Raw genomic sequence first — 49,084 nt, 5'->3', positions numbered from 1 at the left:
CTCCGATGCAAGGCGTCGATCGCCATGCAACGTTCAGGCATCACGGTGCGGTACTCGAACAGCACGAAGGAACTGAGGGTCCCCACTCGGCGCTGTTACGAAGGAATTAGGCAACGTTCGCCCCGCTGTGACGCGTCGCTTGATTGCTGCGCCGGGCGGTCAGAATGATCACGTGGCTGAACGTGTCCAGGTCCGGGAGATCGATGACGACGAGGGCAGGCGGTTGCTGCGGATCACCGCAGAGGCACCGGTTCGGTGGTGACCTGGCGGCGGGCCCAGATGGTGCTGCTGTCCGCGCAGGGCATGTCCGTGGCGAAGATCGCCGAGGTGACGTTCACGAGCCCGGACCGGGTCCGGGACGTGATCCACAACTTCAACGCGGACGGCTTCGAGGCGCTCTACCCGAAGTACAAGGGCGGCCGGCCGAGAACCTTCACCCTTCCGGAACGCCGGGAGATCAAGAAGATCGCCAAGTCCGGGCCGGCTGAGCACGGCTTGCCGTTCTCGGCCTGGAGCCTGGTCAAGCCGGCCGACTTCCTGGTCGCCGAGGGGGTGGTCGACGACATCAGCCACGAGGGCCTGCGCATCCTGCTCCGCGAGGAGGGAGTCTCCTTTCAACGCGTGAAGACCTGGAAGACCTCCCGCGACCCGGACTACGCGGCCAAGAAGGCCCGCATCGAGCATCTCTACGCTATCGCCGGCGGCGAGGTCATACCCGAGGACGGTGAGCCCGAAGTCGTCTTCTGCAGGACCAGTGAGAACAGGGAGTTGTTCGACCCGATCACGGTAGGCACCACGCGCTACCGCTACCGGGGCGCAGCTATCCCTACTCCCTGGCCGACCGAGGGATGAGAACAACCACCACGAACCCCTCGGGGCTTGTGGAGAGCCGGGTGCGGTGCCAAGTCGCATGCCCGGTTCGGGAAGCGGCTCCGGGGAAACGGACCGGTCGAAAGACCGGAACCGCGCCCCGGGCCGACTTCACCAGCACCTGATAGATGCACCCCGGAGAGACGGGACTGAGGTGAGGCGTATACCGCGGTATACGCCTCGCCCGTTCAGAGACCCCGTCACCCGACGGTTCGGGCAGCCGCTGATCTCTCACGGTGAAGGTTGAGCGATTCTCAGCGAAGGTTGAGTGGCCGTTGATGCCTGGCTGTCTGGGGAGACGGTGGGGGAGCCGGTTCTCGCGTACGGCGATCCTGTGCTTGGCGCCTTCGACCTGGACTTCTTTGACTACGGACTGCGCCGACGTACCGCGTCAGGCGCCGGGGGGCGCGGCGCTGCCGGACGTGCCGCTGCCGGGCACTGGTCCTCTGCCCTGTTCTAGGTACGGATGAAGCATGTCTACCCGGCGCTGCGGTCGGTGCCGTCCCCGTCCGGACCGGGGGTGTCCTGTCCCAGGCCCCGACGGATCGCGATCTCCACGGGTGAGTACGCGCCGTCGGCCCGCTCCAGTTCGTATGGCGCGGCAGGCATCTGGGCGGCTGGGCCATGAAGCGCGGCCGCACGCCATGGTGCGGTTGCGCCGCGTGCACCAGGAACGGATGGCACAGGAAGACGTTGCCTGGGGACCCGGTGGCGAGGGCGAGTGGCCGGTGGCCGGACGCCGCCACCGGATCGGGCGCAAGGGTCAGCCCGCTCGCCCCGTCCTCCCCGTACTTCTCCAGCACCTTCGGCACGTCGAGGTGTGAGCCGACCCGGATCCGGGTCGGGGCGTCCTCCTCACCGACCTCGCTGAACAGGAACAGCATCAGCAGCGTCCGGCCCCGGGAGCGGAGATTTGTGAAGTATCAGCTCTCGCCCTCCGGCAGATAGCTCCCCTCGATGTGCCAGCCCGCGTCGTCCGGCTCCTCCTCGTGCAGGAAGCGCAGCGGGAACGTGCCCAGCGAGTAGCGCGGCTCCCAGCGTTCCGCGCCGACGAGCAGATCGTACGCGCGCTGCAGGGACGGGGAGTTGGGTGCGGCGGCGAACGGCCCCTGTGCCATGCCGGCCACCCAGTGCACGGGCTGCGTCCACGTCGCTGGATCGTCCGGGTCGCAGCCCGTCTCTCGCCACAGCAGCCGCGCGCAGTCCGCGGCCACGCGTGGGGCGACGGCGCCCTCCAACTTCACGAAGCCGTCGTGGAGGAAGCGGGATACCAAGGTCGTGTCATCCATGCCCCCATCGTGCGGCGGCACCGGTCCCGCTCACCCGACATTCTCCGCACCGCTTTTGTCGGGTGTTCACCGAGCCCCTTCCTGCCCCTCTCAGAAGAAGCTTCCGCGACGGCGCCCACCGCCACGCATCCCAGACGCTTCAAAATCACGAATCGGCTATACCCCCCTCCGCTCCGAAGCCCTGGACCTACTCAATTTTTGCTGAGAAACGCTCAACCTTCCCTGCGAGAGGTCAGCCGCGCTGATACTGCGTCCGCGTATACCGCGGTATACATCCGCCACGCGGAACACCCAGGGTGGTGCAAATGTCCGGCTCGATCATCTGCAATGCTGTTCCAGTCCGAGTACCGAGAACCCCTCGGGAAGCACACGGAAACGGAGCATCATGGCCTCTTCCATCCTCGTTGTATCCACCGACCCACAGGGATCCACCATCTGGTGGGCCGACCGGATCGGCGACAACCTCCCCTTCGACTTCGCGACTGCCCACGAGGACCCCGACAGCCTCGCGGAGCTCAAGAACCTGGGCGCTGAGATCCACGTCATCGCGAACCAGAAGGGTGGAGTCGGCAAGACGACCACCACGGTCAACCTGGCAGCAGTTACACACGATGTTCTCGGAAGCAGCGACCAGCGGCAGCACATCTTCATCGACACCCCCGGCAGCCTCGAGAACGAGCACATCCTCGCGGCCGCACTCGACATCGCTGATGACGTCCTGGTCCCGCTCCCCCCGGAACCTCTCGCGTTCGACCCGACCGCGCGCACTATCACCCAGGTGATCGCACCCCGGGGGCTGCCGTACAAGGTCGTCGTCAATGCCTGGGATCCGCGCGACGGCAAGGCCGACCGCGATGAGACTCTTGAGTACATCGACGCCATGGGCTGGCCACGCGCCAACACCGTGATCCGCCGGTACAAGATTCATACCCGTGCGGCGGCCGAAGGCAAGGTCGTTACCCAGTACGCAGACAACGGCACCACGCTCCGAGCACGCGAAGACTACTTCCGGTTGGCGCTGGAGCTCGGATACGGAGGCCGCCGCTGATGGCCGGCCGACGACTCAACCTGGCCACCCTGGCCGGAGCAGCCGTGGAGAGCACCCCCGGCAGCAGCAAGCCCACCCTGGTTCACGTGGCGCCCGACCAGGTGGCGCCCACTCCCCTCAACCCCCGCCAGGACTTCGACCCGGTCAAGCTCGAAGAGCTCGGCAACAGCATGCGCACCGGGCAGCTTCAGCCGTGCGTCGGGATCACCCGGGCCCGCTACGTCAAGCTGTTCCCCGAACACGAGGAACTGCTGCCGGACTGCCGGATCGTCATGGCCGCAGGGGAGCGGCGATGGAAGGCTGCCGTCCATGTCGGACTCCCTACGCTCGACGTACATGTCCGCGAGGACATCGCCGAGTCCCGCGTCAGGTTCCTCGCAGCTGTTCTTACAGAGAACGTCGAGCGGTCGAACTTCAACTACATCGAAGAAGCCCGTGGCCTTCAGCAGATGTTGGAGATGACCAACGGCAACCAGACGCAGGCTGCAGAGAAGCTGCAGAAGTCGAAGCAGTGGTTCAGTCAGCGCATCGGTCTGTTGCGTCTCTCCGAGGAGATGCAAGCGCTCGTCATCTCTGGCGAGCTCAAGGCGTTCCGTGACATGCGGATGTACTCGGCGATGCCGCCCAGCGATCAGCTTGCCGCGTGGAAGGCCGATCGGTTGGCTGCGGAGCAGAAGGCGGACAGGAAGGGATCCCCCACGCCTGCCCCTAGCCCCGTGCCTGCCCCCGGCCCCGGGCCTGCGAGAGAGCCCGCCGCACCGGCGCCCAAACCTGAGCCGGCGTATACCGCGGTATACACATCCTCCAGTTCGGAGGCAGGATCAGAGCAGTCCGAGTCGCGCGTAGAAGAGCCGCTGTCAGCCGAATCACCGGGCACTGTCCCGCTCAAAGCGTTGCCCGTCCCTGTGCCACGCGACGCCGCTCCTGAATCGCCGGAAGCCGAGCTGACCCCTGTCACTGAGCAGAAGCAGGCCCTGGCCGCCAACTGGGAAAGGTGGTTTGACCGGCTGATGGAGGAACTGTCCGAGCTGGACCGGCACATGCTGACAAAGAAACTCCAGCGCGTGATGCTTAGCGAGACGAGCCGGGTCGAGGACTCCCAGGCATAGCGTCAAGCGTCATTGGCGGCCCCGTTCTTTCACCTGGTGGTGGGAGAGCGGGGCCGCTTTGTCGTGGCGGGGGTCGGATTCAGTGGGCACCCCATACCTGCCGAGGTTCTTCGGTCACACGGCTGACAGTCGAGGGGTTGCGGCCTGGATTGCCGAACTGGAGAGCTGGGAGAAGGGCAAGCAGAAGCAGCGGATGCACACGCAGCCTGCGACTGTCTCGCAGCAGCCCCCGGAGCACCCGGTTTACCGCGGTAAAGCAGAGCGAACCTGAAAGTGCAGGACCTGAGATGGCCAAGCCCTCACCAGAATTGGAGACGCCGTCGGTCACTCCTGTTCAATCGACTGCCCCCAAGTCAGGCGCTGAGGCGGCCGGACCGCCTGATCCGACGTTGCCGGAGCCTCGCTCGAAGCCATGGGCAGCTCTGCCGGCTGCCGAGCATCCGGCGCAGGATGCCCCGAAGGACGTTGCGGGGGAGTGGCAGCTACCGCCCGGCGGGCTGGAGCCGGTGTTCTACGCTCTCATGGCGCGGTTGGGCGAGCTCGACCGGCACAGGCTGACGAAACGACTGCACAAAGTCACGGGTGAGGAGCTCGTGACAGCTCCGCAGCCAAGCAGCCCGTGACCACGATGGCCTGACAGTGCTGCGGCCCCGTTCTTCCGCCCGGCGGTGGGGGAGCGGTACCGATCTTCTCGCGGCCGGTTGGATTCCGGACACCCGCGCCTGCCGGGATTCCTTACAGATGATCGTGCTGTACACAGACGAGGCCCGCTGGGCCATCGCTCGCTTGGCTGCTGCACGACGACATCCTCAAGCCCGAAGACCGCCTCGTAGGACTGCTATTGCTCCTCTATGTTCAGCATCAGGCTCGCAGAGCTCGCTCAACCGCTCTGTTCCAGCTCACCACCGAGCTGCCCACCGCAGCCCCCGCTCGCACCCCTCAGCATCACTCGCCCTCGCGGTCAAATGGCAGCGGACCGCTGCTGGAGACTGGGGCTCCGATACGGCGAAGATCAGCCGGCGCAACGGCACTGTCCCCACCATGAGGCAGTTGAACGACGATTCGCAATGACACACGCCTGGGTCACATCAATGGGCGGCCCCCTAATCCTGATCCCGGAATCGGTATGCCAGTACTGGACTGCCTGCCCGCGCAACCACCCCGCTGACGAAGGCGACTACGGTCGCGCCTGCTCAATCGAGGCGGGTCGAGTCACCGCCTCGACAAGGGCCGAGCACCCACGCCGCATGTGCTCGCAGAGACGGGTCCGACAGGGGAACGCAACTCCCGTCGAGTCGAAGAGCTCGGGAAAAGAACCTGAGCGTCCTCCGACCACGACGTCGTGGTCCAGCGGTACACGTCACGGTTTTGCAGGGCGAAGGGTCGGAGCACTCTACAAATGAACGACCGCATGGTCCGCGCACGCGCCCGGCTCGAAACGGCGTCCTGGTCGAATACCAGGAAGACGCAGCCGCCTGACCATGCGCCAACCGGCTTACCCTTCAATTCCTCACGAAACAGCACCAGCGGCCCTACGCTGCTGTGTCATGCGGGAGACGCGCCTCGACACTGCTCGGATCCGGGCGGTTCGCCGGGTAATCGACCCGGCTTTTCTCGACACTCCGCTGCACCGCTGCGAGGCGCTGGAGCCCGACCTCGGGTGCACGGTGAGCATCAAACTCGAAACGGCGAACCCGGTCCGCAGCTTCAAGGCCCGAGGCACCGAGGTAGTCGCGAGCCTGCTCGCCGACAATGGCCCGCGAGCCGTGGTGTGCGCCAGCGCGGGCAACCTCGGCCAAGCCCTCGCATGGTCCGGTCGCGGCCGGGGACTCGACGTCACCGTCGTGGCATCACGCTTTGCGACAGCGGCCAAGCTTGATCGCATCCGCGCACTGGACGCCAGGCTGGAGCTGGTGGACGGCGACCACGAGATGGCTCGCGAGCGGGCCGCGGCCATCGCGCGGTGCGACGGCATCCGGCTGCTCGAAGACAGCCTGGACATCGAGACCTGCGAGGGCGCGGCAACCATCGGCCTGGAACTGGCGAACACCGTGCCGTCTTTCGACACTGTCCTGATCGCTCTCGGCGGTGGGGCTCTGGCGACCGGCGTGGGTCATGTGGTGAAGACCTTGACACCCGAAGTCGAGGTGATCTGCGTCCAGCCGCTGGGCGCACCGGCGATGACACACTCGTGTCACAGGCGGCGCGTCGTCACCACCGACTCGACCAACACCATCGCTGATGGCGTCGCCGGCCGGCGTCCCATCCCGGCCGTCCTGGACGACCTCCTCCTGGTCGCCGACGACGCCATCCTGGTTCGGGAGGCGTCGATCACCGCCGGTATGCGGATGCTCCTCCACTACGCCGGCCTCATCGTCGAATCGTCGTCCGCGCTCGGCATCGCGGCGATCCTCGAAGACCGCGACCGCTTCGTCGGCCGACACGTGGTCACCATCGTGTGCGGCAGCAATGTCGACGTGGACGCCTACCACCGCTGGGTCGGCGCGGCTCCCGTCCACAGGTCTTGTTAAGCGCTCGAACGGTCCCTCAGAGAGTGCCGGCCACACCCTCCTCACCCGTACGGAGCACTCAATGCCTTTTCAGGACAGGCGAAACCGGCTGTACGGCCTCCTGGCAGCCTGCCAGTCATCCGGATGTCTCGCCATACCGGCCCCTTGCCAGCAGGCCGCCAGCACTGCCTTTCTGTCGGTCGAATTTAGTGCAGGATGCGAGTTTTCACCGGTTTGGAGCGATGTGTACATCCTGCCGCGCACAGCGGAGGCCGGGAGGGGGGTTTCACGAACCTGGCCAGCAAGGGCCGATGCCCAGATCATGCGCCAGGTTTCGTCCCACTCGCAGCCGCAGCTGCTGCCGTGGTGCGGGTGCGGGTGCCGTAAGAACACACCCCACGTCAGGACAGCGCGCGGGATGCGGGGGATGAGCTCTGAGGGGTCGTCGCCGGGGTAGAGGTGAAGGTTGCGCCGGCCGTGGACGCGGGGCGCCGTACGCATGGCTCAGCGGGTCAGGTTGGCGAGGAAGGACTCGGCTGCCGACCACGGGGTCAGCTCGATGCCGAAGCCGCTGTGCGCATCGGGTCCTTGGATGTGGACCAACCGGCCGGACAGGTAGACGACGTCGCCGGTGCGGAACGCCCCGGTGTACGCACCGAGGTAGCTGCGAAGGTGGATGATCCGGCGGGCGAACACGGACGGCTCGTCGACCGTGGACTCCGTGACCGTGTCCACCTCGATCCCGTAGAGCGCCGGCGTGACCAGGCCCTCGGAGTGATCTGTGATCCGGGCAAGGACGGAGATGGCCCCTACCTCTTTGGCCACCACCCCGGCGAACGTCTTGTCGCCGTCGGCTCTCAGCGGCTCACAGTTGATGTGCGCCCCAGCCCCGGCTGTCAGGCCCTGCAGTTTACGGGCCTCCTGGCGCATGAGCGCGCCGAAGCTTGACCCCCACCATGTACTTGGCGTGCCGGACGTACAGCCGGGTTGAGGTTCCCCCGGTGTGCGGGAGGTGCTGATCAGCTGGTCAGGGCGGGTTGACGGACTCTCAGGTTCGTTCGTTCGGCCGTTGCCTGGTCGGCGTAGTGCTTCTGCTCGAACTCGACCGGGCTGAGGTGGCCGAGTCGTTTCTGGATGCGCCGGGAGTTATAGAAGCCGTCGATGTACTCGAATAGTGCGAGGTTCGCCTCGGCTCGGGTGGCGAAGACGCACCCGCGGATGCACTCCGTCTTGATCAGTATCCACAGATTCTCCGCGAGAGCGTCATCGTACGAGTCCCCGACCGAGCCCATGGATGCGTGAACTCCCGCCTGCACCGAGCGAGTTGTGAGCTTCACAGACGTGTACTGACAGCCGTGGTCGGCGTGGTGGACGAGTGTGCGGGGCTCGACCTCGCGGGAGGCGAGGGCGTACTCGAGGGTGGCCAGGACCAGGTCGGCGTCCGCGCAGGCGGAGGTCTCCCAGGCCACCACCCGGCGGGAGAACGCGTCCCGGATCGCCGACAGCCACAAGTCCCTCACTGGTCGCAATCATCGTGAGGCCGGTGACCCACAGCCGGTTCGGAGTGGGCGCCGTGAAGCCACGCTCGACCAGGTCCGGGGCGAGCGTGGCCTTGGGATCGCGGCGCGTGAAGCTGCCCCGGCGGGCTGACGCCCGCGATGCCGGCCTCGCGCATCAGGCGCTCGACCCGTTTGCGGCCCACGTCATACCGTCGAGGGCGACGCGGCGACGCGCATCAGTCCTTGCGGCGGCGAGGCCCCGCATATCGCTCGCGTGGTGGGGCCGACGCACCCGCGCGGCGCCACCCGGCACGTCAGGGCCAGGTCGGCCGATCAGGTGCCGATACCGCGATTCTGCGTAGTCCCTTCGAGTAATGCGCTACCCATAAAGAGCGAACCGTAACAATAAGGGGCGGGGGTGGAAGGAAGATCGACGGGAGAGTGGTGCATGCCCCTGCGGAGGCGTAAGGCGCAGCTGAAGGCCCGGGCCGGGAAGACGGCGGTCAGTGGTTACGGTGCGGTGGATGGGCGCCTGCCCGTCAGCGAGCTGGCCCGGCAGTTGCTGCGCAAGGCTTTTCCCGACCACTGGTCCTTTCTCCTCGGTGAGATCGCCCTCTACTCCTTTGTGGTCCTGCTCCTCACCGGCGTGTACCTCACTCTGTTCTTCGACCCGAGCATGATGGAGAGCGTCTACACCGGTTCCTATGTGCCCCTTCAGGGGGTGAGGATGACGCAGGCCTACACCACCACCCTCAACATCAGCTTCGCCGTGCGCGGAGGCCTGCTGATCCGTCAGATCCACCACTGGGCGGCACTCGTGTTCGTCGCCGCGATCGCCATCCATATGCTGCGGATCTTCTTCACCGGCGCCTTCCGCAAACCGCGGGAGGCCAACTGGATCGTGGGCGTGACACTGTTCGTACTCGCGCTTCTCGAAGGATTCGCGGGCTACTCGCTGCCCGATGACCTGCTGTCCGGTACGGGCCTGAGGACGGCGGCCACCATTGTGGGGTCGATCCCTGTCGTCGGAACGTACCTGGAGCTGTTTGTCTTCGGGGGACAGTTCCCGGGCGATGCCGTGATCCCCCGTCTGTACCCCGTGCATGTCCTGCTCGTGCCCGGCCTGATCGTGGCGCTGATCACCGCTCATCTCATCCTGGTGGTCTATCTCAAACACACCCACTGGGCGGGTCAGGGGAAGACCAACGAAAACGCCGTCGGCTCACCGGCGTTTCCTCAATTCACCGCGAAGACCACAGGTTTTTTCCTCATGGTGTTCGGCGTACTGACCTTGCTGGGCGCGCTCGCCCAGATCAACCCCGTATGGAACTACGGCCCCTACCGCGCCAACCAGGTCTCGGGTAACGCACAGCCGGACTGGTATGTCGGGTTCCTGGAGGGCGCGCTCCGGCTGATGCCGCCATGGGAGACCGACATTGCGGGCCACACCGTCATGTGGAATGTGTTCATTCCAGCGATCGTGCTGCCAGGCGTGGTCTTCACAGTGCTTTTCCTCTATCCCTTTTTCGAGAAGTGGGTGACGGGCGACCACAGGGAACACCATCTGTGCGACCGGCCGCGCAATCGGCCGACCCGTACGGGGCTCGGCGTGGCGGCCATCGTCTTCTACGCCGTTCTCCTGGTCGCCGGCGGCAACGACGTCGTAGCCTTCTCGTTCAGGGTTTCGGTCGAGGTCATGACCTGGATCCTCAGAACCGCGCTGATCGCCGCCCCACTCCTGGCCTTCGCGCTGACCAAACGCCTCTGCCTCGCCCTTCAGATGCGGGACCTCCATCGGCTGACCGAGGGCGAGGAGACCGGCCAGGTGACACAGTCGGTGAACGGCGATCTCTCGGAGAGCCGCCGTGGCCTGAGCCCGACAGCCCGCTACCGCATCCTGATGCGTGATGTCCCGACACCCCTGGAGCTCCCCGCGCAGGGCCCGATCTCAAGTCGGCGACGGCTTCGGACCGTACTGAGCGGCTGGTACTACGGGGACCTCGTGGAACTGCCCGTCACGGAGGAGCAACGGTCCCGGATCGTGGAGCGGACGACACGGCCGGAGCCGGTCCGCGAACGCGAGGACTGAGAACCACCCTCAGTCCTGGACACGCACGTACTGGAAGACCATTCCGAACACCCCCGCCAGGACCAAGCCCAGCCCGATCAGGAACAGCCACAGACCGAACACCACACCGATGGCGAGCAGGGCCATCCCCGCGGCTGTCAGTGACGGCCAGATGCTGTGCGGAGGAAAGAAGTCCACCGGACCGGACCGCTCGTGGATGTACCCGTCCCCGCGGTCCTCGGGGCGCAGGCCCTTCCTCCGGTAGTTGGTGGCGAAGAAGAACGTGACCAGCAACGCCATGAGGAACGAGACGGTGAGAGCCGCCGTGCCTGTCGGATCACGGGACCACACGGCGTAGAGAACATCGGTCACGAGGAAGAACCCCGCGACCCCGGCGAAGACAATGGCCTCGGTCTTCATTCGCCCGACTCCTCTTCAGCGCCCGATGCGGAGCGGGACCCGCCTCGGCCGAGGCCCGGCTTTTGCTTCTCCGGCGTGAGGGGATGGTGCAGGTCGAAGGCCGGCGAGTCGGAACGCACGCGGGGCAAAGCCCGGAAATTGTGCCTCGGCGGCGGACAGGAGGTTGCCCACTCCAGGGAACGGCCGAACCCCCACGGGTCGTCCACCTCGACCTTGGGCGCGTAACTGCTGGTGTGCCACACGTTGTACAGGAACGGCAGTGTCGACAGGCCCAGCAGAAAGGAGCCGACGGACGAGATCGTATTGAGCAAGGTGAAGCCGTCCGCCGCGAGATAGTCGGCGTAACGCCGGGGCATTCCGGCCTCACCCAGCCAGTGCTGGACCAGGAAGGTCAGCTGAAAGCCGATGAACAAGGTCCAGAAATGGATACGTCCGATGCGTTCATCCAGCATGCGTCCGGTCAACTTGGGCCACCAGAAGTAGAAGCCGCCGAACATCGCGAAGACTACTGTTCCGAAGAGCACGTAATGGAGGTGGGCGACGATGAAGTACGAATCGGTGAGATGGAAGTCCAGCGGGGGTGAGGCGATCAGCACTCCACTGAGGCCGCCGAGGAGAAAAGTCACGAGGAAGCCGATCGCCCAGAGCATGGGTGTCTCGAACGAGATACTGCCGAGCCACATGGTGCCGATCCAGTTGAAGAACTTGACACCGGTGGGCACGGCGATGATGAACGACATGGCGGAGAAGAAGGGCAGGAGAACGGCTCCTGTCGCGAACATGTGGTGGGCCCAGACAACCGCCGAGAGCATGGTGATGCTGATCGTGGCCATCACCATTCCGAAATACCCGAACATCGGCTTCCGGCTGAACGCGGGAATGATCTCGCTCACCACTCCGAAGAAGGGCAGCGCGACAATGTAGACCTCGGGATGGCCGAAGAACCAGAACAGGTGCTGCCACAGCAGCGCCCCGCCGTTCGCGGCGTCGTAAACATGGGCCCCGAACTTCCGGTCGGCTTCTAGGGCGAGCAGGGTGGCGGCGAGCACCGGAAACGCGAGCAGCGCGAGGATCGAGGTGAACAGTACGTTCCAGGTGAAGATCGGCATCCGGAACATGGTCATACCCGGCGCTCGCAGACAGACGATCGTAGTGATGAAATTGACCGATGCCAGGGTCGTACTGATCCCCGACAGCACGAGGCCCATAGTCCAGAGGTCTCCGCCGGCGCCGGGCGAGAAGACGGCACTGTTCAGCGGTGCGTAGGCGAACCAGCCGAAGTGGGCCGCGCCGCCGGGCACCACGAATCCGGACACCACGATGAGTCCGCCGAAGAGGAAGAGCCAGTAGGTGAGCGCGTTGAGGCGGGGGAAGGCGACGTCGGGCGCGCCGATCTGAAGCGGCATGATGGCGTTCGCGAAGCCGCCGAACATCGGCGTGGCGAACAGCAGCATCATGATGGTGCCGTGGACAGTGAACAGCTGGTTGTACTGTTCCGCGCTGACGATCTGCAGTCCTGGCCGGGCCAGCTCCGCGCGCATGAGCATGGCCAGCACTCCGGCCAGCAGGAAGAACCCGAACGCCGTGACTATATAGAGATTGCCGATGACCTTGTGGTCGGTGGTCGTCAGCCATCCCATGAGTCTCACACCGGCATTGATGCGCTTGTTGGCCACCGGCGCGGCCGACGCGGCTTCCTGCAGGTCCTGCGCCATCAGTTCTCCGTCCCTCCCGGTTGACTCGATGGTGGAGCCTGCCACCGTGGACGACCCGTACGACTGGCGGTGACACCTCGAATTTCACCAATTCACCGGTGTTCCGATCGGGTGTCCCAGGGGCCCGCATCGTCCAGGACGCCAGGCGGTCATGAGCCGGAATGTCGTCACGTCCGGTGCGAGCGCCGGGGCCGCACCACTCAGTCGACAGCCTTCGGAACCAACCGTGCCGGTGGCCGGTGCGCCCTGCTGGGTGAGCCTGATAGCACGGGACCTGCGCGCGGCACAGTTCTTCTACGCCGGTGTCATGGGCTGGACGGTCAGGCCCAGCATGCTCGGCAGCGAGTTCTCGGTGGCTCTGGCACATGGTGAACCGGTCGCCGGGATCGTGCCAAGGCGGTGACCATCTGGCCGTCTGGACCCCGTACTTCGCCGTCGGGGACGCAGACGAGACAGCGGGACGGATCAGCGAGCGCGGCGCCACCCTCGCCGTCGGCCCTCTGGTCCTGGGTGAGGGCCGTGCCGGGATCGCCGCGGACCGGGACGGTGCCGTGTTCGGATTCTGGGAAGGCCCGGCCCTGACCTGGTCGGTGGGGCGAGGCAAAGCCCCGGTCCGGCTGGGCCTCCAGACCCGTGACGCGTTCGACGCCGTCATCTTCTACGCGGAGATCTTCGACTGCGCGCTACTGGGAGAGGTTCCGGCAGAAGGGGGACCCGCAGAAGTCCCCCGGCCGTCGCCGCGCTCGAGGAAGTCCTGTACGAGGGATGCCAGGCCCGCATCCACGTCCTCTTCGACGGACGGCCCACCACCGGTGTCCTGGGGCCCGCCGCCCGCGAGCAGTTCGCCACTGTGATCGTGGCGCGGGTCACGGCCGACACCTGGCAGCGCTTCGCCCCGGTAGCCGGCCCCGCCCCGAAGTTCAGCGCGCACCCGGGCCGCGTCCACGTCGTCCAGGACGGCACCGCCCACCAGACGCAGGCGCGGCTCCTGACTGACGCCGAAGCCGCCACCTGGCTCACCGCCACGGCGGCCGGAGAGATCTGACCCCGAGTCGCACACACCTACGGCCCCGGGGGATCAGTCATCCCCGGGGCCCGGCGTTATGGAGTCGCACTGTCCAACGAGGCGGCGGCCCTGGCGTCACGCGGGGGCCGACTGCGGCACCTCCAGCACCCCAGCGACGGCCGCGGCGCCCTCGCCGAAGCCGTCCTCCGCGAAGCCGCACCGATAGAGGGCACCGCGCGCTGCGCCCAGAATCGCGCCCGCCTCGTGCGGGCCCTCTACGAACGGCTGGACCGTCTCACAGAAGCTCTCCCAGCCGCCCCGTAGCCCGATGGGGCCACCCAGAACCTCACAGTCGGCTTCTCGCTGGTCAGCGTTGTCCGACTGCTCTCCAGGTGACTGACTACTGCTATTAGAGGACCGGCATGTGCCCGGTCCGTGGCTGTGCTCGGCCAGCGCCGGATGTGGCATCGCCGCGCATCCGGTGTGTGTTTATGCTTCCACGCGCCGCCCCGCTCGGCCAGAGAAGCCTGATGCCGGAGAGAGATTGCCTGAACACTGAGAGTGGCGTGGCCAGAGGCTGCGCCACTCAACAGATCCAATCAGCATTCATGCGGTATCAGCCGCCACGGCTGCCTAACGGGGGACCAGCTCTCGTACGGGCCGCTCGAATGCGAGTGGGTCGAATCTGCTGCATGGAGGCGCAAATGGCAGACATCACCAAGATCAGCGTTCAGCTGGTAACGGCGACCGACCCGGGGGCCGGTACCGGCGGCTTCGTGTACATCGGGGTCGCCGGACGGGAGTTCCACGTGGACTCCCCCCGCAACGACTTCGAACCCGGCGACAACTACGAGTACATCTTCGGCGACGGCGCGAACGTGCTCGACGCCGCGCGGAACGACCCGCGCCTGCCCCGCCTCGACACCGACGATGCCGACCGCTTCCCCGTCTACCTCCGCTTCGAGGGCAACGACAACAACGACGACTGGTGCCTGGACCGCGTAAGGGTCACCGTCAACCCCGGCGGCACCAGCTCCCGCATCTACGAAAACCTCCGCCTCATCGGAAGCGGAGCTGATCAGAAGATCTGGCTCGGCAAGCGCTTCGGCGAGTCGGTCTACCTCCAGCGCCTCTGACACCCGGGTTCCGCCTCCCCGGTCCGGGCGCGGGAGGCGGAACCCCACGGCAGGCTGAAAGGTTACGCGACCTCTACCGGGACGCCTGTACCCCGCGACTGCTGCCCCGGCTGCTGAAAGCCTTATTCCGCGGCCCGGTGTTCGTCACCCGCCGACCCTGGAGTCAGGCTAAGCCTCGATCCATCGAGTGACTTGCGTCCTGTGGATGAGGAAACGAGGAGAGGTGCCTGCTGACCTGCGATGATGGGAGTTCTGACGCTTCCAGCACGCACAATGAGCAAGGCACCTCGTAGATGCAAGCTTCCCACACTCCGGCAGCGGTCTCCGCTGTATTCGATGACCCGAATCCGATCGCGCATGCCGGGTTGGTCCCGGTCATGCGGCTGGCCGAGCGGTGCGATCTCGCCGCTCTGGTGACGGACAAGGTGAAGCTGATCGGAGCGAAGAACGGTGCGGGTGCCGCAGCGGATGCCAAGGTCACCAGCATCGTGGCCGGGATGGTCGCGGGTACGGACAGCATCGACGACCTGGACGTCCTGCGGCACGGCGCGATGCCGGCCCTGTTCTGCAGGATTCGCGCCCAGTCCACGCTGGGCACGTTCCTGCGTGCGTTCACCCACGGCCATGCGCTTCAACTCCATGCCGTGCACCGCGGGTTCCTGGCCGCGCTGGCCACGCACACTCCACTGCTGCCCCGGCGCCCGGGAGAAGTTCGAAACACGCCCCAGACTCCACCTCGCCGAGGTCTTCGGCCTCGCGAAGAAGACCGCGATCCGCTGCACGGATTCGGCACACGCGCTGCTCTCAGCACCACGGCCCGGGTCACGTCGTGCAACACGGGCTGCAACGCAGCGCGCGTGTTGCACCCTGCGTTGCAGGCCCGCGCCCAAGTGCCTGAAGAGCTGCCAGCCCGCCGGTAGCACGAGACCACGGGAGACAGCGACATCCCCGGGGTCTCTGTGCACTTCGCTTGACCTCAGGCCCAACGACCGACCACAGCCTGCGTCACGCCCATTCCATGCCCAGCTCGCGCAGCGCGTCCAGTTGCTCTGCCGTGAGCTTGTCCCGCCTCGCGCGGGCGTTCGAGCACCACACCCCCAGTTTTTCACGACCACCGGCTCCGTCTCGCCGTTGACCGCGATCTCCTCGGCGTGGCCGCGCGGTACAGGCCGGTGGGCGCCTTCCCGTTCCACCCACTGCGCGAGGGCAGCCAGACCCCGTTGGAACGCCTGCTGCCCGGCGCGCGCGACGAAAAGACTGCCGGGCTGGGACAGGACACGCGGGAGGCGGGGATGTCAGGAGAGCCAGTCGGTGTAGCGCGTGGGGGCGAGGCGGGCGTTCTTGTCGGTGAGGACGTCGCCCTTGACGACCGCGAACATGCCGGCGGTGGGGTCGATGACGACGGTACGGTTGTCGCCCTTGTGGGACAGGGTGATCCGGCCCAGCTCGTCCAGGCTGAAGATCTCGGGGCCGGCGATGTTGCGGATGCCGTTCAGCGGGGCGCCGGCGGCAACCTCCGCCACCGCGTCCGCCACGTCCTTGGAGGCGATGGGCTGGATGGGCGTGGCGGGCAGCCGGATGGTGTCTGCGCTAGCGGTCCACGACAGGACTGCGTCCACGAACTCCATGAACTGCGTGGCTCGGACGATCGAGTAGGGGATCGGCCCGGCCGTGAGGATCTTCTCCTGGAGCGCCTTGGCGCGGTAGTAGTCCAGCTCCGCCACCTGATCCACGCCGACGATCGAGAGGATGACGAAGTGGCCGACGCCGCCCTTGTGGGCCGCGGCCAGGAGGTTGTCCATCGAGGTCCGGAAGAAGTCAAGGGAGGCTTCGTCGAAGGTCGGGGAGTTCGTCAGGTTGACGACGACGTCGGTTCCCGCCACCGCCTCGTCCAGTCCCTGGCCGCTGATGATGTCGACTCCGGTGGACTTCGAGTGCGGTACCGCCTCGTGTTCGGCGGCGTTCAGGTTCTTGACGACCTGCGACCCGATCAGTCCGGTACCGCCGATGACTGCGATCTTCATGACACGCCTTTCGTCAGGATTACATGCGCAATATGGCATATGAGCTGCTATGTGGGTGTGGCATGAAACGGCTCGTTGATGGACCGAGGACGGGTGGTGTCAGAGACCGTCGATGAACGTGACCGTTTCGTCGAGCGGCGCCTGGCCTATGCGGGCGTCGCCCGCTGTGACGTCTTCGAACCCGACCGACATGCCGCAGAAGAGGATGAGGTCGTTTGGGGGCGACAGGATGGCCGTGACGGTCCGGGGCCGTCTGCCGGTCGGCCGGCCCCGCACCCGACCGGGCGCGGTCGCCGCGGGCAAGGCGTACTCGTCCCGCGCCAACCGCGCCCACCTGCGTAAACACCGCATCAAGGCGGTTATCCCGGAGAAGAAGGACCAGGTGGCCAACCGCAAGAAGAAGGGCAGCCGGGGCGGTCGTCCCGTCACTTTCGACGCCGGTCTTTACCGTGATCGCAACACCGTCGAGCGACTGATCAACCGGCTGAAGCTCCTCCTTCCTTCGGGTGAGCTCTTCCGGCCCCCTGGAGGGTGAAGGCCTCACCATGGAACCAATGGTCCGCGTGGTGCCCGGGCCAAGCACGGGCCCCTGCGACGAAAGGACGTACCACATGCCCACGGAGGCCCAGCCCGGCCCGCTGCGGGTGCTTGTTTTCGGCGCCGCACTGCGGGCCGATTCATCCAACGCCCGCCTCGCGTCGCTCGTGGCCCGGCTGATTTCCGACACCGGCGCCACCGTCGACCACGCTGCGATGCACGATTTCGGCATGCCTTTGTACGACGGTGACGCGGAGGCCGCCGAAGGACTGCCGGACGGCGCTCTTTTGCTGCGTGACCGGATCGAACAGGCCGACGCCTTCGTCATTTCCTCCCCCGAGTACAACGCCTCCGTGCCGGGCCTGCTGAAGAACGCGATCGACTGGGTCTCGCGTGTGCGGCCGCAGCCGTTCAAGACCAAGCACGCGATGCTTGTCTCCGCCTCGCCGTCCCTGGTCGGCGGCAACCGAGGGCTGTGGGCACTGAGGGTCCCCCTGGAGCACCTCGGTACCCGTGTCTACCCGGACATGTTCAGCCTTGCCAACAGCTACCAGGCCTTCGCGGAGGACGGAACGCTGATCGACCCGGGGCTGCAGCAACGTCTGTCCGAAACCGTGGCCGGTTTCCTCAGCCTCGTCGAAGCCGATGTGCGTTACGTCTGTCTGGAGCGCCGGTGGTACGAATTCCTGGGCGACCGTACCGAGGCGTCCATCACCCAACGGGCCGAGGAATGAGCCCGGCCGAGGGGCTGGCGCCTGGTGTCAGCTGATATTCCGCCGGGCCGGGGTGTCCAGGCGCACGCGGAGTAGTCCGGCGAACTGCTGACAGGAGCCGGTGTCGAAGGCGGAGGCGCAGAAGAAGAAGCTCCGCGAGTAGCGCAAGCGGCTTCAGGCGGCCGGGCTACGCTGTTTTCTCGCTGGGCGGTCCCGCCCTCGTGCCAGGCGTAGTAGGAGGAGCGGGCGACCTTCAGTACCTGGCACAGCAGGACGATTGGGTAAGTCGCCCTCTCCGCATGGATCAACCGGTACAGCTTCGCTCACCGGTCGTTCTCCTTCACGAAGAGACCGTCGCTTTTTTCAGGATCCCGATCGTCTGCTGCTGTTCGCGGACCTCCTTGCGCAGCCGCTCGAGTTCCTCGCGTTCGGCGCTGGTCAGCTCGCCGGACTCACTCTCGCCCCGGTCCGCCTTGGCGGCGGTACCAGCCGCGCAGGGACTCCGAGCTGATGCCGAGCTCCCGGGCGACGGCGGTGACCGTCTTGCCCGAGGAATCGACGAGCGCGATCGCGTCTTGCTGCTGACCGATCGTGCGGTCCAGGCCGAACCAGTCGACGCTCTCGCGCAGGAACCTGCCGGCGTCCGGCCAGGCCGGCGGAACGTGGACCCCGCGCAGAGTGTCGATCAGGTCTCGCGGTGGGCCTGGGCGAGGTGGGAGGACAAGTGCCGGTACATCGAGGGTGTGTGCGGCAACACGCCCTCAGAGGCGAGCCGGTACATGACCCGGCGCAGCGTGACGCCGCACTCTCGTACCCCTCCACGATCTCCCGGGCCCGGTGTCCACGACGGCGTCGCACCGAATCCGTTCACGTGCCATACCGCATCCCGGCCTGTCAGCCGGGCACCGGATCGCGGAATCCCCGCCGCCGGGCAGCTCCCGGCCGGCACCGCAGAAGACGCCCCAGAACCAGCCGGCCACCACGCAGCGCACCATGCTGGTGCAGCGCCTTGACGGCGTAGGTGGAGCAGCTCGGCGTGTACGGACAGCACGCGGGCAGCAATGGACTGGCCTTCGTGCGGTAGCGCCGGACGACCTCATACAGCGCGCCCGCCGCCCGGCCGCCCGGACGGGGCGCCGCCGGATCCGCACCAGCGGATCTCGAGAACCCGGCCGCCCGAGGCAGGACAACGAGGAGAAGGGAGACGAGCCACATGTCGGGGCAGCACGTACGGCTCCAGAAACAGCTGTCGGCGCACACGTCGACGCAGTTCTCCTTTCGACTGCTGTCCCCGTTGTCTCTGCCGCCCTTGCGTCGCCCCGCCACCTGACCTGCCCCTTTCTTCGACTTCGGCATGATCCTACGGACGGCTGAGGATGCGCCGAAGGGCCCTGGTGACCCCGGCGGAACACGTTCGGCAAGCCCAGCCCGCCGCAGCGCCCAAGTCACTCCAGAGGCTGGCCGGGGCGACGTGGCGCAGCTCGATGGCGGCGGCAGTCGCCGACGCACTCGTTGGTGACTTCCATGCCGGAGTTGGCGAGGTAGCTCTTGACCGCCTTGCCGTTGTGGACGAGGGAGAGGGTCGAGTACATCGGGGTGGTTCTGGTTCTTGGTGAACTTCAACGAGTACCCGGTGGGGTTGGGCTGGGCGGTTTGGCCGGTGCCGGGCCGGGCGCCGGTGGGCGCGGTGACCGGAGCGTTCCAGGTGTCCGGACCGGCGACGCCGTCGGCCTGCAGGCCCTGGTTCTTCAGGAAGGCATGGACGGCGGCCGCGGTGAGGCCCCCGAACGCGCCGTCGGCGGTCAGGGAGTGCCCCTGTGCGGTCAGGAGCTGCTGGAGGGCGGTGACCGCGCCTCCTTGGCTGCCGGTGCGCAGGGTGGGCCATTGCCGGTCCTGGGAAGCGGGGGCGGCGGAGCGGGCGGCTGAGGCTGCCGGGGGTGACCGGTGAGCGCGGGCGCCGACTCGCTCGGCCGCGCCGATGATCGTGACGGGGTGCATGATGCCTCCCTCGTGAGCAGGGGCGGCGCGGCCCGCCAATCCATTTGGTGCACTGATCTAAAATAGAACGATACTCCAAGATGGTTCACCGATCTAATTTGGTACGGGGCTCCAAATGTGTCACATTTGGGACATGCCAACACGAGCACGCCGGACTCAGCGGCGTAACCAGGTGCTCTCTCGGGAGCAGATCATCGACACCGCGATCGACCTGCTCGATACGGGTGGTGAGGGCGCGCTGACCGTCCGGGCGATGACCGATCGCCTGGCCACCGGGTCGGGGGCGATCTACTACCACGTCGGCAACCGGGACGAGTTGCTGGACACGACGACGGAAACCGTCATCACTGCCGCTCTGGCCACCAAGCCCGCCCGGGCCGCGGCCTCGCCCGAGGGCGAGATCCGCGCCGTCGCACTGGCTCTGTTCGACGCCATCGCCGAACACCAGTGGCTCGCCACGCGGCTGACCCTCCAGATCATCCGCAACCCGGTCGGCCCGGTAACGGTGGGGATCTTCGAAAGGCTCGGCCAACAGGTAGGAGCCCTGGGCGTTCCGCAACCCCGCTGGTTCGACGCGGCCTCGACGCTCGTGCACTACATCCTCGGCGCGGTCAGCCAGAACGCCCGCGTCGAGGGGGACACCTCAGGGATCGACCCCGACGCGAATCGCGAGGAGTTCTTCGACGCGACCTCGGCCGCGTGGCAGGCACTCGACCCCGAGGACTACCCGTTCATGCACGCCATCGTCGGCCAGATAAGAGAGCACGACGACCGCGAGCAGTTCCTCACCGGCATCGCCGTCGTCCTCGACGGCCTCACCAACCTGCGCTGACCCACCGCATCCGGCCAGGCAGCCCCCTGTTTCGTTTCAGAAGGGAAACTCTCATGCATGACGTAGTAATCGCGGGCGGCGGCCCGGTCGGCCTGTTCCTGGCCGGCGAACTGGCCCTGTCCGGCTGCTCGGTCCTGGTCCTTGAGCGCGACCGGGAACTGTCCTCGCCCCTGAAGGCACTCCCGCTCGGCATGCGCGGCCTGAACGCCGGCTCCGCCGAAACGTTCTATCGCCGCGGCCTGCTCGAAGCGATAATGGATGCCTCGGGAGCCGACGAGAAGGAGGTCGGCGCCGACCCCGACGCGAGCGAGGCACCTGCTCCCCACGACGTGTCCCATTTCGCGGGCATGGGCCTGGACGCGGCTGGCATCGACGCGTCCGCACTTCCATTCCGGCTGCCCAGCCCGGCGATGGAAGGCTTCATGACGAGCCTGGAAGCAGTCGCGACAGTGGTGGCCGAGCGGGCCGCTACCCTCGGCGTGGAGATCATCCGCGGCGTTCCCGTCACCGCTGTGACGCAGGACGACGAAGGCGTCACCGCCACCGCCGGCGGCCAGGAATACCGGGGACGCTGGCTGGTGGGATGCGACGGCGGGCGCAGCGCGGTGCGCGAGTTCGTGGGCTTCGACTTCGTCGGCACCGAGCCGCTGTTCACCGGTTACGTCGCCAAGGTCACCTTCGCCGATCCCCAGCAGTTGCCGCTTGGCTTCAACCTGACGCCGACCGGCATGTATCTGCGCACGCCCTTCGAAGGCCACCTGGGCATGAATGACTTCGACGGCGGCACCTTCGACCGCTCGCAGCCGCTGACGCGCGAGCACCTCCAGGCGGTCCTACGCCGCATCTCCGGCACCGACGTGACGCTCACCGAAGTTCAGCTCGCCTCCAGCTTCACCGACCGTGCGATGCAGGTGAACAGCTACCGCAAGGGGCGCGTGCTGCTCGCCGGGGATGCCGCGCACATCCACTCCCCGCTCGGCGGCCAGGGCCTCAACCTTGGCATCGGCGACGCCGTCAACCTCGGCTGGAAGCTCGCGGCGACCGTGCACGGCACCGCGCCTGATGGACTGCTCGACACCTACACCGACGAGCGCCACCCCGTCGGTGCCGCGATCCTGGACTGGTCGCGGGCCCAGGTGGCGACCATGAAGCCGGGCCCCAACGCCCCCGCGCTGCGCAAGCTGGTGTTCGACCTGATGAGCACTCGCGACGGGGTGACCCACGTCTACCGGCAGACGTCGGGACTGTTCCACCGCTACGACCTGGGCAGCGAGCAGCCGCTGGTCGGCCGCACCGCCCCCGACTTCCGCTTCACAGACGGCACCCGCCTTGGTGAACTGCTGCGCCGGGGACAGGGCGTGCTCCTCGACTTCACCGCCGACCGCGCGCTGCAGAACGTGGCCAAGGGCTGGGAAAGGCGGATCCGGTACGCGGCCGGACCGGTGCGCAACGACCTCGGATTCACCGCACTGTTCATCCGGCCGGACGGCATCGTGGCGTGGGCAGACACCGACGCCAACTCTGAGGCGCTCCAGCAGGCCGCGACCCGCTGGCTCGGCCACCCTCAGAACTAGCGGGTCACCGCGGACAGGGGGAGCGGGCGGGGCTGAGTGAACAGGCCCCCGATCACGAAGTGTTCGGGCCGGCACGAGGTGCGTCCCGGCCCGGCCCGCTCTCAGAGAGCGTCGGCGACAGCCCCCCTCTCCACCACCCGGCGCCGCACCACAACTCCCTTACACCCAGGGCGCTTTAGCCCGCCCTCGTACGAGCGCCTCGGAGAAGCCATGAGCACCCACCACCCCATCGCGATCACCGGCGGAGGACTCGGCGGCCTCACCGCCGCCCCGTCCGTTGCCTGATGCGGCACTAGCGAGCGACCCGCACGTATCTGCCGTACGGTCGAGCCCGACCACGGATCCGCGCCGCCCAGGCCGACCTGCTCGACGCTCTTCCCGGAGAGCGCCTGTCCGACCTCGACGAACTGCGAGCCCGAGGCGTGCTCGGTTCCCGCCCGTCGGCGCCCCCGTCCCCGCGGCGGACCCTCGGAACCGGTGGCCGCGCTGACGAGGAACTGCCCCATCATCCCGCCTGAGTGGTGCCGCACGTGCGAAACGCCCGGTGGGCGGCACCCGCACGGGGTGCCGCCCACCGGGCGTCGGTGGCGCAGGTGTCAGCCGGCTGGAGGGGGATCAGATGAAGGTGATGTCCCAGTGGACGCCGCCACTGCGGGGGATCCTGAACAACTCCCTGTCGTTCAGGACCCGGTGGGGGCAATTCCCGCTCCTGCTCACCCGCGGCCTGATCGACGGGCTCGACCAGATCGGGCGTGCGTTCCTCTCGCGGCACGGCATCCACGACGAACCGGTGTTCTGGCAGCCGCCGGCCCGTCTGCTGGACGGGCTCGATCTGCCCCGCCCCGACCCCGCCCACCTCGACATCGACAAGCTGCACAAGCTCGTCAACTCCGGGCAGTCACCCCTGCCCGTCGCGCAGGCGCTCGGCACCGACCTGAGGACCCTTCGCTACGCCGCGACCCAGTATCCGCTGCCCACGCCCGACCTGTCCGCCGAGGCGATCCGGGACCGGGCCTCCGGCCGGGTGATCACGAGTGTGCCCCTGGCCCGGGAGATCCTTCCCAAGGACCGGTTCGAGCAGCTGTACATGGACGAGGACCGCCCGTTCACAGAGATCGAACGCGAGACGGGTGTCTACCGCAAGGCCCTGGCCGTGCTCGCTGACGAGTACGGCATTCCCCGACGCCCCGCCACGCGCCGCAGGAAGCTGGACAAACAGAGGCTGCATGAGCAGTACGTCGTCCAGGGCCGCACACTGGCTGACCTCGGGCGGGAGACCAGCATGAGCGCGACGGCCGTGGCGGCCCGCGCCCACAGTCTCGGGATCCCGGTGTGCAACAACAGGCAACCCCCGGGCTGCGCGGTACGACTTCGCGTCGGCACCTGCGGTGATCCAGCCCGGCCTGAACAACACCTACGCCATCCGCCGACTGCGCATCTTCCTCCAAGTTGTCCGTTACCCCACCCTCGGCGAGGCGTGCCGCACCCACGACATCTCACGGGAACCCTCACCCAGCAGCTCAAGCGCCTGGAGACCGACCTCGGCGGCCCCCTGCTGATCCGCGCAGGCCGCGGCCGACAGCTCGAACTCACCATGCTCGGCGAGGAAGTTGTGCGGGCCGTCAAGGACTGGGCTCACACTCTCGTGGAGCAGCCGCGCGAGACCTGGCAGCAATCAGCGCCCCGGCCTTCACCCGTCCCGCGAACAAAGCGAAGGGAGCGGGCACGGCGCACGAACGACGCCCCGAATGTGGACTGCTTTCCCACCCTCCTGCAGCCCGCGGTGAGCACCTACGCCGGGCAGCGGCAGCTGCACCGGTTCCTCCAGGCCGCCGCCTACCCCACCCTGGCGGCGTTCTGCCGTGAAGCCGGTATCCGTCCTTCCACACTGACCCGCAGCGTCAGCACCTGGAACAAGACCTCCAGGGGCAGCTGTTGATCCGCGGCCAGTGCGGGCACCGGATACGGCTCACCGACTTCGGCCAGAAGGTGCTTCGCGCCGCCCAGCCGTACGATGGTCAACTCGCCATCGACGAAACCGGCTAGGCCAGCTGGTGCGTTGGCCACGAACGTTCGCCGGGGTCGATTACTGGGATTCGCCGCGCGGTGCCGCTTCGGATCCGCCCGCCGAGCAGGCATTCCGGTCGGGGGTCCGGGGCCCCACAACGTCAGTCGCCGATGTCACGAGCCCCCGGGAAGACGCAGTAGGCGACTGCGGGCCGTGGGTGTCGCCGGCGTTCGCTGCGTCAGCCGGCCGTACGCCCCGACATCACCCGATCAGTTCAGTACCATGGTTTCCCGGCGATCGGGCCGACGTGCACCACAGGAGGCGCCATGGAGACCGTGGACCCATCAGTGCGTCGGCGCCGGCAGCGCGATCGTCAGGTGGGAAATCCGGCGGCCCTGCGTATGGGCGTGATCTGGTATGTCCTCGGCACCGCGGGCGCCTTCGTGCTCGGCCTCCTCGTCTCCCTGTGGTTCGACGCGCTGCGCGCGATCTTCCTCAACGCGCCATCCGGCACCCACGTCTCCGGTGTCTCGGTCCCGCTCGTCGTCGCCGGGGTGGGCGCAGGGGCTCTCCTGGGCCTGGGCCTGCCGGTGGGCGCCCATCATCTCGACGGCTACCGGGCTGCACGGGGCGGTGGCGGATGGGCGCTGGCGATCGGCGTCGCCGGCTTTGCCCTGAGCGTCGCTGTCGCGTCGCGGGGCTGGGTGGCGGCGGACCGCGTCGGCTGGGTGGTGACGGACTACGAACCGCCGGAGCCCTGGGGTTGGGGGCAGTGGATCCTCTACTACGCCGAACTCTGGCTGCCGGGCCTTCTGGTCGTGCTCTCGCTGCTGCTGGTGTGGTCGGCCGTCCGGGCCCAGCGCCGCAGCGCCGCGAGCGCCGCCACCCGGGACCGCCTGCTGCTCGAGGGGCTGCGGACCACCGGGACCATCAGCGAGCTGCGCATCCACTACTCCAGCGACGACTCCGGTGGGCGGCACGTCGCGGGGGCCACCGCCACGGTCACCTACGTCGACGCTGCCGACACGCGCCGCTGGGTGACGCGCAAGTACGCCGATGCGTCCGTGCTCGTCCAGGGTGGCGCGGTGCAGGTGCTCCACGACCCTGCCCGCCCGGACGACGACGACTCGGTGTTCGTGAGCTTCCTGCGGGAGCCGGCCGCGCTCGACTGGGTCTGACGGGCAGCTCGGCGGGACTCCGGCTGGGCGGCCACAGCGGATCGTGCCGGGCGGGCTAGGGAGCGTATTCGGTTGTGATCAAGGGGTGGCTCGCGGGACGAGTAAGCCTTGTCCCCGGCGACAGCACCGGGCCGGGTGCGGGGACGGCCGACAGGCCCGCGCACCCGCACCTTCTTCAAAACGGGGATGAACTGCGGGCTTTCCGCCGCCTGGCCCGCGGTCAGGAGGAGAGCCAGGGGGCGGCACTTCCGATCGGCGGCGAGATGGACCTTGCTGGTCTGCCCGCCTCTGGACCGGCCGAGCAGGGCAGCCTTCGGCGGGAGCTTGCGCCGACATCTGAAGGCAGCGGTAGAACTGCCCGACCATGCGGTTGAAGAGGTTGCGCTGGGTGGCGGCATAGGCGGGCGCCTCTACTGGCCTGGAGGCCGGACCCAGGGAGCGAAGCGTTGGCCAGGTGCCGCGTCCTCGCGCCAGTACCTCAAGACCGTCTCCTGGACGATCTCGAATCGCTCGGCGGCGATGAGACATGAGACAGGCTCCTGCCCGCCAGCGTCGGCCTCGAAGGCGACCATGACGGGCAGTTGTCCGCCGAGCCCACGGGTAACCTCCAGCAGCTCGTCAGGCGACGGAGCACGAAACGTCGGATCTTGAAAGCTCGACGGGCAGCTGGCGAAGACCGGATCGGCAAAAACCAGCTCCAGACCATGGTGGTAGGTCAGATCATGACCAGCAGCAAGCCGGAGCTGCCCGGCGTTCCAGGCAACCACGTCCCAGTCCCACCAGTTTCACGTCCGGGTCTGCAACAGCGGGTGCAGCCCCTGGTACTGACCGGCCACGGGGGAGTAGGGGGAAGCAGGGGTACCGGGCGGGCGAGGGGGCAGCAGCCCGCCCGGTACCTCAAGGGCCCGCGCGGGCGTCCTCCTCGCCTACTCGTCTCTGAGCGCCTCCAGTCGGTCGCGCAAGTCTTCGGCCTCGGCGGTGCGGTCCTGGGACCGGTACAGCTCGAGAGCCCGCTGCCAGGCGGTGCGCGCGTCCGTGTACCGGTGAAGGGCACGATGGGTGTCGCCGACGTTTGCGAGCGTGTCGGGCTCGTTGGCGGTGTCATCGACCTCTCGGAACAGCTCCAGGGCCTGCCCGTAGTGGTCCAGCGCGTCACGGTACCGGCCGGTGTGGTGGGCGATATAGCCCAGGCTGTCCAGGGTCGAAGCTCCGTGAGCCGGGAAGCCCTCCGCGCGGAAGAGGGCGAGGGCCTGCTCGCAGTGGGTGCGGGCTTCCGTGTAGAGCCCCAGCTGCGCGTGCATCCAGCCGACCGCGTTGAGCTGGTTCGCCTGCCAGAGAGGATGGTTCACCTCCTGGTACAGGCGCAGAGCGTGCATCGCGTGGTCGAGAGCACGCGCGTTGTCTCCCTGCTCCTCCCAGACCCGACCCAGGGTGCGGTAGATGTGAGCCTGCCCCGCGATGTTGTTGCTGCGCTCGGCCAGGGTGAGGGCATGGCGCAGATGGTCGAGCGCCTGCCCGTGGTCGCCGGCGCGGGCGCTGGCGAATCCCAGGCGCCAGTGCGCGAGTGTCTTGGCGGTGTGGTTGTCGCCGTCGTACTCGGCTGCGGCCAGGGCGGCTTGCCACACCATGACGTACTCCTGCAGACGGTGCCCGCCCAGGTGATAGGAGATGAGTGTCCACGCCAACTGCCACACGACCCGGTGGCGCCCGAGGGCAGCGGCCTGCGACTGGGCGGCCAGCAGGCAGTCGTGCTCGTCATGGAACCACCGGAGCGCCGCCGCGGTGTCGTCGGGTGTGATCGGGCAGCTGCCGGTGGCAGGAGCTTCCGGTTCGGGCCGGAAGGGTGTGTACGGGCCGTCCAGCAGCAGATTGGCGGCGAAGGCGCTGTGAAGGTAGTGGTCCAGCAGCCGGACCTGGGCGGATACGGCCTCCACGGAGGGAATGCCGTCGGCGAGCTCGACGGCGTACAGACGGACGAGATCGTGCATCCGGTACCGCCCTGGACGGTGCTGCCGCAGGATGTGCGCGCCTTCCAACTCGGCCAGCAGCACTCGAGTCTGGGCCGGGGGGAGTCCTGCCAGGCCGGCGGCCGCCCCCAGGCCGAGGTCCGGACCTTGTGCCAGGCCCAGGAAGGAGAACAGTCGGCCGGCGGAAGGGGTGAGGGCCCGGTGGGAGGCAGCGAAGACGGCGCGCACGTTCACCGTCAGGTCACCGGGGTCGAGTGCGGTGAGGCGGTCGGCGGCCCGGACGAGTTCCTCGGCGAGGACGGCGAGCTGGAAGTCAGGGTGCATGGCGGCGCGGGCGGCCACTATGCCGAGGGCGAGCGGTAGACCAGCGCAGTGCTCCACCAGAGTGGCAACGGCTTCGGGCTCGGTGGAGGTTCGCTCGGCACCCAGGCGATCTACCAGCAGCGCGTGCGCCTCCGCCGAACTGAGGATGTCCAACGGCAGCAGGCGGGCGCCGTGCGCGGCCATCAGGGCGGACAGGCGGTTGCGGCTGGTGATGAGGACGGTGCAGGAGGGACTGCCGGGCAGCAGCGGGCGCACTTGTTCGGCGTCGCGGACATCGTCCAGGAGGATCAGCATGCGCCGGTCCGCCAGCAGGCTCCGGTACAGGGCAGACTGGGCCCCGAGGTCGGTGGGCACGCGGTCGCGGGCGACGCCCAAGGCTTCCAGAAACCCCCGCAGGGCCACATGCGAGGGCAAGGGCGGCGTACTGGGATCGAAGCCGTACAGGTTGGCGTACAGCTGCCCGTCAGGAAACCGCTGCGTGCTCCGGTTGGCCCATTGAGCGGCCAACCAGCTCTTGCCCACACCTCCTGGACCGCAGATCACCGTGATCGCCACGGTGCCGTCCGGCCCTTCCGCGAGAGACTTGGTGAGCTGCTCCAATTCCTCGTCGCGTCCTGTGAACAGAGCTGGTGGGGCCAGTAGTTGGCGTGGAACTGAGGAAGAGGTTTTGGTGGACGTTCGGACCGGGACGGCGAGGGACGCGTCAGCGGTAAGGATGCGTTGGTGTAACTGCTGCAGCGGCAGGCCCGGATCGATGCCCAGCTCTTCGGCGAGGGTTTGGCGTGTGTGTTGGTAGTGCCGTAGCGCGTCTGCTGGGCGGCCGGAGTGGTGGAGGGCGAGCATGAGCTGGCCGGCCAGGCGTTCGTCGAGGGGGTGTGCCGCGGCGTGTGTGGTGAGGTCGGCGAGTATGTGTGTGTGGTGACCGTGGCGTAGGGCGATGTCGTTGCGGTCGAGTTCGGCGGTGAAGCGTTCGTGGTGGATGGTCTCGCGCAGTGTGGTGTACCAGGGTGTGTCCAGGGCGCTGAAGGCGGGACCGCGCCATAGGCGTTGGGCTTGGTCGAGCAGAGCGGCTGCGCGGTCGTCGTCTTGGGTGTGGCGGGCCTGTGCGACGAGGTCGCGGAACCGGTGCAGGTCCACTGCCGAGGTATCACTGGCGAGTTGGTAGCCACCGGGTTCACGGCGGATACGGACTTCGTCACCGCTGGCCAGCTCCAGGGCCTGGCGCAGGCGGGAGATGTAGCTGTAGAGCGTGGGGCGCCAGCGTTGGGGTGGCCGGTCGCCCCAGATCCGGTCTCCGAGCCGGTCGATCGAGACGGTGTGGTTGGCGTCCACGAGCAGTGCGGCCAGTACGGACCGCTGCCGCAGATGCCCGAGGTCGACCGGCCTGCCGTCCACATGTGCTTCGATCTCGCCGAGTACTGCGAACTGTGTCTTCACCGCATCCCGTTCCGAAAGCCGCTTCCCGGTGATCGTTTCAGACCACTGTGACGCGGCGGATCGTTAACCGTCCGACATTTGCGGGTGGTTGACCGAAAAGAGCTGCAGGATCTGCTGTCGTCGTTCGGCTTCTCCGTGATCTCCACCCGCAGGTTCGACGTCCGCCAGGCGTACTCGGCGACGGCGGCGAACAGCTCGGTTTGCTGCTGCGGCGACAGCCGGCCCACTACGCCCGCGCGGTCTCCAGGTCCTGGCGCTCTCTCCGCATGCTCGGCCTGCTCACGGGCGAGACGTGCCTCACGCTCCACCCGCTTCCGCTTCCGCTCCCGGCGCGCGTCCTCCTCCGCCACCGCCGCCGCATCTGTTCCATGTAGACGTGGTGCTCCTCCTCCCGTTGCAGCCGCCGGCGTTCGTCCTCCTCGGCCTTCCGTACCCGCTCCTGCTCCTCCCGCTCCTTCCGGCGCCGTTCCGCGGCCTCCTCCTGCTCTTGCTGGCGGGCCTCCCGCTCCGCTCGCGCGGCTTCCTGCTGCTGCCGCATTGCCTCGTGTCCTGATCGGCGATCGACCGCTTTGAGGTCCACCACTGATCCCGTTTGAACTGACGTTGCTCACCATCGACAACCCGGTACACCCGCCGGTACCGGCGCAGCACCTCGGCGGGACCCAGGCGGCCGACAGCGGCGGCTCGCGACGGCCCCGCAGGCCGCGGCCTCGGCCGGGTGCCGGTCCGCGTCCGCGCCTGCGCGGGGACGCTCCGCCCGGCGACGCCGTGTGACCGCCTGGGGGATGGCCTCCGTTTGACAGAGCTCAGGGCGACACAGTTACTTAAAGTGTCTTATTCATTACGTTGTGTGATCGATGGTGATCGTGCCGTCCCCCTACGAATCCGCCGCCGCCCTCCACCCCACGCGAGGAGCCCCACCGTGACCACGACCCCCACCCGTCCCACCGTCGTCCCGTCCATCGAGCAGCTGCCCCAGCCGGAGCTGCGCGGGTCCACCGACATCCAGGGCAACATCCTGGCCGCGTTCAACAAGGACTTCATGGACTTCCGCTACCTGCACTTCCCGGACGCCGCCAAGGGCCGCGGCTGGCTCTCCGCGATCCTCAACACCGTCGCCACAACCAACGAGACGGAAGACTTCAACGAGCAGTTCTCGCTGGCCCGCCGGGCCTTCGGCCGCGACCCGTCGATCACCACCGTCCGCTGCGGGGTCTCCCTCACCTTCGAGGGCCTCGTGACGATCGCCAACAAACCCGATCAGATCAAGAAGGACCTCAGCACCTTCACGTCGTTCTGCGCGGGCGCGGCCGCACGGGCCAAGGACCTCGGGGACACCGGCGAGAGCGACCCCAAGACCTGGTTGTTCGGGGCCGGCACCGGCGACAAGGTCGTGCACGCGGTCCTCATCGTCGCCGCGGACACCGAGGAGCTGCTGAAGGAGAAGCTGAAGAACCTCGACACGGTCGAGCAGACCCACCAGATCACGCGCGTCCATGTGGACGAGGGCCGCACCTTGAAGGGCGATCTGAAGGGTCACGAGCACTTCGGCTACAAGGACGGCATCTCCCAGCCCGGCGTCAAGGACTTCCACCGCGAGGACGCCAGCCGCGAGGGCTTCCGCGACAACCACGCCGGGACCGAGCTGATCGAACCCGGCGAGTTCGTCTTCGGCTACAAGAGCGAACAGGGCGACCGGAAGGCGCCGGCGTGGATGAAGAACGGCTCCCTCCAAGTGGTGCGCCGCCTTCGCCAGGATGTCGCCGGCTGGAACAAGGCCGTGGTGGACGGCGCCAAGAACTTCACCGGCAACATGGACGCCAACCGGCTCGGTGCCTGTCTGGTCGGCAGGGCCAAGGACGGCACACCGCTCGCCCCGCCGTGCAGCGCCGTGACCGGCCTCGGCTCGGACCGGAACGGTTTCGACTACGCGAACGACCCCATCGGCCGGCACACCCCCTGGGCCGCGCACATCCGCCGCACCCATCCGCGTGCCTTCGCCGGAATCGTCGACAAGAAGCCGAAGAGCCACCGCCTGATGCGCCGCGGCATTCCGTACGGCCCTGAGTTCAAAGGCGGCCCGGACGACGGTAAGGACCGCGGGCTGATGTTCGTCTGCTACGGCACCTCGCTGGAAGAGCAGTTCGAACTGGTCCAGCAGCACTGGTCCAACGACGACGCGTTCGCCCCCGGGGAAAGCCGGTCCGACCAGGTGGTCGCCAACGGCTTCGACAAGGTCACCGGCCTCGCCGGCAAGGCCTCGATCGAGCTCGCGGACGGCACCTTCGGCACGGTCGACATGAAGCGCTTCGTCCGCACCGCGGGCGCGCTCTACGCCTTCACCCCCTCGATCAGCACGCTGCGGCTGCTCGCCGAGGGCGAGGACCTTCCCAACAAGTCAATCGGCTCCTGAGCGGCGAGGAGAAGCCATGAACGAGAGACCCACCGTCGAGGGCACGGCCAACGACCGCGCCCGCCAGCAGACCTGCTGGCAGCTGGCCCGCGAGCTGCTGCTGGTCGGTCCGGACGACAAGGACCTGAAGCTGCGCTACCTCGACATCCTGATCAAGGAGGGCATCCCGGAGACCGACGAGCCCAAGGACGTGCTGATCGTCGGCGCCGGGATCGCCGGTCTGGTTGCCGGGAAGCTGCTCAAGGACGCCGGGCACAACGTCACCATCCTGGAGGCCAACGCCAACCGGGTCGGCGGGCGGATCAAGACCTTCCGCTCCACCGATGACGAGCAGGACGGCCCGTTCTACGACCCGGTGCAGTACGGGGAGGCCGGAGCGATGCGGCTGCCCGGCTTCCACCCGCTCACCCTGGCCCTGGTCGACAGACTCGGCCTGAAACGGCAGCTGTTCTGCAACGTCGACGTCGATCCCGACACCGGCAACCAGAACACGCCCGTCCCGCCGGTGGTCTACGAGTCCTTCGAGGACGGCAAGGTCTGGAAGCACGGCGAGGACAGCCCGGACTTCCGCGAGCCGGTCAAGCGCTTCAACAGCTGGATCCGCACCAACCGGATCCAGGCCCGCCGCAGCGAGTACGCCGCCGACCCGAGCAGCGTCAACGAGGGCTTCCACCTCACCGGCGACGAGGCGCGGATCACAGCCGGCGAGATGGTCAACCAGGCGCTGGAGCCGGTCCGCGACTACTACTCGTACATCGAGAACGGCAAGCGGGTGCGCAAGCCGTTCGCCGAGTGGCTGGACGGCTGGGCCCGGGTGATCCGCGACTTCGACGGCTACTCGATGGGCCGCTTCCTGCGCGAGTACGCGGGTTTCAGTGACGAGGCCATCGAGGCGATCGGCACGATCGAGAACATGACCTCGCGGCTGCACCTGTCCTTCTTCCACACCTTCCTGGGCCGCAGCGACATCAACCCGGACGCCACCTATTGGGAGATCGAGGGCGGCAGCTGGCAGCTGCCCTACGCCCTCGCCGATGAGCTCCAGGACGAACTCGAAATGGGCGAGCGGATGATCCAGATGGAGTACTGGGACCCGCGCCGCGACGGCGGGGCAGGCCAAGACGTCGGGCCGAACGGGCCCCAGGTTGCCGTCCACACCGTGCCCGAGGGCGACCCAGAGGCCGAACCCACGGTCTGGAAGGGTGACTTCGCGATCGTCACCGTCCCGTTCTCCGCGCTGCGGTTCGTCCAGGTCTCGCCCCCGTACTCGTACAAGAAGCGCCGGGCGATCATCGAGACACACTACGACCAGGCCACCAAGGTGCTGCTGGAGTTTTCCCGCCGGTGGTGGGAGTTCACCGAGGCGGACTGGAAGGACGAGCTCGACTCCATCGAGCCCGGCCTGTACGAGTACTACCAGCGGGCCGGCGAGGAGGACGCCGAGGCGGCCGCGCTGGCCGCGCACAACGGGCACCGGCCACCGCCCAATCTACCGAGGGTGCTGCTCGGCGCCCACCGGAGCGTGGACTCCAGCCGGATCAGCCAGGAGCAGTTGGAGGTCTTCCGGCACACCCCGCTGCGCCGGGCGAGCGTGCGCCCCGCCACCAACTGCTTCGGCGGCGGTTCGACCACCGACAACCCGAACCGCTTCATGTACTACCCCTCGCACCCGGTGCCCGACAGCGACGGCGGCGGCGTGGTGCTGGCCAGCTACAGCTGGTCGGATGACGCGGTGCGCTGGGACTCGATGGCCGACGCCGAGCGGTACGTGTACGCGCTGCGCAACCTCCAGTCGGTGCACGGCCGGCGGATCGAGGTGTTCTACACCGGCTATGGCCAGACCCAGAGCTGGCTGCGCGACCCGTACGCCTTCGGCGAGGCGGCGGTGTACACCCCGCACCAGATGACCAGCTTCCACCTCGACGTGGTCAAGCCGGAGGGCCCGGTGCACTTCGCCGGCGAGCACGTCTCGCTCAAGCACGCCTGGATCGAGGGCGCGGTGGAGACCGCCGTCCGCGCGGCGATCGCCGTGCACGAGGCACCCACACCACCACCCCGCGCCAAACCGGAGATCTATCCAGAGGTGCGGGCCGGACGCGCACGCAGAGCGGAGGTGCTGAGCGGATGAGCGGCAACGGCGAATGGACGGTGGGCCGTTACCTGGCCACGAGACTTGAGCAGTTGGGCATCCGGCACCTGTTCGGGGTGCCGGGTGACCACCTCGGCCCGTTTCTGACGATCATGCACGCCACCACCGGGGTGCGCTGGGTCGGCACCCCGACCGAGATCGGTGGCGGCTATGCCGCCGACGCCTACGCCCGGGTGCGGGCCGCCGACGCCGACCTCGCCAAGGGCGAGCAGGGCGTCGCCGCAGTCGCGGTCACCTACGGCGTCGGCGCGTTCAGCCTGCTCAACCCGATCGGCGGCGCCTACGTCGAGTACGTGCCGGTGATCGCGATCAACGCGGCGCCGTCGTACGAGCAGTGGCTCAACTACCAGGCGGTCGGTCTGCTCACCTCGCACATGAGCCAGCGCCGGGAGAGCAATCTGGAGGTCTACCGGCAGGTCACGGTGGACGCGCAGGTGATCTCCAACCCCGGGCTCGCGCCCTCGCAGATCGACAGCGCGATCATCGCCGGCCTGACCGAGCGCAGGCCGGTCTACCTGGAGGTGATGGACGACCTCTGGAATGCCCCGTGCGCCGAGCCGCTGGGCGAACTCCGCGGTCAGGAAAGGCCGTTCACCAAGAAGAACGAGGAAATGCTCGCCAAGGCGGTGGAGGCCTCGGTGAAGCTGGTCGAACGGCTCGGCACGCCGGTGCTGTGGGCGGGCGAGGAGATCGAGCGCAACCGGCTGGAGCGGGAGCTGGTCTCGCTGGTGCAGCTGACCGGCATCCCGTTCTGCACCACCGTCGGCGCGAAGTCCGTGGTCTCCGAGAACACCCCGGGCTTCACAGGCGTCTACAACGGCAAGGCGAGCCTGCCGGAGGTGCGCAAGGCATTCAAGGCCGCCGGGTGCCGGATCGGCCTGGGCACCTGGTCGACGTCGAAGAACCTCGGCGGCGAGAAGTCGATCGGCGACGACTGGATCGTGGCCGCCCACGAGGGCGTCAGCGTCGGCGCGCAGTACTTCCCGGACGTCCAGCTGGCGCGGTTCGTCCCGGCACTGCGGGACGCGCTGGGTGTCGCTTTCGGCAAGCGGGCGTTCGAAACCGACCTCTTCGCGCTGGCACACGCCAAGGACCGGCAGGTCCCGGCGAGCACGATCGCCTTCCTGACCGGCCTGAGCAGCGCGGACTACCCCGAGGAGCTCACGTACGACGGGTTCTTCCAGCACATGAACGCCTTCCTGCTGAGCCAAGCGCAGGGCGACGGCCCGGAGGCCACCTCGCCGTTCACGGTGGTCTCGGACGCAGCGTTCGCACTGCTGGGCTCGATGAATCTACAGATGGCGGAGCGGGCGAGCTTCGTGGCACAGAACAGCTGGCTGTCCATCGGCTACTCGGTCGGCGCGGCCACCGGGGTGGCGCTGGCCCGCCAGCAGCCGCTCAAGCGGCCGCTGGTGTTCGTCGGGGACGGATCGTTCCAGGAGACCTGCCAGGAGCTGTCCACGCAAGTGCGCCACCACCTGCGGCCGGTGGTCTTCGTCCTGGACAACGAGGGCTTCTACGGTATCGAGCAGATGCTGGTCAGCCCCTGCTATTACAAGGAGAAGCCGTCCGACGGGGCCGACTTCTACAACGTGCTGCACCCGTGGCAGTACGAGAAGCTGGCAGAGGTCTTCGGCTCGGAGAAGGACCGGATGCACGGGCGGGAGCTCACCACCCACACCGAGCTGGAGTCACTGTTGCTCGACATCGCCGATCCGGGTAGTGACATCAACGACGCCCCGATCCTGGTCCGGGTCCGGCTCAACCGGCACGACTACCCGCGGGCACTTCAGTACAAGATCGACGAAAATTGCAAATAGCCGCCGTACGGCGCACCGGCCCCGGTCCAAGGATCGGGGCCGGTGCGCGCTGCGTCCGTGCTCGGCGAACTGATGGTCCGCGCCAACGCGTCCCATCGCGCCGAAAGCGACTTCGCGTCCGCGCTCGCCACGATCCAGCGCGCCCTGCCGCCCGGCGTGCATCTCCAGACCTGCATCGCCTGCGCCTTCTCGGACTGCTTCCCGGCCCCGGCCGCAGTGCGCGGACTCTCCTGCGGCCTCGCATGCCTCCGGGGCGCGAAGGACGCCTACCGAGGGGCGGCCGGTGAGGGCGATGTCCGGGACCTGTGGGACCGGCGCACCGGGTTCGTCCAGGAGATCTGGAGCTGCCGCGAGTTCGAGCCCCGCCCGGAACAGGGAGCCGGTACGGGCCACCGGGGCGCCTTCCCGCTGGAACTCGTCTGATCGTCCGGCCCGGCCGTATCCCGTGCCGGGTCCGTCGGCCGGGCCCTGGGCTCAGTCCCGCCCGGGCCGGGTGGACGGTGTGGTCGCGTGCCAGTCGCCGGTGGCGTCGATGTTGGAGGTGGCGCTGCGCGCCGCGCGAACGGGATCACCGGCGCGCAGGGCGTCGAGCAGCTCCTCGTGCCCCCGGGGGTCCGCGCCGTCGAAGCCCTGGTCCTCCCAGTGGGCCGCCATGGAGCGGCGCAGGGCCGGGCCGAGGGCGGCGTACAGGTTGTTCAGCAGGCTGTTGCCGCCGCTGGCGGCGACAGCCTGGTGGAAGGTGTGATCGGCCTCGATCCAGGCGTCGCGGTCGCGCTGCCGCCAGGCGGTGGCGCGCCGGGTCAGCAGCGCGTCGAGGCAGTCCAGTGCCTCGGGCGTGATGCGGGCGGCGGCCAGCCGGGCGGCCTGGGCGTCCAGCCCCTGGCGGACTTCGAGGACCTCGTCCAGCTCGCTGTCGAGGCGCTGGATGGCGCCGGACAGCTCGTTGGTGGCGCGCACATAGGTGCCGTCGCCCTGCCGTGCCTGCAACAGCCCCGCGTGGATGAGCGCGCGCGTGGCCTCGCGGAGCGTCCCCCGCGCGACGCCGAGCTGTTCGATGAGCGCCGTCTCGGTCGGGATGCGGGCACCCATCGGCCATCTGCCCGAGGTGATCTCGTCACGCAGTCGCTGGATGACGTCGTCGACCAGCACCGAGCGGCGGACGGAGGGGAGAGCCACGGCGGGTCCTTCCTGGTCGAGTGAGCGGGCCCGAGCGGGGTGAGCGGGTGCGGAGACCATCGTACCTCTAAAGGTTGGACGTTAAAGGTCAGACGTTTTATGTTTCTGCCATGCCGCTCATTCGCCGCCCCCCGAACACCGTCCCCCACCCGAACGCCGCCCTCCGCCCGGACGCAAGCTCCCGCCCGGCCCCCGCCCCGCGGATGTCCCGTGCCGCAACGGCCTGGCTGACCGCCGTCGGCATCGTCCTGATCGCACTTAACCTGCGGCTCGGCATCAGCAGCACGTCCGCGCTGCTGGAGCAACTCCGGGCCCAGCTGGGATTCGGGCCCTTCGTCGCCTCCCTGGTCCCGACGCTGCCGACGCTGTGCTTCGCGGCGGTCGGTGCGACCAGTGCCATGCTGGCCCGGCGCGTGGGCACCGAGCGTGCTGTCCTGCTGGCCCTGGCGGTGCTGTCCGTGGGGCTCGCCGTGCGCGCGGTGCCCGGGACCGGGGCGCTGCTGGCCGGCACGCTGCTGGGCGCGGCGGGACTGGCCCTGTGCAACGTCCTGCTGCCCGCGGTGGTCAAGGCACACTTCCCCGACCGTGTCGCCCTGCTGACCGGGGTGTACACCACCACGATGGCGCTCGGCTCGGCCGTCGCCGCGGCTGCCGCGGTCCCGGTCGCCGATCTGGCGGGGAACCCCTCGCTGGGGCTGGCGGCCTGGGCCCTGCCCGCCGTGCTCGCCCTGGTGGTGTGGGGGCTGCGGCCGGGATCCTGGAGGTCCGCCGCATGGCGTGCGGACGGCGGTACGGTCTCGGCCTGGAGCGCCGGACGCACCCGCTTCGGGCTCCTGGTGACCGCGTTCTTCGCACTGCAGTCCCTCAACAGCTACGCGGTCATCGGCTGGCTGCCGACCGTCCTGTCCGACCACGGGATGAGTTCCGACCGGGCAGGCGTCATGCTCGGCCTGGCGCTGATCGTGGGGGTCCCCTCGACCTTCGCGCTGATGCCGCTCACCAGGACGGCCGCGCGGCTGCGCCTGGCGTTCGTCATGGTCGGCGCCGCGCTGATGGCCGGCTGTCTCGGCCTGCTCTGCGCCCCGTTGGCCCTGCCCGTGCTCTGGGCCGTACTGACCGGCTTCGGTCTCGGGGCGTTTCCGCTGGTCCTGGCCATCATCGGGGCGAGCGGCCGGAGCGCGCAGGAGACCGCCGCGCTGTCGACCTTCTCCCAGAGCACCGGCTATCTCCTCGCCTCAGTGGGCCCCTTGGGCATCGGGCTGCTGCGCTCGGCCACCGGCGGCTGGGCGCTGCCCCTGGCCGTACTGCTCGCGCTCGCCGCGCTCCAGCTGTTCGTCGGACTGCGCCTGACCCGTACCGCACCGCAGGACCGGTAGACGGCAGCGGGGCCACCCCGTCCTACGAGGTGGCCCCGGTGGTGCGACGCGTCCGGACCGGTATGGTCAGGAGGCGCTGCGCGCGAGTGAAGCCGCGAAGCCGTACTGTCACAGGTAGTTGACCTGGCTGCGCTCGTTCGCATTGGGGTACGGGTTGGTGCAGGACGGGCCGGGACCGCCGCCCGACATCAGCTCGCTGCACGGGCCGGAGTAGTGGCCCGTCTCCTGCCCGAAGCAGACGGGCAGCGGCCCCTCCCGAAACGCGTACTGCCGCTCACCTGCCCCCTTTCCTGACACGGCCTTGGGACTGGCGAACTCTCATGTTGAGGTGTCGTGTGTTCGCGCTCGAAGGCTCCTGGTGCCGGCGTTGCCGACCAGGGATCTAGCGAAGCTGTTGGTTGGGACATCCCGCGTGCGCGGGGGCGCACTCAACCGCTCAACTCTTTGCGTTGCTCCGGCGGCGCCAGGCGGCAGCAGCACAACGTCCACCGCACGGACCGGCCCTCACGGTTGTCTGATCGGGAACGCTGTACTGGAGCGGGTGATCGGGGACCGGGAGGTGATGGCCGGGCAGCTCGCCCGCCTGGACGACGAAGGCTCCCTCGCGACCGCCGGTGCGCAGGTCGCCGGGTACGTGGCCGCGGCTGCCGTACTGGGCGGTCTCGGCGTGGCCCTGCTCGCGTTCACGCGCCGTCGCCGACGCCACATGTAGCCCGGACATCGCAGCACAACGACCGGCGGGGCAACACCCCCGGCGGCGTCCAGGCGGAGCCGGCCGACCACGGGCCCGGCCGCTCTCGCGGCGGGCTGACCCACCAAGCTGTACCTGGCCTCGTCGACGAGGCCCCGCAGCGCGGTGCCGTGCTCGCGGAACGCGGGCTACGTGAAGCACTCCAGGATCAGCGGCAGGTCCTCCAGCCACTCCTGGAGGCGGGCCCGCCTGCGAGCGGCGAGCAGGCACCGGTGGGCGGTGCCGTCGTGGAGGCGTACGGTGACCCCGAGGTGTTTGGGGCTCTCGGCAACGTACTCGACGGCGCTGATCTCGGCCCAGGTGAACTGCGACTTGCCGGCCACCGAGGAGAGCGCCACACCCGTGGCGTCGATCAGGAGGGACGCCTTCGGGTCGGCCGCCAGGAAAGCGAGGTCGGTGTCGGCCGACGCGTCGCTCACGGGGGCGGCCTCGGTCGGGGCCTGGTGCAGCGGGACGGCGCCGGACGGTGCGTGGGAAGGCGGCGGGGGCAGCGCCACCGTGGGGGAGTACGTCGCGGTGTCCGGCACGAACAGGTCCAACAGACCTTCTGGCGTGGGCCGTTGGTCCGGGTCCTTGGCGAGGCACAATGCCAGGACCGGCCGCAGACCGTCCGGCACCGCGGTCAGATCCGGCGGCTCGTGCACCGACCGGTACATCATGCCCATCGGCGTGCCCGCGCCGAACGCGCTGCCGCCCGCCGCCGCGACGAGCACGGCCCCCAGCGCGAACACATCCGCGGCGCCGCCGACTTCCTGCCCCTGCGCCTGCTCGGGCGACAGGAACCCCGGCGTTCCGAAGGCCATACCGGTGGCCGTCAGGCGGGTCGACTCCAGCGCCCGCGCGATTCCGAAGTCCAGGACCCGCGGGCCGTCCGCGGCCATGATGATGTTCCCGGGCTTCAGATCACGGTGCACCAGGCCGCAGCCGTGGATCGCCGCCAGTGCCTCGGCGAGCGCCGCGCCCAGCTGCCGCAGCCGCGCCTCGTCCATCGACCCCTCGGCGTCGAGCAGCGCGGCGAGCGTGGGCCCGGGAACGTACGCCGTGGCCAGCCAGGGCGCTGCCGCCGCCGGGTCCGCGTCCACCACCGGGGCCGTGTGGAAGCCGCCCACACTGCGCGCGGCCGCGACCTCGGCGCGGAACCGCTCCCGGAAGTGCGGGTCGGCCGCGAGCTCCGGACGTGCCACCTTGACGGCCACCGCACGCCCGCCGCGCGAACGCGCCAGGTACACGGTGCCCATCCCGCCGGCCCCCAACTCCCGCTCCACGGCGTACCCGCCGATACGATCCGGCAGGCCCGCACCGTCCGCTCCGTGCCCCATGCGCTGTGTGCCTCCCCCTGTGCTCGGCGCCCCAGTATGACTCGGGCAACCCCCTCGTACGGCACGGGTCCGGGTCGGTCCGGGTACGCCGGTCAGTCCCGGGCGGCGGCGGGACGACCGCCCCCGCACGGGCGGGAGCGACGGTTGCCCTGTGACGGGACCTTCACGGCCATGTCCCGACTCTGTGCCATCCGGCGTTCGGCCGAAAATCGATGGTTAGCCTGGCGGCGCTCAAGGTGTCCCTGGGGGACGTCGGAACAGTAGGACGGAAGTGGGAACAGACATGGGCGGTCGTGACGGGCACGTGGTGTCGCGCAGGCAGATACTCAGGCTGGCCGGGACAGGGCTGGGGCTGGCCGTGTTCGGGGCCGGGGTCGTGGGGTGCGGCCCCGAGGAGGAAGCGGACCTTTCGGGTGGCAGTTCCAAGCCGGGCGGGGGCAGGAGTGGTGGCAGTTTCACCACCCCGCCGCCGGGTACCGCGCCCAAGCCGCTGTGGCAGGCGGCCGCCGCGAACACCAGCCTGTCCGGCCTCGACGCGCTCGCGGTGATCGGGGACCTGGCCCTGGTGTCGGGCGACCCGCTGGTGGGACGGGACATGGCCACCGGCAAGGAGAAGTGGTCGCGACGCGGTGTCACCACGCCCGGCGCCAAACTCCTCGTCGGCGGCGGCACGCTCTACCTCGCCAGTGCCGAGTACGACGGTGACGTGGTGGGACTGGATCCGGCCACGGGCAAGGAGACCTGGCGCAGCCGCCTGGGCAAGCAGTACGAGCAGCCGCGCCCGATCGCGGCCGACGACCGCCATGTGTACGTCCTCGCCGGCATCCTGGAGGAGGACTTCACGACGCCGAACAACGTCATCGCCGCCATCGACACCACGTCCGGCAAGATCGCCTGGCGCGAGCAGCGCGACGCGGGCACCGAGGAGTTCGGCATCACCGCCGCAGCCGTCGACGGGCGCCTGATCTACACGGACTACCGGGAGAACGTGACCGTCCGCGACACGGCGACCGGCCGACAGCTGTGGACGAAGAAGATCAGCCGGTCCAACAACCGCCGCTTCGCCGTGCACGAGGATCTGGTGATCGTGGCGGACGCCCGGCGGCTGCGGGCGTTCGACCTGGCCGGCGGCAAGGAGCGCTGGTCGCTCCGGACGGAGGAGTTCAGCACGTTCAACGACCCGCACGTCCTGGACGGGGTGCTCTACGCGTCCGACAGCGTGCGCGGCATGTGGGCGGTGGACCCCGCCACGGGCAAGCAGATCTGGCACAACGAGGACCTGCTGGATTCGGCGACGCAGGCGTGGCAGTTCGTCAAGGTGAACGGCACCCTGTACGGCGCGACCGAGTTCGACGAGGACGGCGGTGTGCACGCCTTCGACGCGGCGACCGGGAAGCTGCGCTGGACCTACAACGACAACACCGGCGACATCCAGCAGTGGTACGTGGCGGCGGCGGGCGACCGGCTGGCCGTGATGCACGGGAAGCGGCTCTACGCGCTCCCCGCCGTGTGATCCGGACGCCCGGTCGCGCGACGGGACCTCGATCGGCGGCCGGGCGCCGCAGTTCGTCGCGATGCGTGTGCGGGCTCGCGGTTCCCTGTGTGAGCTCGCGAGGCTCGCACCGGCCCGGCCGGCCGGACCCGGGCAGGATCCATATCCATGCCTTCAGCCGGCCGGCCCAGGACTCCGGATAGCGCTGCTCGGCGATGCCGGCGGTGGACTTCGCGGCGCGCCGGTAGTGCTCGTGGGCCCCGGCCGTGTCGCCGGCCTTCTCCAGCAGATGCGCCCGTACGGACAGCAGCCGGTGGTGCCCGGCGTCCAGCGGCACCAGGTCGCCGGTCGCCGTCGTACGCGCCTCCCGGCGGGGGTGGGTCAGCAGCATCAGTGCGAGCAGGCCGGTCACCTCGCCGTCCTCGGGCAGCTGCGCGTACACCATCCTGGCCGGCCGGATCGCCTCGTGTGCGAGGGCGGCGCGGTGCAGCTCGCTGCCGGAGGAGGCGGTGCAGCCCTCGTTGAATATCAGGTAGAGCACTTCCGCCGTCGACGGCCAAGGAGCCCTACTCGTCTTCCCAGGCCATCGAGCTCATCCGCCAGCCGGTGGGCGTCCGTACGAACTGGGTGGTCTTGCGGCCGGAGCCCTCGAACCTCTCGCCGTCGCGGACACCGGACTTCCGGTACTCGCTGAACCGGTGCGCGATGGACCCGTACACCTCGGTCCGTTCGGCGACCTCCCATTCGGAGAACTCGGTCAGCGTCCCGTCGGTGAGCATCTTCTCCCGGGGCTCGATGAATGAGTCGAGGTCGTGGACCACGGGCTCGTCGCCGATGTTCGCGATGATCGTCCCTTGCGGAATGAACACCTCACGGACGACGTCGAGGTTCGGCCGACCGTTGTCGGTGTTGGCGAACGCGCCGAGGAAGGAGTGCATCAGCCGGTCGAGTTCGGCCTTGACGTCGGAAACGGGCACTTCTTCTTCGGGTGCTCCTCCCACGGGCACTTCTCCCGCGGGCGCCTTCCGCACGGCCGGCCACTCGTCGGAGAGGACCGACCAGACCTCGATGTCGTGTCGCACGCCCCGGTACGCGGTGTGCTGCCGCAGCACACCGTCACGGGTCATCCCGAGCCGGCGCGCGACCTCGATGCTGCGGGTGTTGCCCGCCGCGACCCACCATTCGACCCGGCTCATCCCGCGCTCCGCGAAGGCCCAGTCGATCAACACCCGGCACGCCCGGGTCACCAGCCCTCGGCCTTCCCCGGCGGGCTCCAGCCAGCAGCCGACCTCACACACTCCGGAGGTGCTGTCGAAACGGGTGAACATGACGCCGCCGACCAGTGTGCCGTCCAGCCAGATCCCGTAGATCCGGGCGCTGTCCGCGGCCTGTTTGTCGGCGTAACGCTGGAGCACGGCCGTGGCGGAGGCGAGGTCGGTGCTGAACGTCGCCCAGGGTATCCAAGGGTCCACATAGCGCCGTGAGCGGTCGATATGGGTGAGGAACTCCTGCGCGTGCCGGGGCTCCAGAGGGCGGAGCTGAGCAGTGTCGCCGAGCGGCAGTGTGAACACGGATACCTCGTCCCTGGGGTGCGTAACAAGCGTTCGGTACGTAAGGTAGCAGCATGCCACCCGCACCTGGAGACCGTGAAGCCCGCCGTGACGACGTGTCCCGGGCGGTGTGGCAGGTACTCGCCGACAAGGGATTCGGCGGGCTGACCCTGCGCGCCGTCGCAGCCGGGATGGGCGTCTCGACCGGGATGCTCATGCACTACTTCCCGGCCAAGCGGGCCTTGATCGCGCATGCCCTGGACCTGCTGGAGAAGCGCACCGCGGAACGTCCGCGCCGTGAGCGTCCCGCCGGGGGCCTCGCCACCGTGCGAGCCATGCTGCTGGACATCCTGCCGCTGGCCCCGGACGACACCGCCCGCAACCGCATCTGGGTCAGCTCCTGGGATCTGGCCCTCGCCGACGACGGGCTGGCCGCGGACCAGGCCGACCGCTACACCCGGATGCGCTCGACGCTCCGCCCGCACTTCGAAGCCGCGCGCGGCCTGGGCGAGCTTCCCCCCGCCGCCGACCCGGAACAACTCGCCGCCACCGCGGTCGCGTTCACCCATGGACTCGTCGTCCAGGCCCTCTTCGACCCCGGCCGGTTCCCCGAGGACGTGCAGACCGCCATGCTCGACGACTTCCTCGCCTCGATCGCGCTGCCCGAAGCCCCGGACGCATCGAAGCCGTGAGGGGCCCGGCCCGCATCCGTACGCTCATTGCCCTCGTTGCCCCCATCGTGCGAACGGGCCGTCGAGGGCGGCCCATTGGAGCAGCATGATGGTCTTGGCATCGGCGATCGTGCCGTTGCGGATCCGGTCGAGTGCCTCGTCGAAGGGGAGTTCCACGGTGGTGATGTCCTCGCCCTCGGCGGCGATTCCGCCGGCGCCGGTGCCGACGGGGGCGCCGGCCGTGTCGTAGGGGGCGGCGAAGAAGTGCAGGCGCTCGGTGACCGAGCCGGGACTCATATAGACGTCGAAGACGTGCTCGACGGCGCCGACGGTGTGTCCGGTCTCTTCGGCGGCCTCCCGGCGGATCGCCTCTTCCGGGCTGTCGCCGTCCAGGAGCCCGGCAGCGGTTTCGAGCAGCATCCCGTCGGGGTGTTCGTTGACATAGGCGGGGAGGCGGAACTGACGGGTCAGCAGCACCGTGCGCCGGTCGGTGTTGTGGAGCAGGATGGTTGCCCCGTCACCGCGGTCGTAGGTCTCGCGCTGCTCGCGGCTCCAGTGTCCGTCGGTGTGCCGGTAGTCGAAGGTGGTCTTCCGCAGGACGTACCAGTCGCTGGAGAGCAGCTCCACCTCGCGGATCCGCACGCGCGGGTTGCCGGTGAGGTCGCGGCCGTGCTGGTCCAGGCCGGTGCGACCGCGCCGGTCGGGGGTATCGATGCCGGCGGTCATCGGGCGGCCGGAACGGCGGCGAGGCCGGTGTAGACCTCCTTGCCCTGAGCCAGGGCCTGGGCGACCATCCGGTCCGCCCCCTCGGAGGGGCCGCCGATCCGCAGGACCGCGTCGCAGCGGGAGAGCAGCCGCTCGGCGACGGGGTGGAAGATCTCCTGGAAGAGCGCGTCACCGGGGCCGGTGCTGCCGGCCGTCTCCAGGAGCGGCAGGGCGAGGGCTTCGCCGGTGACCGGCAGGTGCCCGGCCCGGAACAGGACGAGCGCGGCTTCGTTCATCGCCCGTACGTTGGCTGCGAGTTGGCGGGGGTCGTCGTTGGTGCCCGACCGGTAGGGGCCCGCGACGAGAATCATCAGTGCGCGTGGCGCGTTGGTCATGAGCGTTCACTCCTCGGGGATGGGCTGGTCAGACCAGAAGGCTGTCGACACCCGCGTCCCGCAGGGCGTCCAGGGTCTCCGGGCCGCTGGGATGTGTGGCGGCGTCCTCGGCCGCCTTGTCGGTGACGAAGCGGTGTACCGCGTCGAGGGGTGCGACCCGGCTGAACGCGCGCACTCCCAGCTTGGTCGCGTCCGCCACCGCGATCGTGCGGGTGGCCCGGGTGAGTCCGACCTGCTTGACGGCCGCGTCGTCCAGTGAGAACTCCGACCAGCCGTGCTCGGCGTGCACACCGCCGATGGACATCACGAAGCAGTCGAACGCCAGGGACTCCAGGGTGCGCAGCGCCAGCGGGCCGACGAGGGAGCGTTCGGCGGGACGGGAGCGGCCCCCCACGACCAGCAGGTCGATCCCGGGCCGGTCGGCCAGGCTCGACGCCGCCTGCAGGCTGAGCACGGCGACGGTCAGCGGGGCTCGGGCGGCCAGGTGCTCGGCGACGTGCACGGTGGTGGTCCCCGCGTCGAGCAGCACCCGCGATCCCGGCTCCACCAGCGCGGCCACGGCCGCACCGAGGCGGTCCTTGGTGGCCGCCTGCCACGGCTCCCGCGCGGAGAATCCCGCGTCCTCGTCGCGCGGGCGGGTGGCAACGGCGCCGCCGTGCACCCTCCGCACCAGGCCCTGACGCTCCAGCGCGTCAAGGTCCCTGCGCACGGTCATCTCCGAGACGCCCAGGCGATGGGAGAGCTCCGACACGGAAACCCGGTCGGAGCCCTGCACCAATCGCAGGGTCAGGTCCAAACGATTGGCGACACCCATGCCTCAATTTCTACCATGCTTCAGTTTGAATGAACATTCTAATGTGAGAAATGTTGTGATGGGATACGGGATACCCACCGGCGTCCACGGCAGGTGGGCGGCGGATCGCGATGTAACCGGGCACGGGGCAGGGGGCCATGACGAACGCGCGCGACACCCACTTGACGGCGTCCGGTGCTCCGTTGCTGATGACGCGCGCCCTGACCCGGGAGTCCGCGAGGGCCCGACAGTCCCTCGCCGGCGGTCAGTGGCGTCCCGCGCCGACGGACGCCGAGGCGGCGGCGGCCGTCCTGGACCGCCTCACCGCCCCGCTTCCACCCCGGAGGGACGCGAGGGCGCGGACATCGGCCACGGATCGGGACCGACGGCTCCAACGCATCCTGCGCACCACCCTCCACCACCTCGACGCGGGTATCGTCAGCCCGCCCGCGGCCGCCCTGCTGGCCGCCGTCGCTCGCGCCTTCCTGCCCTGGCACGCCGTTCCCAACCCCCCGTCCGCGGCGGCGGCCCCGAGATACGGGGCGGTGGCCAGGACAGCGGAGGGCGTGGCGGTTCCGCCGACCGAAGCGGGCGAGGCCCTGCTCCCCGGCCTGATCGCACTGTTCACCACCCTGGCCGCGGTGAGCCCGCCCGGGACCTCTCCGCTCACTCCGCCGGTCGAGCTGTGGCAGGTCCAGTACACAGGCCGATTCCGGCGCCACGGCAGACCCGCCCCCGGTGTGTGGACGGCCGAGACCGTCGGCTGCCCGGAGTGCGGGGGTACGACCGGACCGTGGACGGTGACCTGCGACTGGCGGGTGGTCACGCTGGGCTGCCGGTGCGGGGCCGCGACCCACGAGCACGGCCTCGCCTTCTCCGAGGTCTGGCTCCTCCTGCCGGACGAGTGACGGGGCGTCGACGCCGTCGGCCGGTCACGGGCGAACCGACGCTCCAGCCGAGGAGACCGGCGTCCTCCTCACCGCCTGATCAGTTGTCGAGGTCGTCGTCGCGCAGTTTCCGCCAGAGGCGGCTGCGGTGCAGTGCGTAGAGGGCGATGAGCAGGAACACCGCCTGCAGCCCCACGGCGAGCAGCCAGAAGACGTCCCTGCTCTCCAACTCATTGGTCAGGTAGGTGAAGTTCATGCCGAAGAAACCGGTAAGGAAGGTCAGTGGCAGGAAGATCGTCGACACGATCGCCAGCCGGTTGATCACGCTGTTCTGCTCGCCGGACACCAGGGAGGAGTAACTGGCGAAGGCGCGGCGGGCGGCGTTCTGGAGAGACTCGATGTCCGTGAGCACCAACCTCGCGGTGTGCTGGTAGTCGCGAGCGAGCTTCTGGCGTTCCTCGGGGAAGCCGGGGTTCATCATCCGGCGCGTGAAGGTCTCGTCCGCCACCTGGAGGTAGGGCAGGAGCGCGTGGTGCAGGAGCGCCCCGCGCCGCCGCAGCCGTGCCAGACGGTAGACATGTTGTGGGACCCGGTGCCGGAACATCTCGTCCTCCAGGTCCTCCACCTCCAGCAGGGCCTGCACGGCGGATCCGCGGAAGGTGTCCAGGGCCTCTTCGAGCAGCAGGAACAGCATGGCCACGGTGTCGGGGGGTCTTTCGTGCGGCAGCCTGGCGGTGAGGCTCCCGATCGTTCCGGCCGGTCCTCGGTGCACCGTGATCAGGTACCGCTCGGTCACGAAGGCATGGATATGCGTGATCCGGGCCGCCTGGACCGCGGGCACGACGAACGCGGCGCTGTCCCCGAGGAACTCGACCCGCGCGGATTCGCCTTCCTTGCCGAGCCACGCCACGTCCTCGGCCTCCAGCCCGAGCAGGTGGGCGACCGGCTGTTCGTCGGATGGTTTCTCCTCGGGCAGCTCGATGTCCACGAGCAGGAAACGGGATGCCGCCAGACGCTCACGTGCCTCCGACACATGGGTGCGGGTGACGGTCCCTCCCGGCATCGACACCATCGATACGATCATCGTCCCTCGCCATGGGTCACTGGGGTCATCCGCGGCCACCGCGCACGCCTCGGTACGCGGAGCCGGGACCGTATGCGGATCCATTTTCACGGCGGGAAGCGCGCCGGGCCGGACGTACGCGCCGACCGCGAGGATGACACGGACCACGCATTCGAGCAGTTGCCCGGTCAGGAGGCCGATGGCGTGGACCACACGGTGTGGTGGGTGCGCTCCGGGCCGTGGCCAGGAGCACACCCGCTCCCGTGTCAGACCACGACGAGACGGTTGGGGGCCGAGCCCCGGCCGAGGTTGCGGAACAGCTTCTTGATGTCCTCCGGGGCGAGCTTGATGCAGCCCGCGGACTTGTAGTCGCCCACGCCGTCCCAGCGCCGGCTCTCGGTGCTGCCCTGCCCTCCGCTGAGGGTCATCTCGCTGTGGATGAAGAGTTCCGTACGCGTGGTCCGGCCGTTCTTGCACGTCTTGTTGCTCAGGGGGATGGCGTGGCCCTTGATGAAGTTGCCGTTGTAGCGGGTCTGGCGGGCACCGACGGTGTAGGTGCCGGCGGGCAGCCATCCCTTGCCCGAGGCACACTCGTCGCGTCCCTTGGCGTGGTTGCGGCCGAGGCCGGAGCCGGCGCGGAAGACGGCCTCCGTCTTGTTGTTGCGTACCACCATCAGACGGGAGTTCTGGGGGTCACCGGTGTTCCGTACGAACTTCAGGGTGGTGACGGCGGCAGCGGCAGCCGGCCGGCCGCCGGCCGCGGGAGCGGCCTGACCGCTCGGGGCGGTGGCGGCGGCAACGGTCATCAGGGCCATGGCACTCAGGCCGATGGCAGCGGCACGGACACGCAGGGGAGAGCTTGCGGACATGGGTGATTGCTCCTTCGAGGGTTGATGAATCGGCACGCCCCGGGAGTCCGGGGCGTGCTTCCCGGCTCCATCGGTCCCGGGGCGAGCCGCCGGGACCGTGAGGTGCGGGGCGTCGTGGACCAACCATGAGGCTGCGGGGACGCGGCACGGAACGCCTGGCAGCCATGCGCCGATGGGCGATCATGCATGCACTCATGCAGCGGTCCGGCCTGCGCTTATGCGTGCCAGGTGAATATCGGAGGCCGCACCGACGGCGTCGCTCCCGGCCGTTGGCGCCCCGGCCGCCGCCACCGGTGCCGGAAGCACCGCCGGGCCGGCCGGGCACAGCCCCACCGGTCGCACGCCGAGCGGCTGCCGGCAGTGCGGCGGGGGGCTCCGGAACAGCCCGGCTCC

General features: G+C 68.7%; 37 protein-coding genes and 13 pseudogenes. 25 read left to right on the top strand and 25 right to left on the bottom strand.

The genetic code is table 11. The features are described 5' to 3' along the window. Positions 1-172: 172 nt before the first annotated feature. A pseudogene (locus ABZY11_RS16795) lies at positions 173-747 on the top strand (helix-turn-helix domain-containing protein); the annotation flags it as partial. A 600-nt stretch (positions 748-1,347) separates the two neighbouring features. On the opposite strand, the pseudogene ABZY11_RS16790 reads toward ABZY11_RS16795, so the two are convergent. Continuing rightward, positions 1,348-2,159: pseudogene (locus ABZY11_RS16790) on the bottom strand (phytanoyl-CoA dioxygenase). A 385-nt stretch (positions 2,160-2,544) separates the two neighbouring features. On the opposite strand from ABZY11_RS16790, the gene ABZY11_RS16785 reads away from it, so the two are divergent. From ABZY11_RS16785 to ABZY11_RS16770, 4 genes are all read left to right on the top strand, one after another. Further along, entirely contained in the window at positions 2,545-3,207 is a 663-nt protein-coding gene (locus ABZY11_RS16785; RefSeq protein ID WP_326770378.1) for a ParA family protein, read from the top strand. Further along, positions 3,207-4,316 carry a ParB/RepB/Spo0J family partition protein gene (locus ABZY11_RS16780; protein ID WP_356479840.1) on the top strand — a complete coding sequence of 370 codons (1,110 nt, stop codon included), beginning with the start codon at positions 3,207-3,209 and terminating at the stop codon, positions 4,314-4,316. The genes ABZY11_RS16785 and ABZY11_RS16780 overlap by 1 nt, the downstream gene beginning before the upstream one ends. 851 nt (positions 4,317-5,167) lie before the next feature. After that, positions 5,168-5,719, top strand: a complete 552-nt coding sequence (locus ABZY11_RS16775) for an Imm21 family immunity protein (protein ID WP_356479839.1) — start codon at positions 5,168-5,170, stop codon at positions 5,717-5,719. Positions 5,720-5,863: 144 nt separating this feature from the next. Continuing rightward, the gene (locus ABZY11_RS16770; RefSeq protein ID WP_356479838.1) at positions 5,864-6,847 is read left to right on the top strand and encodes a pyridoxal-phosphate dependent enzyme; all 984 of its coding nucleotides are present in this window, start codon (positions 5,864-5,866) and stop codon (positions 6,845-6,847) included. 483 nt (positions 6,848-7,330) lie between these two features. On the opposite strand, the gene ABZY11_RS16765 is transcribed toward ABZY11_RS16770, so the two are convergent. Together ABZY11_RS16765 and ABZY11_RS16760 are read right to left on the bottom strand one after the other, a co-directional pair. Further along, positions 7,331-7,756 (bottom strand): hypothetical protein, encoded by a 426-nt coding sequence (locus ABZY11_RS16765; RefSeq protein WP_356479837.1) that lies wholly within the window; start codon positions 7,754-7,756, stop codon positions 7,331-7,333. Between the two features lie 89 nt (positions 7,757-7,845). Further along, the gene (locus ABZY11_RS16760; RefSeq protein WP_356479836.1) at positions 7,846-8,346 is read right to left on the bottom strand and encodes an IS3 family transposase; all 501 of its coding nucleotides are present in this window, start codon (positions 8,344-8,346) and stop codon (positions 7,846-7,848) included. Positions 8,347-8,773: 427 nt separating this feature from the next. On the opposite strand from ABZY11_RS16760, the gene ABZY11_RS16755 reads away from it, so the two are divergent. Then, on the top strand, positions 8,774-10,414 hold the full coding sequence (locus ABZY11_RS16755) for a cytochrome bc complex cytochrome b subunit (protein WP_356479835.1): 1,641 nt from the start codon (positions 8,774-8,776) through the stop codon (positions 10,412-10,414). A gap of 9 nt (positions 10,415-10,423) precedes the next feature. On the opposite strand, the gene ABZY11_RS16750 is transcribed toward ABZY11_RS16755, so the two are convergent. Beyond that, positions 10,424-10,813: a cytochrome c oxidase subunit 4 gene (locus ABZY11_RS16750; RefSeq protein ID WP_351265461.1), complete on the bottom strand. Its 390-nt coding sequence runs from the start codon at positions 10,811-10,813 to the stop codon at positions 10,424-10,426. Continuing rightward, positions 10,810-12,453: a cytochrome c oxidase subunit I gene (gene ctaD, locus ABZY11_RS16745; protein WP_356479842.1), complete on the bottom strand. Its 1,644-nt coding sequence runs from the start codon at positions 12,451-12,453 to the stop codon at positions 10,810-10,812. The genes ABZY11_RS16750 and ctaD overlap by 4 nt, the downstream gene beginning before the upstream one ends. Before the next feature lie 337 nt (positions 12,454-12,790). Here ctaD and ABZY11_RS16740 point away from each other — a divergent pair. The 5 genes and pseudogenes from ABZY11_RS16740 to ABZY11_RS16720 form a co-directional block, all read left to right on the top strand. Next, positions 12,791-13,202, top strand: a pseudogene (locus ABZY11_RS16740) (VOC family protein); the annotation flags it as partial. A 182-nt stretch (positions 13,203-13,384) separates the two neighbouring features. Further along, positions 13,385-13,573 (top strand): hypothetical protein, encoded by a 189-nt coding sequence (locus tag ABZY11_RS16735; protein ID WP_356479834.1) that lies wholly within the window; start codon positions 13,385-13,387, stop codon positions 13,571-13,573. 132 nt (positions 13,574-13,705) lie between these two features. Then, positions 13,706-13,858: pseudogene (locus tag ABZY11_RS16730) on the top strand (restriction endonuclease); the annotation flags it as partial. A 380-nt stretch (positions 13,859-14,238) separates the two neighbouring features. Continuing rightward, positions 14,239-14,670 (top strand): hypothetical protein, encoded by a 432-nt coding sequence (locus ABZY11_RS16725; RefSeq protein ID WP_356479833.1) that lies wholly within the window; start codon positions 14,239-14,241, stop codon positions 14,668-14,670. 293 nt (positions 14,671-14,963) lie between these two features. Further along, a pseudogene (locus tag ABZY11_RS16720) lies at positions 14,964-15,317 on the top strand (IS1380 family transposase); the annotation flags it as partial. A 358-nt stretch (positions 15,318-15,675) separates the two neighbouring features. Here ABZY11_RS16720 and ABZY11_RS16715 read toward each other — a convergent pair. Next, positions 15,676-15,905: pseudogene (locus tag ABZY11_RS16715) on the bottom strand (helicase associated domain-containing protein); the annotation flags it as partial. A gap of 60 nt (positions 15,906-15,965) precedes the next feature. Then, positions 15,966-16,694, bottom strand: a complete 729-nt coding sequence (locus ABZY11_RS16710) for an NAD(P)H-binding protein (protein ID WP_356479832.1) — start codon at positions 16,692-16,694, stop codon at positions 15,966-15,968. A 241-nt stretch (positions 16,695-16,935) separates the two neighbouring features. Here ABZY11_RS16710 and ABZY11_RS16705 point away from each other — a divergent pair. Both ABZY11_RS16705 and ABZY11_RS16700 read left to right on the top strand, forming a co-directional pair. Continuing rightward, a pseudogene (locus ABZY11_RS16705) lies at positions 16,936-17,184 on the top strand (IS5/IS1182 family transposase); the annotation flags it as partial. Positions 17,185-17,305: 121 nt separating this feature from the next. Next, on the top strand, positions 17,306-17,965 hold the full coding sequence (locus tag ABZY11_RS16700; RefSeq protein WP_356479831.1) for an NAD(P)H-dependent oxidoreductase: 660 nt from the start codon (positions 17,306-17,308) through the stop codon (positions 17,963-17,965). Positions 17,966-18,396: 431 nt separating this feature from the next. Here ABZY11_RS16700 and ABZY11_RS16695 read toward each other — a convergent pair whose 3' ends face one another. From ABZY11_RS16695 to ABZY11_RS16680, 4 genes and pseudogenes are all read right to left on the bottom strand, one after another. Beyond that, a complete protein-coding gene (locus tag ABZY11_RS16695; protein ID WP_356479841.1) occupies positions 18,397-18,534 on the bottom strand; it encodes a transposase in 138 nt (45 codons plus the stop codon). A 304-nt stretch (positions 18,535-18,838) separates the two neighbouring features. Further along, a pseudogene (gene yidD, locus ABZY11_RS16690) lies at positions 18,839-19,036 on the bottom strand (membrane protein insertion efficiency factor YidD); the annotation flags it as partial. 353 nt (positions 19,037-19,389) lie between these two features. After that, positions 19,390-19,536, bottom strand: a complete 147-nt coding sequence (locus ABZY11_RS16685; protein ID WP_356479843.1) for a hypothetical protein — start codon at positions 19,534-19,536, stop codon at positions 19,390-19,392. 115 nt (positions 19,537-19,651) lie between these two features. After that, a pseudogene (locus ABZY11_RS16680) lies at positions 19,652-19,942 on the bottom strand (peptidoglycan-binding domain-containing protein); the annotation flags it as partial. Positions 19,943-20,075: 133 nt separating this feature from the next. Between ABZY11_RS16680 and ABZY11_RS16675 the strand changes: the two are divergent. The 3 genes from ABZY11_RS16675 to ABZY11_RS16665 all read left to right on the top strand — a co-directional run bounded on the left by ABZY11_RS16675 (position 20,076) and on the right by ABZY11_RS16665 (position 24,287). Beyond that, positions 20,076-20,774: a TetR/AcrR family transcriptional regulator gene (locus ABZY11_RS16675; protein WP_356479830.1), complete on the top strand. Its 699-nt coding sequence runs from the start codon at positions 20,076-20,078 to the stop codon at positions 20,772-20,774. A 53-nt stretch (positions 20,775-20,827) separates the two neighbouring features. Continuing rightward, positions 20,828-22,348, top strand: a complete 1,521-nt coding sequence (locus ABZY11_RS16670) for an FAD-dependent monooxygenase (RefSeq protein WP_356479829.1) — start codon at positions 20,828-20,830, stop codon at positions 22,346-22,348. A gap of 619 nt (positions 22,349-22,967) precedes the next feature. Next, entirely contained in the window at positions 22,968-24,287 is a 1,320-nt protein-coding gene (locus tag ABZY11_RS16665; RefSeq protein ID WP_356479828.1) for a LysR family transcriptional regulator, read from the top strand. A gap of 1,075 nt (positions 24,288-25,362) precedes the next feature. Here the strand turns inward: ABZY11_RS16665 and ABZY11_RS16660 are convergent. From ABZY11_RS16660 to ABZY11_RS16645, 4 genes and pseudogenes are all read right to left on the bottom strand, one after another. Then, positions 25,363-25,866: pseudogene (locus tag ABZY11_RS16660) on the bottom strand (transposase); the annotation flags it as partial. A gap of 78 nt (positions 25,867-25,944) precedes the next feature. Then, positions 25,945-26,301, bottom strand: a complete 357-nt coding sequence (locus ABZY11_RS16655; RefSeq protein WP_356479827.1) for a hypothetical protein — start codon at positions 26,299-26,301, stop codon at positions 25,945-25,947. Positions 26,302-26,460: 159 nt separating this feature from the next. Further along, a complete protein-coding gene (locus ABZY11_RS16650) occupies positions 26,461-29,262 on the bottom strand; it encodes a BTAD domain-containing putative transcriptional regulator (protein WP_356479826.1) in 2,802 nt (933 codons plus the stop codon). A gap of 226 nt (positions 29,263-29,488) precedes the next feature. Further along, on the bottom strand, positions 29,489-29,800 hold the full coding sequence (locus tag ABZY11_RS16645; protein ID WP_356479825.1) for a hypothetical protein: 312 nt from the start codon (positions 29,798-29,800) through the stop codon (positions 29,489-29,491). 384 nt (positions 29,801-30,184) lie between these two features. Between ABZY11_RS16645 and ABZY11_RS16640 the strand changes: the two genes are divergently transcribed. The 4 genes and pseudogenes from ABZY11_RS16640 to ABZY11_RS16625 form a co-directional block, all read left to right on the top strand. Then, the gene (locus tag ABZY11_RS16640) at positions 30,185-31,675 is read left to right on the top strand and encodes a Dyp-type peroxidase (RefSeq protein ID WP_356479824.1); all 1,491 of its coding nucleotides are present in this window, start codon (positions 30,185-30,187) and stop codon (positions 31,673-31,675) included. Between the two features lie 16 nt (positions 31,676-31,691). After that, positions 31,692-33,803, top strand: a complete 2,112-nt coding sequence (locus tag ABZY11_RS16635; protein WP_356479823.1) for an FAD-dependent oxidoreductase — start codon at positions 31,692-31,694, stop codon at positions 33,801-33,803. Then, positions 33,800-35,644, top strand: coding sequence for a thiamine pyrophosphate-binding protein (locus ABZY11_RS16630; protein ID WP_356479822.1), 1,845 nt, complete (start codon positions 33,800-33,802; stop codon positions 35,642-35,644). Before ABZY11_RS16635 ends, ABZY11_RS16630 begins: the two co-directional genes overlap by 4 nt. A 90-nt stretch (positions 35,645-35,734) precedes the next feature. Continuing rightward, positions 35,735-36,067: pseudogene (locus ABZY11_RS16625) on the top strand (hypothetical protein); the annotation flags it as partial. A gap of 51 nt (positions 36,068-36,118) precedes the next feature. Here ABZY11_RS16625 and ABZY11_RS16620 read toward each other — a convergent pair. Then, on the bottom strand, positions 36,119-36,820 hold the full coding sequence (locus ABZY11_RS16620; protein ID WP_356479821.1) for an FCD domain-containing protein: 702 nt from the start codon (positions 36,818-36,820) through the stop codon (positions 36,119-36,121). 110 nt (positions 36,821-36,930) lie between these two features. On the opposite strand from ABZY11_RS16620, the gene ABZY11_RS16615 reads away from it, so the two are divergent. Beyond that, positions 36,931-38,196: an MFS transporter gene (locus tag ABZY11_RS16615; protein ID WP_356479820.1), complete on the top strand. Its 1,266-nt coding sequence runs from the start codon at positions 36,931-36,933 to the stop codon at positions 38,194-38,196. Positions 38,197-38,304: 108 nt separating this feature from the next. Here the strand turns inward: ABZY11_RS16615 and ABZY11_RS16610 are convergent. After that, a pseudogene (locus ABZY11_RS16610) lies at positions 38,305-38,412 on the bottom strand (snapalysin family zinc-dependent metalloprotease); the annotation flags it as partial. Positions 38,413-38,737: 325 nt separating this feature from the next. Between ABZY11_RS16610 and ABZY11_RS16605 the strand changes: the two are divergent. After that, positions 38,738-38,908, top strand: coding sequence for a hypothetical protein (locus ABZY11_RS16605; protein WP_356479819.1), 171 nt, complete (start codon positions 38,738-38,740; stop codon positions 38,906-38,908). A 167-nt stretch (positions 38,909-39,075) separates the two neighbouring features. On the opposite strand, the gene ABZY11_RS16600 is transcribed toward ABZY11_RS16605, so the two are convergent. Next, on the bottom strand, positions 39,076-40,266 hold the full coding sequence (locus ABZY11_RS16600) for a serine/threonine-protein kinase (protein WP_356479818.1): 1,191 nt from the start codon (positions 40,264-40,266) through the stop codon (positions 39,076-39,078). A 283-nt stretch (positions 40,267-40,549) separates the two neighbouring features. Between ABZY11_RS16600 and ABZY11_RS16595 the strand changes: the two genes are divergently transcribed. Further along, on the top strand, positions 40,550-41,779 hold the full coding sequence (locus ABZY11_RS16595; protein ID WP_356479817.1) for a PQQ-binding-like beta-propeller repeat protein: 1,230 nt from the start codon (positions 40,550-40,552) through the stop codon (positions 41,777-41,779). A 163-nt stretch (positions 41,780-41,942) separates the two neighbouring features. Here the strand turns inward: ABZY11_RS16595 and ABZY11_RS16590 are convergent. Then, positions 41,943-42,299: pseudogene (locus ABZY11_RS16590) on the bottom strand (DUF6596 domain-containing protein); the annotation flags it as partial. 25 nt (positions 42,300-42,324) lie between these two features. Continuing rightward, positions 42,325-43,329, bottom strand: coding sequence for a GNAT family protein (locus ABZY11_RS16585; RefSeq protein ID WP_356479816.1), 1,005 nt, complete (start codon positions 43,327-43,329; stop codon positions 42,325-42,327). A gap of 53 nt (positions 43,330-43,382) precedes the next feature. Here ABZY11_RS16585 and ABZY11_RS16580 point away from each other — a divergent pair, with 53 nt between their 5' ends. Continuing rightward, positions 43,383-44,000: a TetR/AcrR family transcriptional regulator gene (locus ABZY11_RS16580; RefSeq protein WP_356479815.1), complete on the top strand. Its 618-nt coding sequence runs from the start codon at positions 43,383-43,385 to the stop codon at positions 43,998-44,000. Between the two features lie 24 nt (positions 44,001-44,024). Here ABZY11_RS16580 and ABZY11_RS16575 read toward each other — a convergent pair whose 3' ends face one another. The 3 genes from ABZY11_RS16575 to ABZY11_RS16565 are packed head-to-tail and all read right to left on the bottom strand — an operon-like array spanning position 44,025 to position 45,893. Then, positions 44,025-44,705, bottom strand: coding sequence for an NUDIX domain-containing protein (locus tag ABZY11_RS16575; RefSeq protein ID WP_356479814.1), 681 nt, complete (start codon positions 44,703-44,705; stop codon positions 44,025-44,027). After that, positions 44,702-45,079: a DUF4406 domain-containing protein gene (locus ABZY11_RS16570; RefSeq protein WP_356479813.1), complete on the bottom strand. Its 378-nt coding sequence runs from the start codon at positions 45,077-45,079 to the stop codon at positions 44,702-44,704. Before ABZY11_RS16570 ends, ABZY11_RS16575 begins: the two co-directional genes overlap by 4 nt. A gap of 28 nt (positions 45,080-45,107) precedes the next feature. Next, on the bottom strand, positions 45,108-45,893 hold the full coding sequence (locus ABZY11_RS16565) for a DeoR/GlpR family DNA-binding transcription regulator (RefSeq protein WP_356479812.1): 786 nt from the start codon (positions 45,891-45,893) through the stop codon (positions 45,108-45,110). 137 nt (positions 45,894-46,030) lie between these two features. On the opposite strand from ABZY11_RS16565, the gene ABZY11_RS16560 reads away from it, so the two are divergent. After that, positions 46,031-46,780 (top strand): hypothetical protein, encoded by a 750-nt coding sequence (locus ABZY11_RS16560; protein ID WP_356479811.1) that lies wholly within the window; start codon positions 46,031-46,033, stop codon positions 46,778-46,780. A 79-nt stretch (positions 46,781-46,859) separates the two neighbouring features. Here ABZY11_RS16560 and ABZY11_RS16555 read toward each other — a convergent pair whose 3' ends face one another. Continuing rightward, a complete protein-coding gene (locus ABZY11_RS16555) occupies positions 46,860-47,843 on the bottom strand; it encodes a CorA family divalent cation transporter (RefSeq protein WP_356479810.1) in 984 nt (327 codons plus the stop codon). A 245-nt stretch (positions 47,844-48,088) separates the two neighbouring features. Continuing rightward, positions 48,089-48,691, bottom strand: a complete 603-nt coding sequence (locus tag ABZY11_RS16550; protein ID WP_356479809.1) for a L,D-transpeptidase — start codon at positions 48,689-48,691, stop codon at positions 48,089-48,091. Positions 48,692-49,084 lie beyond the last annotated feature (393 nt).

This window comes from Streptomyces sp. NPDC006510 (assembly GCF_040611955.1).
Taxonomy (GTDB): Bacteria; Actinomycetota; Actinomycetes; order Streptomycetales; family Streptomycetaceae; genus Streptomyces.
The sequence above is the reverse complement of the archived record's forward strand: the minus strand, read 5'-3'. Positions and strand labels throughout refer to the sequence as shown.

What these genes read in the sequence shown, in the direction of transcription:
- ABZY11_RS16780 (WP_356479840.1), top strand. Translation starts at nt 3,207, where the DNA reads ATGGCCGGCCGACGACTCAACCTGGCCACCCTGGCCGGAGCAGCCGTG.
- ABZY11_RS16560 (WP_356479811.1), top strand. Translation starts at nt 46,031, where the DNA reads ATGACGAACGCGCGCGACACCCACTTGACGGCGTCCGGTGCTCCGTTG.
- ABZY11_RS16630 (WP_356479822.1), top strand. Translation starts at nt 33,800, where the DNA reads ATGAGCGGCAACGGCGAATGGACGGTGGGCCGTTACCTGGCCACGAGA.
- ABZY11_RS16645 (WP_356479825.1), bottom strand. Translation starts at nt 29,800, where the DNA reads ATGCGGCAGCAGCAGGAAGCCGCGCGAGCGGAGCGGGAGGCCCGCCAG.
- ctaD (WP_356479842.1), bottom strand. Translation starts at nt 12,453, where the DNA reads ATGGGATGGCTGACGACCACCGACCACAAGGTCATCGGCAATCTCTAT.
- ABZY11_RS16770 (WP_356479838.1), top strand. Translation starts at nt 5,864, where the DNA reads ATGCGGGAGACGCGCCTCGACACTGCTCGGATCCGGGCGGTTCGCCGG.
- ABZY11_RS16665 (WP_356479828.1), top strand. Translation starts at nt 22,968, where the DNA reads ATGAAGGTGATGTCCCAGTGGACGCCGCCACTGCGGGGGATCCTGAAC.
- ABZY11_RS16765 (WP_356479837.1), bottom strand. Translation starts at nt 7,756, where the DNA reads ATGCGCCAGGAGGCCCGTAAACTGCAGGGCCTGACAGCCGGGGCTGGG.
- ABZY11_RS16700 (WP_356479831.1), top strand. Translation starts at nt 17,306, where the DNA reads ATGCCCACGGAGGCCCAGCCCGGCCCGCTGCGGGTGCTTGTTTTCGGC.
- ABZY11_RS16710 (WP_356479832.1), bottom strand. Translation starts at nt 16,694, where the DNA reads ATGAAGATCGCAGTCATCGGCGGTACCGGACTGATCGGGTCGCAGGTC.
- ABZY11_RS16685 (WP_356479843.1), bottom strand. Translation starts at nt 19,536, where the DNA reads ATGTACTCGACCCTCTCCCTCGTCCACAACGGCAAGGCGGTCAAGAGC.
- ABZY11_RS16575 (WP_356479814.1), bottom strand. Translation starts at nt 44,705, where the DNA reads ATGACCGCCGGCATCGATACCCCCGACCGGCGCGGTCGCACCGGCCTG.
- ABZY11_RS16635 (WP_356479823.1), top strand. Translation starts at nt 31,692, where the DNA reads ATGAACGAGAGACCCACCGTCGAGGGCACGGCCAACGACCGCGCCCGC.
- ABZY11_RS16580 (WP_356479815.1), top strand. Translation starts at nt 43,383, where the DNA reads ATGCCACCCGCACCTGGAGACCGTGAAGCCCGCCGTGACGACGTGTCC.
- ABZY11_RS16615 (WP_356479820.1), top strand. Translation starts at nt 36,931, where the DNA reads ATGCCGCTCATTCGCCGCCCCCCGAACACCGTCCCCCACCCGAACGCC.
- ABZY11_RS16595 (WP_356479817.1), top strand. Translation starts at nt 40,550, where the DNA reads ATGGGCGGTCGTGACGGGCACGTGGTGTCGCGCAGGCAGATACTCAGG.
- ABZY11_RS16675 (WP_356479830.1), top strand. Translation starts at nt 20,076, where the DNA reads ATGCCAACACGAGCACGCCGGACTCAGCGGCGTAACCAGGTGCTCTCT.
- ABZY11_RS16670 (WP_356479829.1), top strand. Translation starts at nt 20,828, where the DNA reads ATGCATGACGTAGTAATCGCGGGCGGCGGCCCGGTCGGCCTGTTCCTG.
- ABZY11_RS16725 (WP_356479833.1), top strand. Translation starts at nt 14,239, where the DNA reads ATGGCAGACATCACCAAGATCAGCGTTCAGCTGGTAACGGCGACCGAC.
- ABZY11_RS16570 (WP_356479813.1), bottom strand. Translation starts at nt 45,079, where the DNA reads ATGACCAACGCGCCACGCGCACTGATGATTCTCGTCGCGGGCCCCTAC.
- ABZY11_RS16775 (WP_356479839.1), top strand. Translation starts at nt 5,168, where the DNA reads ATGTTCAGCATCAGGCTCGCAGAGCTCGCTCAACCGCTCTGTTCCAGC.
- ABZY11_RS16600 (WP_356479818.1), bottom strand. Translation starts at nt 40,266, where the DNA reads ATGGGGCACGGAGCGGACGGTGCGGGCCTGCCGGATCGTATCGGCGGG.
- ABZY11_RS16550 (WP_356479809.1), bottom strand. Translation starts at nt 48,691, where the DNA reads ATGTCCGCAAGCTCTCCCCTGCGTGTCCGTGCCGCTGCCATCGGCCTG.
- ABZY11_RS16555 (WP_356479810.1), bottom strand. Translation starts at nt 47,843, where the DNA reads ATGATCGTATCGATGGTGTCGATGCCGGGAGGGACCGTCACCCGCACC.
- ABZY11_RS16750 (WP_351265461.1), bottom strand. Translation starts at nt 10,813, where the DNA reads ATGAAGACCGAGGCCATTGTCTTCGCCGGGGTCGCGGGGTTCTTCCTC.
- ABZY11_RS16755 (WP_356479835.1), top strand. Translation starts at nt 8,774, where the DNA reads ATGCCCCTGCGGAGGCGTAAGGCGCAGCTGAAGGCCCGGGCCGGGAAG.
- ABZY11_RS16565 (WP_356479812.1), bottom strand. Translation starts at nt 45,893, where the DNA reads ATGGGTGTCGCCAATCGTTTGGACCTGACCCTGCGATTGGTGCAGGGC.
- ABZY11_RS16785 (WP_326770378.1), top strand. Translation starts at nt 2,545, where the DNA reads ATGGCCTCTTCCATCCTCGTTGTATCCACCGACCCACAGGGATCCACC.